The sequence below is a fragment of the Blautia parvula genome (genome assembly GCF_020215665.1).
In the GTDB taxonomy this organism is placed as follows: Bacteria; Bacillota; Clostridia; order Lachnospirales; family Lachnospiraceae; genus Blautia; species Blautia celeris.
Genome location: NZ_CP084061.1, coordinates 2,751,008 through 2,808,678 on the forward strand (window position 1 = coordinate 2,751,008; position 57,671 = coordinate 2,808,678).

The following is a 57,671-nucleotide window of genomic DNA, read 5'->3' on the forward strand; positions in this document are numbered from 1 at the left end:
TGAAGTGATGATTCCCCCTCCCACTACCACTGCAAAGAAAACTCCCAGGACTTTTCCCAGCTTTTTCAGATTCCCCATGTTTGCAATAGAATTTGCGATTGAGACAAATACTACTGGTACGATCAGGCAGAATACCATATTCAGAAAAATATCTGCCAGCGGCTGCAGAACGCCTGCCTTCTCACCAAGAAACACGCCCAGCAGCGCTCCCACTACCACACCCATCAATAAAATGATGGAAAACTTGTAGTTCTTTAAAATTGTTTTCCATTTTGCCTGTGACTTCTCCATAATAAATTGACCTCCTGAAATATTATCTTTTTTGTTTTCCGTCTTGGCTTTTGCTGATGGACTTATTATAGTATGACATTTTCGACAGGAAAATGGCAGAATATGACCTTTTATATAACAATACAAACCTGATTTATATAACAAAATTGATTATTTCTTGTTTTTCTCTGGAACAAATGATAAAATCATACAATAAATATTGTCATACGGGCGAAGAAACCCTTATTTTAACGAAAGGTCATGAACACTATGTATATCCACTTTACCTGTCCGCCTCTGCCGCATCTGATCGTGGGCGGAATGTCCATTTACCGCAAGGGGGACCGCCATGAACGGCGAATGATCCACAATACCTTTGATTTGATCTATGTAAGAGAAGGTGTTCTATATATGGAAGAGAAGGGGAAGCAGTTTACCGTGCAGGAAGGAGAATTCCTGATTCTGGTACCGGAACGAACCCATATGGGATACCGTCACTGCACGGAAGATACTGTTTTTTCCTGGGTGCATTTCTATACAGAGGGAGCTTTTTCCTACTCAGATGCCCCGGCTGTCAATCTAAGTGACAAAATGAACAAAAATAAATATTACCAGAAAGAGCAGTTCCACGTCTCTCTCCCGCAGTTTGGATTGATTCCGGAGGGATACAGAGAAAAGCTTCTGGGATATCTGGACCAGATTTCCCTTGTAAAAATTGACAGATACAATCAGCAGAAATTATTTTTTGACTCTGTATCATCCCAGATTGAATACCAGATTCTCTTTATGAATATACTGGCACTCATCTGCAGCTGCAATGACCAGCCAAGAGAGAAAACACTGGCAGAAGAGATTTATGAGTATCTGTGTGCCAATTACCGGCAGCCCTTCAGTCTGACGGAACTGTCACGGCAGTTTTCTTTCCATCCGGCATACATCACGCGCTGCATAAAGAAAAAATACCAGCTGACTCCGCTTCAGCTTCTCACAAGGATCCGCATTGAGGAGGCCCAGAAGCTGCTTGGCACTACACAGCTCCATGTAAATATCATTGGCGAAAATGTGGGCTATTCAGACCCTGCTTATTTTTCCAAACAATTTAAGAAGGTGACAGGCATGACAGCCCTTGAATACCGTTTGAATCACGAACGCCATGTATATTAGAATCTGTAAATCAATAGAAAGAAGCACATTATGGACAATACGCAAAAACCCAAAGTAGAATTCAGATATTATGACACTCTGCCTCAGCTTCCCATATATTTTCTGACCGGGAATAACTGGCTGAACTGCGTCGGGACACGGACCGCATGCCTTCATTTTCATAATCTGATGGAAATCGGCTACTGTTATAACGGGAACGGAAATCTGCTGCTGGGCGATCAGGCCCTCAAAATCGAATCCCATATGATTTCCGTAATCCCTCCCAATTATCCCCATTCCACAGACAGCATTCCCGGCAGTATCATCACCTGGGAATACCTCTTCGTCGACATAGACAAATGTCTGGAACCTGTCTATGGAAATGATAAAGCCAAACTGAATTATATGAAAAAACTGATCACACAGAAAGCGCATTTTATCCATGCCAAAGAATATTCGGAAATTGCCGCTGCCTTTCGTATCATTCTCCACGAAATGCTGGTGCAGAAGGAATACCATACATCTATCGTAAAAGGCATGGTATTTTCCCTGCTCATGAGGATTGCCCGGCTGACATCTTCTGAGATGGATGACGCGCTTTTAACCTGCAGTAAGCCTCTGGATGTGGAGAACGAAAGCCAGATCAAACCGGCACTTGATTACATCCGCAGCCATTATCAGTCCCCGATCAGGATTCAGGATCTGGCCGATGCCTGCAGCATCAGTGAGACGTATTTCAGAAAAATTTTCAAGGCATTTATGAATACCTCTGCTCTTGACTATATCAATAAGATAAGAATCCTGAATGCCGCTGACTCCATGCGCAGCACAGACCGCTCCATCCATGAGATCATCTCAAAATCCGGCTTCACCTCGGAATCCACATTTAACAGGAATTTCAAGAAATATATGGGGGACTCCCCAAAACAATGGAGGGAAAAATACGCGGGGAAGGAACGGCAATTGAAAGATTTCGATATACATCTTGAAAACGGCTGGTAAACTTCCGGTATAATATTGAAAAATACCGGTATATCATTTTATCGGCAGTGATGATACGGCAGATGTTTTCTGAATATTTATTTAATACAAATAAAACAGTCAATCCTTTTCTTTTGTGATACAATAAAAGTATGAACAATTATTGTGCTATACAAAGGAGGATTGTATATGAGCACTACAGAACAGTACCAGCAAAGAATGAAACGAATCGACGAGGCACTTGCGGTGAAGGAACCTGACCGTGTACCTGTAATACCCTTTGTCCAGACCTATTCCGTTACTCATTCCGGCCACACCATGGCGGAGGCCATGTATGATTCGGCGGTCATGCAGAACGCACTCCGCCAATATCTGAAGGATTACGAACCGGATGCCAACTATGGCTACTCCCCGTTTTTCTGCGGACTCGGGCGCTGCTTTGAGCTGACAGGAATCACGTTCCTGCAGTGGGCCGGACAGCAGGGCGGCGTCTGTACTGAAAATTCCATCCATCAATTCGTGGAAAAGGCATATCTGGGCGATGATGAATATTCGGAGCTTCTGACAGACCTGACCGGCTGGATCATGAAGAAATACCTTCCCAGGAATTTTAAACTGCTGGAGCCCATGGCAAAGATGTCCTTCGGCGGAATGCTGGGATATGGCGCTCTCCCCGGAATGATGCAGTTTGCAGACCCGGAAATTGCAGAGATGTTTATAAAACTGGGGGAAGCCGCCAAAATGATCTCCCTGTATTACGGGGAGGCCCATAACTTTGACGCGGAAATGATGGAGGCCGGCTATCCCCTCTTTTTCAAAGCCACCACTACCTGTGCCTTTGACATGTTAAGTGACTGTCTCAGAGGTACGCTGGATACCATGGCCGATCTGTACGAACAGCCGGAGAATGTCCATAAAGCCATTGACTTCTTCTACCCCGGCACCTTATACGGAGCGCTTTCCCAGGCCGAAACTTCCAAGGGAAAAGTGGTCTTCATTCCTCTGCACAAGGGGCTTGACGGTTTTATGGGAAATGAGCAGTACAGAGAATTTTACTGGCCGACTTTAAAGGCTCTGGTAAATGATCTGGCTGCTGCCGGACAGATTCCCTACGTCTACACAGAAGGGAAATATGATTCCCGGCTTGAATTCTTGTCAGAGCTTCCCGCCGGAAAGTGCCTGGTGCACTTTGAAAACTGTGATATGAAGGAGGCAAAACGGATCGTCGGAAAGAACTGCTGTATCTCCGGCGGATTTGACGGAAGAATCCTGGAGACAGGAACACCGGAACAGGTGACAGACGCGGTCAAACGCCTTCTGGATGTCTGTGCTCCGGACGGCGGATATATCTTTGATGTGAATACGACCATTGATTATGGGGTGAAGCATGAGAATGTGCTTGCTATGTTTGATGCGGTTAAGACTTATGGGAAATATTGACATAAGGAGTATACAAAGAGAGGTATGGCGCCTTGCCGCCACACCTCTCTGCACTTCCATGTTTCCCTGCATCATATTCTATATTTCCCAAGCATCTGATTCACACATTCCTGGATTTCTTCTGCAAGCTCTCTGCATTTATTCCTGCTCATTCCTGCTTTCGTCCCTACCTTTATCAATTCTTTCATGCCCGGATCTGATCCATTTCCATCAACAGTTGTTGTATGTTCCCCATAATAGGTACTGCTGTAAGTCAGATCATATGCAGGGCTAAGACACCATTTTTCCTTATTCTCATCGTACAAATATGTGAAATTCTTAGAATGGTCATCCCGGTTATGAGCAAATACATTAAAGCACATTCTGCGATACATATTCTCTATATCTTCCGGGCTGTCTCTGGTAATTATTTTTGTCAGTTTCATCAGACTGTGATAATCCAGGCTGGGCTGCGTAAAATCCAGTTCTAAAAGTGCTGCCGCAGTACACATATGCACTCTGGACGCTCCGCGGTCAAACTTTCAAACATTTATTTTCTGTCATGAATAACCTCCTCTATACTTTGATAAGGGACCTCCGCAAATATATTCCTTATCTCATCAGCCAGATCAAGTGCTATAGAAATTCTGGTAAGAGAGAGCAGCGATATATTGCCAGTAGATTCAAACCTTTTGACAGAACCCAAACTTACACCACTGATCTCACTGAGACGCTCCTGGGATATTCTGCGTCTTCTTCTGATATTTCTTATACGTTTTGCTAAATTTTTATTAATTTCCTCTGCAGTCTCCCATACAAACTTTTCCATTCCGGCCTCCTGACCATATCTTAATTGCAGATACTACGAAACATAATTTATTATAGATATTATATTAGCCATTTTTTAATTATTTTAGTCTTTTTAGATAATATATTATCTATTATATCATATACTCGATTTTTATCCAATACAAAAAAACTGACCGTCGGGCAGTATACTTGTACAAACCCGTAGAGTTTGCTGAAAAAATCCGACAAAAAGGAACGTTCATCCGAACGCCCCTCTTTTACACTAATCACTTTCTCCCTTTCCTGTATTCTATATAAACGGTTATTTTTTATATCCTCTCTGACAGGCACAGCCAGGTCTCCTTCGTCAGGAAACTCTCCTCCACCTGTTCCTCCATCTCCAGATACCTGTGATACGGAATGCTGAAGGACAGCAGCTCCTTGCTGACACATTTGCGCGCCGACGGGTCAGTGAGGCCAATGGTACATTTTCCATGCCCCTCCTCCTCACCGCTCAGAGCGTAGAGAACCGCCTGTGCACACCCTGCACCGAACTTGATTTGTACATTATCCTGGGTTGGCCGGTCATAGTTGGCAAGTGTTGCAAGGGCGGAAAGCTGGTCTGCATTTACCAGGAAGACAACTGCCTCCGGCTTTTCGTCCTCCTTAAGATCGCTGAGCGGTTTTAGAATGACATATCTTTTTGCTTTTACTTTCGGAATGCTCTCTATATATTTTCTGGCCAGTTCAGGACTCTTTTTATAGAATTCGCCCGGTTTTGGTCCCACACCTCCGGTGGAAAGAAAATATTCAATGGTGCCCGGCTCAAAACTTTTGAAGCCCAATCCGACCTTACCGCCCTGGCAGGTGGTTGTTTCCTCGCAGAACACCGCAGTCCTGCCCTTTGACGCAGCCGACAGCATGGCTATGGCACAGCCCCATACGCCCTCCTTAAAATGAATGGCGCCGTCGGGCATTTCGTCGGATTTCAGGACTGCCACGGGGTGGCTCTGCAGTTTGATCGCCTCTTGCATTTTGCTCTTCATAAAAATTTACCGCCTTCCCTCTGAAATATAATGTACATGCTCCGTAACTAACCAGCAGGCTGAATAGTTACCATACTTCTTATATTTACATTATACCTGTTTTGGCCGCTGCATGTAAGCCTGTCTGTGCTTATTTTTCCTGCACGTGCAACAGGAGCTCAATGACTCAGGAACTCACACTGTCATACCTTCTCAACCCCGTTTTCCACATCACAACCGTCACCATCGTAAAACATGCCAGCACAATCCCCTCATGTGCTGCCATCTTCCACGAAAACCTCCCCAACAGAATCAGAGACGGATAGGTAGCGATGATACCATAGGGCAGCACATAATAAAACACAAATTTATATGCCCCGTAAAACACGGTTCCCGGTATCTGCATACACAGATCCAGACCACTCATTTCTATCTGCAGGACTCCATCTGAAGACACCGTAAAAAATGCCAGTGACCGTATGATCACCTCCAGCTCATAAAACAAAACCGTCATCATTCCCACAGACACCGCATATCCCGATACACTGCTGATAGTCACGTCCGCTCCCGCTGCATTTATCCCATAAAGAATGATCGCAATGCTGAAAATAACAAGCGGCAAAGCCCCGGGATTCACCTGTTCAAAGGTCAGTCTGAGCAGCGGACTCACAGGTTTTGTCAGATACAGATCAATCTCCCCTGTCCTGATTTTTTCCGGTATAGAGTTGACTCCGAAGAAGTAAATACTCATGTTGAGAGCATTGATAAGGGAAAATGTCCCGATAAAAAGTATCATGTCCCCCTGCCCCCAATTTCCGATTCTGTCCACCTTTGAGTAAATGGCCTGAAACACCAGAAGCTGTATCACGAATAAACTCCCATCCACGAAAAACGGCCCGAAAAAGCCAAGGCGAAACATCATGACTCTCTCAAATCTTAATTTTACCAACGCTTTTACCAATCTTATATTATCTTTCATCACTGCCCCTCCTATATTCCTGCCCCGTCATATTTCACCCTGTATCTACTATAAACATTCCTTGAGAGAAGCCAGATACCGAGATTCCATCCCAGCATAACAAACATCCCTCCAACGGCTTCCTCCCCATTTCTCCCGATCAGCAGCATAGACGGCAGATAGGCTGTATAATAAAAAGGAAGGATCTGCATACATTTCACGACCATTTCCGGCAGGAGTGCCAATGGTATGATGGAGCCTGTGATCAAAGCCATGATATTCTGCTTTATCATTAAAAATGTTGAGATTTCCTCAAACCGAAATGTCAGGATCCCCAGAAAATAACTGAGCTGCGCCATAAAAAGCAATCCCAGAAAAGCAATCAACAGCGCGCACAGAATGATAGCAACATCAGAGGTAATGTCTATTTTTATCCCAAATACCAGGCCGATCAGAAAGATTGCCGCCACATCCAGCACGATATGGGGCAATATGGAACCTGCCTCCATAGCCAGAAAATATTTGTCGGTATCCATAGGTACTGCCATATATTTCGTAAAAGTCCCATTCCTTATCCCCAATGTGATGTCCCCGCTTATCTTTTCCGATATATCAATCTGTGTAAAAAAAGCACTGAGCAGATAATAAGCCATCATACTGTTCTGCATAAATCCCGCTACTGTTTCCTTGTCCCTGAATATCACACCCCAAAGCAGCGAAGCAAATATGATTTTCATTACTATAGAAATAAAGCCGAATATCAGATCCGCCCTCCACATAAGTTTTACCTTCAAGTATACCTTCGCGACTTCCAGATATTTTTTCATGCCCTCACCCTCACATCTGAATAGATTCTTTCCACAACCTTGCCGATTTCCTCCTCATCCAGAGAGATATCTCTGGGCTTATAGCGCATAAAGTATTCCAGAATCCCGCCGGAGTCCTCTTTTGGTATCTCATATACTTTCTTATAACCGTTGTCATCCAGAATCCTGCATTTCCCTGCAAATGCCTCCGGAATCTCAATCTCTGTCAGACTGTCAAATACCAGCGTTATCTTTTTATTGTTCTGATAACGTTCAAAAAGCTGTTCGGTGCTGCCATCGTATACCTTTGTTCCGTGGTTGATGACAACAGAACGGCCGCACAGGGATTTGATATCTTCCATGTAATGGGAGGTTAAGAGGATCGTCGTCTTTCTCTCCCGGTTCACTTCCTTCAGATACTTCCGGATCTGCATGCCTGCCACCGCATCCAGGCCTATGGTAGGCTCATCCAGAAATAAGATTTTAGGATTGTGGAGCAGAGCAGCGAGAAGTTCCATCTTCATCCTCTCCCCCAAAGACAGGGTTCTTACCTGCACATCCATAAGGTCTTTGATGCCGAACAGTTCTATAAAATAATCCCTGTTCTTTTCATATTCCTTTTCCGACAAATGGTACATCTCCTTAAAAAGATGAAGGGTATCCCCTGCTGTCAGCTCGAAAAACAACTGGCTCTTCTGTCCCATCACCAGGGCATACTGCTGCCGGAAACGTTTCTCCAGTTTGTTTGGATAATAGCCCAAAACACGGATGGAACCGTTGGTAGGCGCAATAATACCTGTGAGCATTTTTACTAAGGTCGTCTTACCTGCCCCGTTCCGGCCTATCATACCTACAAATTCGCCCTCTTCCACACATAAATCAACATGGCTGACTGCTGCCTTTTCTTCATATTCCCTTCGGAACAGGCCTTTCAGACTGCCCTTTATTCCCTCCGGTTTTATATACCTTCTGTAAACCTTTGTTAAATCCTCTGCTTCTATCACATTCATATTTATCTTCCTTTCTCATCTTTAAGGCCTTTGCCCTTATTCTTCCCGGTTGTGCAGTGTCCCGAAGGTTCTGCCATAAAGACGACTTTTCTATATAAAAAACTCATGGCCTTTTGCTTACATTAGTACGCAAACAAAACCATGAGTATATGAAAAAAAGCACAGCAAAAAAACATGCTGTGCCCTCACTTTCCTTTTGGTGTGGTTTGCTGCGTGTAAGCAAAATAAATCTGCACAACAACAAAAGAGTCATTCATACAACAACCCTTCTGCCTATTTGGTTATACATTCCGATTTATTTACTTGACGCAATAGACAAACACACACCTCCTACTTCATTTTAATAGTTATATTAACCTATGGCCTCCCATATGTCAATGATTCCTTATCTTTTCTGTGCCTCATAATCCTTCCGCCGGGAGATCAGACATTACAGGATTCATTCACCACAGGAAGATATATCATAAAACAACTTCCCCTTTCCAATTCGCTCATACATGTGATTTTCCCTCCATGCTTTTCCACAATACTTTTTACAATGGAAAGTCCCAGCCCGCTTCCGGATGTACCGGATGGGGTTCTTGCATCAGACACCATATAAAGCCGTTCAAAAATCTTATCCAAATCTTCCCCTGTCATTCCAATTCCGGTATCTTTTATATAAATCGCAGCACAGGGACCGGCATCCTCCTTCGCTTTTGTCATAAAGGCCCCCAATGTAATAGATGCCCCGGCAGGTGAATACTTGGCAGCATTAATAAGAAGATTATCCAGCGCCCTTGTCATTTTTCCGCTATCCATACGCACTACACAGGTAAGAGATGGGGAGACATCAAAATTCAGTTTTTTATCCTCATACCTTGCATCCATCTCTGCCATATAAAAATATTCCTCCAAAAACTGGCCTAATGGAATGTCAGACATATCAAATGATTCCGCTTTATTATCCAGACAGGTAAGATAATATAAATCCTGGATCAAGTTTTCCAGGATTTTCGTCCGCTCATGAAGAAGGCTGCCGATTTGCCGCAGCTCGTCTTTATCTGTTTCCTCTTCTGTACTGACGGTCAGAAGATAATCCACGGCGCTTCGTATTGCTGTAAGCGGTGCTCTCAAATCATGTGATATATTTTCCAGCATTTTTGTCCTTTTCTCTTCTGATTTTCTCAGTTTTTCATTTGCAACCAACAGTTTTGCTGAAAGTTCTTCTATAACGTTGAGCTCCGGCTCGCTAAACTTTTTTCGCATCTCTCTCTCCTGGAACTTGCTTTATAGCCATTTCATAATCATTGATCCAATCAACTCTGTGTACTCCTTTTGCAGGTGCTTCACCGACATACAGCATGATCATCTCTTCCAGCTTTTCAAATACCGGGCTGTAATCTGTCTTATGCTTTGGCAGCTCTTTCTTTAATACTTCTCTTATCTTTTCACCTGCTGCGCGGGCATTTTCCGCATAATACAGATAATCGCACGATTTCAGCGTATTATATGTCTCCTTCACCTTGTGATGATTATTGCCTAAGACAATACACGGAGTTTTCGTGATGACAGCAAAAATCATTCCATGGAGCCGGTCCGTAACTGCCAGCCGTGATCTTCCGAAAAGCCTCCACTTCCTGACCAGCTGGTTTTCCCGTTCTTTGCTTGTGATCTCTTTTCCCATGACTGTATCAGTAATATGTATTTTTCCTGCTGCCTTCTCACAACACGCCTGCAGATACTTTTTTTCATCTGCATTCAAAGCACTCTCCGCATCAGAACGGAGACAAAGAAGAATCCCCTCTCTTTTTTCTGACACACAGAAGGAAGCATCAAGAGAAGCCACAATATCGATCATTTTAACAGCAGGAGACCGAAAATTCTGCCTCATCTGCTCGTATGAGACGGAATCCCTGGCTAACAGAAGAAGTCTCCTGCACCGGTCATATACCCTGCGGCTTGCCAAACGGGCATTTTCCCCTTTCTCATCTTCTGTAAAATAGACTGTCTGGGGAAACAGGATGATTGAATTTTTATAAAATTTTTTCATTACTTTTCTGCGGAACACCTCTGCAAAAGGATATAAATTTCCAAGATTGCCTCCCCCCTGACAAAATATCAGGTCGTTTTTATGTATTTCTCTTCCCAGTTGAAAGACTGCGTCTGAAGTATCCCATGCGTCAATCACATGAACCTGCAAAAAAGGATACTTTTCGGATAATTTTGACAAAAAGACCTCCTGTGCATAAGCAATGGCATGATCTCCGAGATTGTCGAAACAAGGAAGCTCAAAGGAAAAAATCCTGGTGCTTTTACCTGGTTTCAGCTCAAAATCAAACTGTCTGCTCATGCGGCAGACACGTCTGCAGACTGCGGCTGCCTTTCCAAAAACAGGACGCATTTTTTCCGTACACTTTTTTATCACTTTATATCCTTCAAATATAAAATGAGGAAGTGCATAAATACGGACCAGCTGCTTATCTTTTTTCCCGATATAAGGATTCTCATCCAACCGCCTCTTATGACTGAGCAGATATTTTTTTGCAGTATTGACGCCTTCCGGGTCCTCCAGTACATAACCGCCGCTGATAAATGAAAAAATATAGGGGAGCATTTCTGCCTGTGACATCATTTCCAGATCAGCATACCCTTTCTGATGAAAATAAGTAATTCTTTCCATCTGTCCCCACAAGCTGTCCCGGCAGTTTCTGTGCCATTTTGCTTCAGAGACATGGTAAGAAATACTGTCCTCCCTTATCTGGTAATAATAAAGATATTCGGGAATCCGGCATATCCTCTCTGCTCTGTCAAAGAGCAGATACGTAGCTGCCACATCTTCATAATTACGCCCTGCAGGATAGCGGATACCGGAGAATAATTCCCTTTTGTAAAGCTTATCCCATGCATAACTCTTCATATCCCTATCCCTGACCAAAAGTTCAAGAGCCTCCCCGGATGTATAGACTGCCTCCTCATCTATAATAGGCTCCTCCAGTATAAGCTTTTCTTCTTTTTCCGTATAGTGTCCGCAGACAGCAATATCTGCATCATTCCTTTTCATACTGTCATAAAGTATGCCGTACATATCCGGATGAATGTAATCATCGCTGTCTACAAATCCAATATAGCGCCCTGCAGCTATGTCTATTCCCGCATTTCTTGCGCTTGATAACCCGCCGTTTTCCTTGTGTATCACAGTTATCCGCTCATCCGATTCCGCATATTGATCACAGATCTCCCCGCATTGATCCTCTGATCCGTCATCTATCAAAATGATCTCCAGATTTTTGTAGGTCTGTGCCTGGATAGAACGGATACACCTGTCAAGGTATTTTTCTACGTTATAAACCGGAACCACTATGGTTATAAGCTCATTCTGACATGCCATAAGTAAAATCCCCTTCCTGTCCAAATTCAAAAGCTATTTCCTATTTATCCGGTAGCCTTTAGACCAGACGGTTTCGATCAGATCCTTCCGTCCCGTATAATCCACAATCTTTTTCCGCAGTCTCGACACATTCACCATAACTGTTTTTTTGTCTTCCTCCCTGTAACTTCCCCATGTGTATATCCCGATTTCCCTAAATGTAAGCGGTTTATCAGGACATTTTGCCAGACACAGCAGTAAATCATACTCCCTGTTTGTCAGGGGAATCTCTTCCTGCAAATAAAACACTTTATGGTTTTCCAGATGAATGGACAGAGGAAAAACCTCTATGATATTTTCATCCTTTTTCCTGAGAAGCTGCTGGTGCCTTCGTATATTTGCCACAATACGGAAATATACTTCTTTCAGACTATAAGGCTTTTCTATATAATCATCCGCTCCGCACTGGAAGCCCCTGATCTTGTCCTCCTCTGAAATTTTGCCGGATAAAAATAAAATCGGTACATCTGTCACCTTACGCATCTGCCTGCACAATTGGTAACCATTTAGTTTTGGCATCATCACATCAAGAAGAATACATTCAGGCTTAAATCTTCTCACTGACAACATTGCTGATGTTGAATCTGTACAGATTTCCACCTGAAAATTATTCTTTTCAAAAAATCTCCTGTTCACATCTAATACCTCAGCGTCATCATCCACCAGCAAAATCCGATACATATCTCTTTTCCAACCTTCCTTTACTTTCTGTTCTCAGACTACTTCTCCCAATTTCTTATTCTCTATACAGATTTCCCGGTCACAGTACTGCAGTACTGACCTTCTGTGTGTGATCAGCAGGCAGGTGGGTGCCGGATTCCAGCTTCTGATTCCTTCCAGTACCCTGAGTTCTGTCTCTTCATCCAAAGAAGAAGTTGCCTCATCCAGAATAAGAAATGGTGCCTTGCGCACAAGCGCTCTGGCTATTGCGATACGCTGTGCCTGCCCTTCTGATATTCCGTGCCCCTTTTCTCCGATCACCGTATCAACCCCCTTGGGAAGCCCCGATACAAATCCATCTGCGGAAGCCCCCTTTAAAGCCTCCATAATCTCCTCCTCCGTTGCATCCAGCCGTCCCATACGGATATTTTCGCGGATGGTACCGCTGAATAATGTATTTCCCTGGGGAACATAGGAAATAAAATCTCTTGCACTGGCATTGGCTTTCTCCCTGTCTCCATGAACATTATAAAATTCGATGGTACCTGCCGCTTTATTGGTGAATGCCATGATCAGCCTTACCAGGGTGGTTTTTCCAATCCCGGAGGCCCCTACAATGGCAGTGAATTCTCCCGGCTTAAAATCAATGGATGCCTGGTCAAATACTAAATCCTCCCCATAACCAAAGGATATCTTGTTTACTCTGACGCCTACCTGGTCTCCCCTGATATTTTCTTCCAGACTTGTTTCTTCCGGAAGCTTTTGGATCTCAATAATCCTTGCCGCGGAAGCGATCATGGATACCAGCTTGGGAATGGACTGGGCCAGATTCACGATCGGAGACTGTATACGGTTCACAAGTGTCAAAAATACTGTCATGGTACCAAAAGTTATTGTATTTCTTGATATACTCACAGCCCCCCAGGCAAATGCAGCCACATAGCCAAACTGAAATGCCAGGCTTAATATGGTGGAGGCAGCCAGACCGGTTCTGTTTTTCTTTAATACCCAGTACAGCCTTTCATCACGGAGCCTGGTAAGCTTTTCCACGGAATAGTCCTCTGTCCGGAAAGATTTCACAATAAGTATATTAGACAGACTCTCCTGGATAAAGGACCGGTATCTGGACTCTGTCTCCTGGACTTTCATCTGTAGTTTTTTCAGTATTCTTCCCAGCCACATGCTGCTCAGTGCTGCGGCCGGTGCGATTGCCAGGGCAAACACCGCCAGTTTCCAGTCAAATACCGCCAGAGTACAAAAAGTAGCCAGAAGCTGTACTGCCAGCTGCAGGATTGAGGGAATGGTCACGGAAATACCATCCGCCACAATTCCCACATCCGTAGTCAGACGCGTCATCAGATCGCCTGTGTGATATTTTGTCACATCCAGCCAGTTTGTATCTAAAATCCTTCTGTACACCTGTTTTCTTATTCCAAATGCGAATTTCTCATATATTACAACCGCAGACAGTGCTCCAATACACATCATGGCCTGACTCACCAGAACGATCAGCACATAGAGAAGAATGACCTTTGTTACCGTATTGCCTGCACTTGCCTGATCCACCATGCGCTTTCCGATCAAAGCCAGTCCGATCGATGCCAGAGATACCATAATATTTAAAAACATGACCAGCGAAAGCTGAGGTATATATGGTTTTGTGTAATTCACGATCCACTTTATGTAAGAAGACTGATTCTCCCAGTCACTTATAAATTTTTTTATCTTCCGCAGCATGGTTTACTCCCTTCCGCATCCTCCTGCACGGAATTTATCCACAATTGCATAATCCCTTCCATCCCCCCCTGTCACATACATTTTTCCACATCTCAGCCAGGCATGGGCTATCATTTTCCCATTCTCATCCAACCCACAGCCAAGATAAAGGGTGGTTGCAATTTTCTTCCTCCGCAGCAGCTTTTGAGCAGTCAGTGCCCGCACCAGACATTTACTCTCCCATTTTGTTTTTTGACAGACCTGATCCACAGCATAGGAGACTTTTTTTGCATATAGATACTGGGGAACATCCGCCTCTTTGGGCGATTCCTCTCCTTCCGCTCCCCACCTGCACTTCAGCCTTTTTGTATCCATATAAAGGATCTGGAGCCGGAAAACAGCGGAATAGATCCATGCCAGCAAAGTCAGAGACTTGTGTTCATTGTATTTTATAAATCTTATCCCTCTTCTTATCAGGTTCATAAGTATATACTTCCAGTTCTTTATTTTTTAAAATTCAAATGCAGTCTCTGATAAATCATTCTGACTTTTTCGATATTCTCCGGCTCTGCACGCTCCAGATATTTTTTTCTTTCCATACTGCCTTTACGTGTGATCCCCTGAAATGCCCTGCATGTCCAGGCAATGGGCAGCATATACGGAAATTTATCCAGCCATGCATAATGCTCCTTCATATATCCTAAGGCAGGAAAATAATATTTCATTCGCACGGACCTTTTATTTATTTTATCCGAGGTAATTTCCTTGGCAAGCTGTCCCCAGACTCCGTTTTCCCCTTTTCCATAAATCCCACAATCCAGCATATACTCAAAAAGATTGTTATAGAATGTGTCGCCTGCAAGATTATCCAGCCATATGACAGAGAGATTCTTCATTTCTCTTTCAAAATTCAGTAACCCGCATTTTCGCAGCTCTTCCTCAACCAAACGCCTGTCCATTGTCGCTTTATATGCATTTTGATAGATATATATATCCAAAAGATTGCGGATTCCGCAGCCGGTTTCATAGAAATGTTTTGCCATATGGGAAATGAGATAAACATAAAAGTCTTCCTTACTGAATTCATAAGAATACTGCCATCCTTCTTTTTTCTCTGCGCGGAATTGTTTCTTAAAATAGACGGACTGGTTCCTGTCAACGTTCTGATCATATAAAGACCAATGCATTTCCAGCATTAAAAATGGCTTTTTGAAAAAGATCTCATGATGCTTAACCGTCTGATATTTCACAAATCCCAGCTCCTCCACCACTTTCTCTGCCTGTTCAAGGGAATCTTCATATATCATAATGTCTATATCACCCATTTCACGAAATTCCGGTCTTGGATATATATGCTTCATGACAGCACCTTTTAAAACCTGATGCCGGATTTTATTTTCTTCCAATTTCTCCTGGATCTCCCTGACTGCACACACCTGGGACAGTGTTTTTATGGTACTGTTCAACACAGACGGACGCATCTTCTCTGCATCTGCCTCCGGAATATCCAGCTTAAGCAGTGATCCGAATATCAAATAACAAATCTGTCCTTTTTTCGCTGTCTCCTGCAGTTCTTCCAATGTCACACCCTTTGGCAGAGGCTGCGGAATCCGATCTTCCATTTGAGCATGTATCAGCTCACTCAAATATTCCATGATAACCGGTTTTTCTGATAAATTATCATTTCCCATTTTATCCCCTCCCGTCCCTGTGTATCACAATGCCTCACTTGATCATTTCATCTGTATAATGCAGCATATACTTGCTTCTGTTATTGAAAAAATGGAGTATTTTATCCACTTCATCCGCATAAAAATCATCTTTTACATTGCCGAAGAACCGCTTATAGCTGCTGACTGCCATTTTCTGAATCTTATGTGCGGTCTCATTTACAATCGCTTCTGCTTTTTCTTTCGGAAATATGTCATCTGCCATACGGTACATGGATTCCTTTAACTGCTGTCTGAATTCTCCGCTTCCAAGCAGGGACTGAAAAAACGCATCCTCCGTGACGCCCGGCTGTAACAGCGTATTGATCGAAGCTGTACTGACCGGCCCTGTGGTTCCGTTATCCATTGTCATATCCATACTTCCCAATACCCAGCGCCACCTGCCATCTGCATATCCTCCATTTTCTGAAGATACTGTCCGCCATATACAGGCCTCCTCCTGTCCGTATTGGGCATTGGCAAGATACATATTGGCGCAGAAATAATCAAGATAACTCCGGATATCCATCTCCTGCTTTACTATTTCATACTTTGATGTATCACTCATATCACTGCCTGTCACAAAATTATAAAATTCATCATACAGAGACTGGAATTCCTTTTGATCAGCAGAACCGTTTCGGACAGTCACCACTTCTTCACCTGTTATCCCATACTGTTCTTCTATAAACTCCCGGGTAAAAGGCGCGCGCAGCATATAACCGCCCCAATTTTCCCCGTTTATAAAGACAACACAGGGCATCAGGATATTCGTTCCCACACTGGTCTCTTCAAGCAGTTTATTGGCTGTCAATTCCCGTATTTTGTAGGCATTATCGTATTTGTTCGTCTGTATTGTCAGGGTCTTTTCCGTTTTATTAAGAAAGCGCTCCAAAGAAGAGCCATCCCATCCGCCGCTTCCGGTGATTTGCGCAGAAAACCCTTTTTGCGGGGATGTAATATTCATATCTGTCAGCATAGAAAGATTGACGTCCCCTTCATATGTCATGTCCTTGCCGGATTCAAAAAACTCTATATGGGCCTTCTTCACCCAGCCGTTCCGATAATTTGCTTTTCTGTTATCTTTTCCCTCTCCCCGGGCAAGAGCATCTTCATAGCTTTGTCCCGAAACATACATACCGGTAAAGTAATCAAACAAATCAAGGGGATCGGCTGTAACAGATAAAACCGGCATATTGTTCAAATCACTGCTTCCGCCGACTCCCACATAATAGGAGCGAATCTTTTCTTCACTTCTCCTGCCATCCTCATCTACATAGACAGCCCGGATCACGGTCCCCTTCTGTATGCTGGCAGGCTTAAAGTTGTGCTCATATCCGATTCCGTCGGAATCCGCATAGATATAGTCTGAACCACTCCTGTTTTCAATTGTGACAGGTGCTGTATATTTCTCTGACTTTTCCGTGGGAACCGTTCCGTCTGTTGTATAATATATTTCTGTATGATCAGGAGCGGAAATAGTCAACGGAAAAGCAGAATCATAAAAACCTGACGGGACAGAAAATTCCAACTGCTCTTTTTCTTTTTTTTCCGCAGGCTCATTAGCTTCTCCCTTTGTAGCATTCAGATATCCCATGGATATATCTCCGTCTGCCACTCGTCCATAACTCTCATTTTCAGTAAGCTTCGGAACGATCCATGACTGGATACAGGTTCCGTCCGCCTTTACCAGCGACAATAGATTCTCCTTCCCCTCGCCTAATTTTTCATCAAGGTCCAGTGTCAGAAACTTTCCTGCATCCAATCGTGTATGTTTGGTAAGCTCCGCTTTTTTTTCACCATTAACCAAAACAGCAATGCCTGATATATCCAGATCTTCCTTTTCACAGTTATACAATTCTATCCAGCCTGACTGGTTTACTTCATTAATCATCAGCGCTTTTGAAGAACCCGCATACAGACTGTCGTCATCCTCCCCGCTTTCTTCCTGCTGCATTGCCGCGGCAAGTTTTTCCCTCTCCTCCTGTTGTTTTTTTTCTGAATGGATGATAATAAAAATCAATACAGTCAGTGCCAGGATGCTCAGAGCAATGAGAAAAATATCTTTCGTGGAAAATTTTTTCTTCACTTTCTACCTCCTTTGTTTTCATGGCCGGTACAGCCTTTGTACTTTTTACTGTAAACAGCCCAGGCTGCACAAAATATGAGCACTCCCAGAAGACCGCCCGATACGTTTGTAATCATATCTGTCAGTTCAAAATATCCTCTTCCTGTTATCAACTGCAGAGTTTCAATGGTAAAGCTGGTGAGGAAACTGGCGGAACACACCATAAATATTTTTCTGCACATACACTCTTTTCCTCTTATGGCTGCCAGTAAAAATCCCCAGGGAACAAAAAGAGCCACATTTAACAAACTGTATACCCTCTGCTGAAAGCCCATATAATCTCCGGACCAGTTTCCGAAGTCAAGCTCTGTATAAACACCTTTCCTGCTGTTTGGCTCTCTGTTATATAAAGTGACCTGATACATAAAACATGCATATCCCGCAATCAGAAAGAGAACTGCCTCTCTTCTTTTGGAGCCTTCCTTACCTGCCAGCCTGTGAAAAACAAACCAAATAAGATGTATGGCAATGACTGCCGCCAGTACCGTAAGCATCAGTGTCTCTGCGGAAATTCCTTTTAACTGCTGTTTTAACAGGACCAAAAAACAGCGCCAGTATTCTTCTAAATGATTCATTTTTATAACTCCGGCAGTTCTTCATGATTCCTCTGTGCCAGATAATATGCATAAAAAGGAATCTCTTTTTTCATTTTCCTGTATCGGCGCTTACGCACAAGTATCTGTATTTTTTCAAAAACCTTTGGATTTCTTTTTAAAACAGACTTTATCTTGCTTTTTGTGCCATCAGCTCTGCCGGAATCACTTCTCCACTCTCCGGCACACAGATGGACTGCATAATGTTTTCCTGACAGTGTTCCGATTTCAAAAAACTCCTTGGGATAAATAACAAAATCTTTTAAATCCTGCATCTTATTATTTAACCGGAACTCCGGATAGTGCTTCAGTATAAAATATGTATAATAATAATTGCTGGTCACATAGCCGTTCACCATGCATTTACCATCCCTCCATTCCAAAGTCTTACCGTTTTTATTTTCTGTAAAAACAGTGGCATCATACATTTTCATCAGATTACCTATCAGCGGATTGCCTTTCTCAGCGCCAATCACTGCGGAACCCACAGAACAGTCAAAAATAAAATTTAAAAATGCCGTATGTGACAGTAATTCATCAAAAGAACGGTTTATCATTACATCTGTATCCAGATAGATTCCTCCATATTCATAAACTGCCTTCAATCTGTAGTAATCACCGATAAACCCCAGTTTTTTTTCTGCATATGTTCTGCGGACAAATTCATTTTCATTAAAACTGCAGTTTGTTTCATCCCAACGGATCACTTTATATCCCTTCAACTTTTTCCATGAATCCATACATGCCCGCAGTTCCTCCGGTATGGGCTTTCCTCCAAACCAGCAATAGTGTATGATTTTAGGAATCTTATTATTATTTTCTGTATGTTTTTTATCCATTATGCATCTCCTGATAATTCCCCTGTTTTATGATCACATCATAAAATGTATTCTTTCTGTTCACTGCTCTCTCATCAAACCTGGTATTTAATTTATGGATTCCTGTGCTGAGTTTCAAAATATCATATTTATTCCGGTTGTATGGTTCGCTGATATAGGATGCCAAAATATGAGCATCCGCCTGACTTACAACAGGCATCTCTTTGTATTCCTTTTCATAGCACTCCAATGCCATAGTCATAAATATATGAAACAGAAAATAATGCACCGGCCTGTTGTTTTCTTTCCAATAAGCATACAAAAGTTCTCTCACCAGACATATAATATTGTTGTTGGCCGTACTCTTAATAAACCAGTTATTTGTTTCCATTATTTCCGGATTAAATCCAAAATAGTAAAAACTGAACATAAACAGAGGCAGGGAATCAATATAATAAAAAAGCTTCGCGTCTGTACATAACACAGTTGCGTCAATCCAGTACCCCCCATATTTTATGAGTAATTCCAGCCTGATCAAATCGCTGAAATGAGCATTTCCGATTTTCCCCTGCTTCCGCTTATCCACAATATAATCCGGTAATACCACATAGTCATAAATATTTTCTTCGTCCACTAAGATGATCTTTTTATTCGGAAGTGATCTTCTGATGGATTCATAACACCTTTTTACAAGCAGAGGTGCCTGGTCCATTCCCTGCAGCCAGCAGATCCACACCGTTTCCGAATTTTCCTTTTTCTCTTGCTCTTCCCAATATGTATTTTGCAGTGCACGGTCCAAATACTTTTTTTTCAGTTTTTTGTAATATAGCATTCTGTGTTTTTGACCGATTATCACGTTATACAAGAAAGTAAGCTTTCGGTCTCTGTATTTTGTTTTCTTCATAAAATAGTCATAAACAGAACCTAACAGCATTCCATCTTCCACTTTATATTTTATTTTCACTAATTTCTCACGGAGCTGCAGTCTGCTTTTTATATTGTATAAAAAATAAAGGGTTTTCTCAGCTTGGCATCGAATCAGCATTCTTGCAATTCTTTTTTTCCCCGGCAGCCTGGCATTTTGTAAAGCATTACAGAATATACTGCTTTCCGTGATCCGGCTGAGATATTTAAATTTCTTTTCTCTATCCCACTTATCATAACAACAGATTTGTTGTATATATGCAATAACAAGACCTGCGTATATGGTATCTATTTTGTTCATCTGCGGTTCGTGGCTTGGAAATTTACAGCAGTATTTCTGAGCCTTATTATAAAAATGAGTCGCTGCTTCAAAATAGTTTTCATGAAATGTAAAAACCAGACTTCCTGAGGTTTTTAAAAAGTAATTATAATATGCCTTTCTATTTACAGCCAGACGGTCCACCGCGGATAAAACATCTATAGAAAAAGCCATATCCTCACAAATGGAATAGGACGGATGAAATCTGATATAGCTCCTGTCCAATAAGGATTTTTTTATTAACTTATTCCACGGCGGATTTACCAGTTCCATATCAAGGATATGATTAAAATGGTTTTTAAAAAACGCATCGGAAGTTCCGCAGAAATTCTCCTTCAGCTCGTTTTCTTTTATGTGCCTTTCCTCTGTTAACAGATATCGGAAGCAGAAAAGGACAAGCTCCACATTGTTTTCTTCCGCAAGCTTCACATTATCTCCCACCGTATCGGGATCAATGGTATCATCTGCATCCACAAAGATAATATAATCACCTGTTGCCATATCCATTCCAAAGTTTCTGGCTGTACTTACTCCATGATTATCCAGAAAAAAGGCCCGGATCCTTTCATCCTTTTCCTGATACTGTTCACAAATTTTTTTTGAGCCATCATTACTTCCGTCATCCACCAGCAGTATCTCTATATTTTTGTAAGTTTGATTCAGAATACTGTTTATACAGTTTATCAAATACTTTTCCGCGTTATATATGGGAATAACAATGCTTACTTTCTTCATATGCACTCTCACCTTTTCATGTATTTTGACACATTAACATTACTTCTTTTTTTTCTTGTTTCAAAATCAAGGCTACAGTATAACGCCAGCAAAACATATAAGTATTTAAGTGTCTGCAAAGAGTCCACCCAAAACAAATTAATAAGATAGCACAGGCATCCTATCAGCAATACTTTATAAATGGCATCTTGTCTCCGGATACTTTTTTTCACCAGCCCCGCAATAAAATAACTGATGTACAGAACAAATGCTGCTAATCCGGGATACGCATACCGGATATATTCCGCAATATAAAAATTGTCAACAGACACGATAAAGGAACCGTTGAGCTCAGAAGAAAAAGATCTTTTTCTTCCTATTCCCAACAAAGGATTCAGCCAGTCTAAAGTAAAAATATACTTGAGCTGTTCCCTGTAATTGGCGCTGCTGCCCAATGCCTCTTTACTGGCCCCATAATGGGCTGCATAGGAGGTTCCCAGCACTTCATCTGCCAGCGTGGTGATCTGCAGCATAATATATCTTCCGAAATCTGTATTATGAAAAATCATCAAAAATACTATGAACAAAATCAAAGCAGCAGCCATCATCAAAGTATTTTTTCTTTTACTCTCTTTACATGATACAAAAAACAGGATTACAAGTTCCAATAAAAATACCCCCAAAGTAGATCTTGATCCTGTAAAAAATACATTTGCGCACCACAAAAGCAGCAAAAATGGTCGTTTAAAAATATCAATCCGATCATTCTGCAGATCTATACAGGAAAAAGGCACCACTGAGACGATCAGCAGTCCATAACCCAGGGAATGGACGCAGGAACTCATAATCCTGTAATGTCCGGAGCGTATGAACTGGCCGGTATAAATACCTTTGATTGTTTCCAGATAAGAAAAAGGTGAACGGCCAATTGCATATTCCACAATCCCAAGGATTGCCAGCAAATAACAAAAGGCCAAAATACAGCGGAAGGAATTGTGAAAACCCAGAGAATACTTGAATATGTAAATTAATAAATAAAAACAATATAACTCAATAAACGGATTTAAAAAAGCATTGATATCTGCCCTCAAGATCATTGTGTATGTAATCACCACTAAGTAGGGCAGTAATATAAGCGTGAACCTTGCCTCTTTTACCATCGTTATAAAATCATGTTTTCTGCTGTCACTGCAAAGTATCAGCAGCGTCAGAAGAACTGTCAGAATACGCAGAATTGTAAGATCAAACACAGGCAGTGGGATTCCGAAATATTGGGGCATCACAAATAAAGAGAATAAAAACAAACCTGCCACTGCCCGAAAAATATCTTTTTCTCCTGCGTTTTTTATATATTTACTTCCTGTTTCATATGATCCTGTCATAACCCAAACCCATTTTCAGCCTTTCAGCGCCATATACAGTTCCACTGGTATGGCACGTCTTTTGTGGTAGCAAGCAGAATATCTCAATGTCAAAGGTATGATATTCCAGTACTTTCTGTTTTGAAGAAGTTCAATTCTAAGCCTGGATGCATAGATATTTTTTTTCAGAATACGGATCTTCTTTTTCTCCAGTCCCATATTTTCCGCAAATCTCAGTGCCGCCTGACTGCCGACTAGATATTCATTTAAAAATTGCAGACGCTTTGTGATTTCTCTCATTTTACCCAGAGAAACATTGGCATCGTGGATCCGTCTTTTTAATGTGCTGGCATGATATATATACAGACCGTCCATGCAAAGAGCCAGCTTCCATACATACTCATCATGAGCCCATCCCTTATGCCAGTAGGGTTCTATGATCTGCAGAAAGGTTCTGCGCATACACATTGTACATCCCTGGCAGCCAATAAACACAGACTTTGGTGTAAAAGAAACCTTCTCCAGGGATTTGTCATTTTTAAACTGTTTCAACTCCCATTTCTGTGGAGAAAGGGCATCCGGTGAATCCAAAAAGATCTCAAATTCTGAACAGAGAAGCTGAATCTCCTGGTTCTTTTCTAAAATGTGCACCATCTCGGCAACCCGTTCCGGAAGCCAGATGTCGTCCTGATCGCAAAAGAAAACCACATCTCCTGAAGTCTTTCGCACAGCGCCTATAAAATTTGACGCATATCCCACATTCTGCGTATTCACCTCCACCCTCCAGGTATCCTGCAGGTGCTTTCTGGCAATAAAATCTTCTGCCAGTTCTGCTGTCCTGTCAGAAGACCGGTCATCACAGATAATGACTTCATCTACAGGTCTGGTCTGAGACAGAATAGATGCAAGCTGTTCTTCTATAAATTTTTCACCGTTAAAGGCTGCCATTGCAACTGATACCTTCATTTGTTATCCTTTCATCACATGTCCTAAAATTTTTCCTATGTATTTGCTGTTTCTGCGGTTTATATGTTTTATATACCAACCTGTCTTTCCTGTGAAATAAGGATTCTTTTTATATTCCGGAAATTTTTCAGAAACAAAGCAAAAGGTTCTGTCCAGCAGTTCCTTTTCAAGCGCGGCATCCTTCACCCTGCCGATCCTGCTCAGAGAACTGCAGAATAATATTTTCGTGCAGAAATACTCCAGTTCCTTTTCAAACTGCTCATAAAAACCATATCTTCTGTAAAAATCCAGGATATCCTGCAATACACAAAAAATATCTGCAACTTTTTTATTTTTATTTACATTCATGGTAGATGTATTCCGAAGAAAATAATAGACCAGACGTTCATCCAAATAGGCAGATTTCAACACATAAGGAATCGTTTTGATGTAAAAAGATGTATCTTCGTAAATAAGTCCTTCCGGGAAATCAAGTCCCGGGCGCAGAAGTATTTCTCTTAAATATAACTTGTTCCAGGGTGATACCTGAGGATCTATAAACATATCCCTCCTGTTTGCGTGCTGACGGATATTTCCCCGGGTGTGCAGTTCTTTATTTCCCTTTTCTGTCTCCTGTATATAATGATAATGGCATTCCACCATATGGCATTTTCTTTCCTCGGCCAGAAGATACATTTTCTCAAACATGGATACATCTACACAGTCATCCGAATCTGCAAATCCAATATATTTTCCTCTGCTGGCTCTGATGCCCATATTCCTGGCTGCTGCCTGACCTTCGTTTTCTTTTGTGATGATACGGATTTTATCCCCGTATATACCGGCATATTTTTTGAGAACTGCCGGGGAATGGTCTGTAGAGCCATCATCTACCGCTATGATTTCCAAGTCCTCCAAAGTCTGGTTTACTAACGCATCCAGGCATCGCGGCAGATATTTTTCCGTATTATATACAGGCAGGATCACACTTACCTTTGCCATAATCTTTTCTCTGTCCCCATTATTTCTTTTTTTCATATTCGTTGTTGTAATGCCTGTATTCATAATCCGGTGATTTGGCCGAAATGCCGTTATAAATAAAACCGCCTATGTTGGCATCCAGGGCTTCCAGTTTCCGCACCACTTTTTCTTCACGGTCGAATTTTGTCATCATTTCCCGCACAATCAGTATAAATGCTGTAGCTGCTTTCGCCATAGACAGGGCATCCGATACAATTCCGATAGGCGGTGTATCTATAAATATTACATCATACTTTTTCTTACACTCCTGCAGAAGCTGATACCATTGATCACCTGCAAGTAATTCTGCGGGGTTTGGGGGAATACTGCCGGCAAGGATCAGATCCATATTGGCATCAACAGAAACAATTTCCAGCCGTTCCACAATGCCGGCCAGATACTGGCTCAATCCGGTTTCTGTATTTACCTTTAGAATTTGTCCCATAACACTTTTTCTCATATCCGCGTCTATGAGCAGAACTTTTTTTCCAAGATTGGAATAGGATTTTGCCACATTAAATGCGTTCAATGTTTTCCCTTCATTGACATCTGCACTTGTGACTGCATATACCGGACATTTTTCACCCCGCCTTGTAAACAACAGGTTTGCCCGGATATTGCTGTAAGCTTCCTTTAAATGAAAAGAGCTCTTTTCGTTTAAATATACATCTGCTTTTTCGCCTTCTTTTTCAGATAAAATCTGAGGAACCGTTCCGAGAATTGGAATTGTAAAGAGATTTTCAATTTCATAAAGCCTTCTGATGGTAGTATTCAGCATCCCTTTTATCAGAAAACATACGGCTGCCAGAAAGAATCCTGCCGCTCCGCCCAGAAGTGCATATTTTACCACACTGGTTGAGGCATATGGGACAGTAGGAAGCTCCGCTTCATCAAGGACTTCAATTCCTCCTGATTTTACTACGCTGATAATTTCATCCGGTGCCAGCTTTCCTATGGTGTTTGCTATATTCATGGCATTCTCAGGGCTGCTGTCATAAACGCTTACATGAAATACCGCCGTATTCTCTACAGCGGTAGCACCAATCTCTCCTCTCAGCCTTCCGATACTATATTCCTTCAGACCTGTCTCTTCCATAACAGCCTTTAAAAAGCGGTTGCTTCCGATGATCTGCATATAACTGTCCAGAAGCCCTTTAGCCTGAGTCATCTCATTACTGCTTATATTCACTCCAGTATCTGTTACATAATCCGGACTGCTGTATACATAAAAGGAAATTTTCGCCATATAAGTGGTATTTTGCTTCCATGCTGCCAAAATCCCTCCTCCCGCAGCCAGCAGTAAAGCTGCCAGAATCATATATTTAATCCTGGACTTCATGATCCAGAATATTTTTTCCAAATTGAAATTTGTCAGTATTATCTTGAACACTTTTACCCTCCTCAGTGTGATCGTTTGATCATTCTTTTTTATGTCTCAATCCGGCTTTCCGTTCAAATCTTCCATAATCCTGACGATAAGTTCTCTCTGCCGATCTGTTGTCATTCCTTCTGTCGGTCTCACCATTCTGAATATTCTTAGCTGCTTTGCAGCCTGCAGACATTCCGTCATCATTTCAGGCGTAAACCCCATTCTCTTATAAGAAGTTTTCTTATAGAGACTTTCTGTTACCAGATTCAGTTTTTCTCCCCCCATGATCTCTTCTGCACAAACCTCAGAAACCGTTCCTGCCTGCAGGATCACCAGAACATGAGCCAAAACCCGTTCTTCCATACAGGAGTCTTTCATGCACAATCCATACTTTTCCCTGCCGCCGTCCGGAATCCGTATCAGCTGCGCTTTGCTGATACCCTGCTTCTTAACCACGTCCTCACAGAGACGCCTCAGTGGATACGCGCCGATTCCGTATATAACTCCGTTTTCTTCCTCCATAACAACTGCATCATCAGAAACAAATGAAAAGCCATGCTGTAAAAGCGCATCTGTCAGCGTGGATTTTCCACTTCCGCTCTCCCCGCTGATGATCAGAAGTTTGTTTTTATATTCCAGCCCGCTTCCGTGAAGGACGATTTTTTCTCTCTGTATCAGGAGTATGGTCATACACATATTGAGAATCCACTGTTCCAACTGATATATATCAAGTTCTGCTGTCTTATGATATTCAATTTTCCTGCCCCGGGTTATTCTGAACAAGCCCACCGAAAAGACATATAAGAGACTGCACTCTCTGGCAAGCTTCTGCATCATCCATGCCTGCTTTCCCTCTTTGTCCACAGATACCTGCACCTGCGTTTCCTTGTATGCCTCTGCCTTACCATACTCTTCTGTCAGGTCAGCCCTTACGATCTCTGCCTCTGTCTCACTGTCATCGGAAAGCTGAAACGTGGAAGGCAGTTCTATTTCTGAATAAACATTCAAACCATATATTTTATATTTTGCCATCGTATATTCTTCACTTTATCTCTGATTTTCTGTCGTATAATACAAAATGACTGATGTGCACTCACCAGTCATTTTTTCATTTTTATTCACATACACTCAAGCTGATGTATTATTTTCTCCATATGACTGCTCCCACCCAATCACTTCCCCATTCGGTCCTATTACAGCAGTTTTATCACTATCTGGCATTTTGGGATTTTGGGGACCAAAAGCTGTTTCTTTTACATCCAACACTTCCATATCTGGCCTAACCCATGATTCTTTCATAGCGATAACCTCCTCCTTTTATATGTTACATCATATGCTCATTACAGATATGATTCAAGTTTTCTATCAATATTGTTAGATTTACTTTTTTAAAAAAGAATGACCCCCTGTAGTCCAGCAGTCATTCTTTTACTAAAATACATTATACTGAAATTAAAGAGATGCAGCAGCCTCACCGAATTCCTGTTTCCATCCTAAAATGTTTCCCTGATCATCTGTCACTGCAGTTTTTTCTGAATCAGGGTTGTTTGGATTCATTACGCCAAAGGCTGTTTCCTTTACGTCCAGAACATCTACATCTGGTATTATCCATGTTTTTCTCATACTTGTCACCTCCTTTTGTGTTACCTATATTATCCTGTTTAAAATCACTAATCAACTCTTCTATCAACATTGTAAGACTTTTTCGCTTCGAGATATTCCAATAATATATTAGTAAAAATATGGCGCACAATCTCAAAATCCGTCATATCCTTTATCCCCTTTTCCTCCAATCCTGTCAGTGCCTTTTTGCAGTCAATACAGGTGCTGCCGGAGAATTTTTTGTAGTTTTCCTTCCACTCTTCTTCAATCTGACTGCTGAAGGGAAGCAGGCGTTGTTTTAAATCTGCGCTCTGCCTTCCCATGCCCTTTTCTTTCAGAATATGAGCCGGCACAATATCCTTCATATATTCAGCGATCAGACGGCGCCTGACACCATTATGGGTAAACTGTCCGTACGGCAGGGAGGTCACAAATTCGATCATCCTCTTATCCCTGGTAGGGTCCCGCATGATCACTCCTGTAAACAGAGAATTTTTCTGCATATACTCTCCGTAATGACGCAGAGTATCTGCTGTGAGGAATGCCTGCTGATAGGCCTTATGGGAATAGGAGCATTTCTGGATTTTTTTATCCAGCCGCAGCAGCCTTTTGTCCGAGCCGTTTTTTTTCAGATAGTCCCTTCTGACAAAAGATTTCCCGAACAGGGCTTCTCTGTCTGCCTTTTTCACTTTTTTGTGAAAAGAATCCTTCACAGCTGTCTGCAGAACGCTTTTTTTCGTAAAATGCAGTTTTTTATTGATTCCGCAGACTTCCCTGTACAGGGTTATCCATCTTCCCCTCCTGAAAAGCCAGGCCAGATATACCATCGCATTATCAAAAGAAACCGTTCCGTTGCCAAACATACCGCCCAGCATAATCCTTGCATTTTTCTCGTATGCCTGTCTCATCCCCTCATAAATCCAAAGCATATTCTGAGGCGACTTATAGGGTATCTCCGAAATCCTCATATATTTTTTTCTGTCATACCAGCAGTTCATTTCCGGCATGTTCATAAAGGTACATTCCAGATTCTCCACCACATCTGCCGTTTTTTGAACAAGTTCTGTCTCGTCCGTGATATAGCCCTTCCCCAAGTCCGGTTCATACCCGTGAAAAGGTACAGAGGTGAAGGAATAAAGCTTTTTTCCGCACTTTTCCAGTTCCTTTGCTGCCAGACAGGCAACCGAAGTGGAATCATAACCTCCGCTTAATAAAACGGCTGTTTCCGCCGGAGAACGCAGAAGACAGGCTGTACATTCTCTGTACAGATCCAGAAAATGCTTTTTATACTCCTTATCACTTTTATACACTGTTTTTTTCTTTTTCTGATAAGGCTGCCAGTAACAGCGTTTCTTAATATCTTTCTGCGTAATTTTCAGGAATCCGGCCGGAGCCGTACGGTAAATCCCCAAAACCGGTGTCTCTTCCGCCTCTGTAAATGCGTTCAGATTATCCTGCCCTATGTAATCTGCCACCCACCGGTCATTTATTTTCAGCTCACCGCACAGCTCCTCCAAAGGTCTCATCAGAGAAGAATAATAAAACACATCGTCGCGGATCAGGTAATACACATACCTGTAGCCAACGGCATCTGCCAGAACCGTGACTTCTTTTTTTCTCCTGTCATACCAGACAGCAGCATATGCTCCCAGCAGATCATTTTGACAGCTTTCCCCATATTTTTGAAGCATCAGGTATAACAGTCTGCCATCTGTCACAGCATCCTGCTCTTCAAAATGAAGGCGCTTTAATAATGCTTTGCGGTTATCCAGGATAACGTCCGCGTCGAAAAAAAATTCCTGCGCTTTTATGGGTAACTGCTCACTTACAGCTTCTTTGGTAAAATACTGTATTCCGCACCCCATATAGATATCGTCTTCTTTTATCTCTTCCCACCGGTCAATCACACAGTCGGAAAATGCGCTTTTCAGGATACTGCACTCTTTTGCTCCGATCTTCTTACCATTCAGACTGACAGCGCCACATATTGCAGACATAAGATCCTCCTCTTTTGGAAACGTTTCCGGCAGCAACAAATAACATTACTTCGCAAAAATTAATTGATAATTTAATGTTTTTCGTAATGTTATCACTAATTTTATTGTTTTTTATTATTTTATCTAATTAATTCCTTGCCGCTTTTCTTAAAATAAGGTACAATAATTTTATAATAAATTCATTTACATGGAGATAAACAATGGATAAATATACCATAATACAACTAAAGAAAAAATTGAATGTAACAGATTTATCCGGTGAAAAAGTCATGGTAGACTTTGATTCCGGAAAGTATTTTATGATCAAAGGTGCCGGTAATGATATCTGGAATTTAATACAGACGGAAATTACGGTGGGGGACATTATTAAGAGACTTATGGAAGATTATGAAGTCTCAGAAGAGGAATGCACTTCTGCTGTTATAAAATTTCTTCAAAAAATGAAAGAGCTGGATTTCATTTATTGATCACCATAGATCTTATCTCTATGTCCGGCAGCCATCCGCTTCAGGAGATTTTACTCCTGATCCATTCAAGCAAATACTGCCGGTCATCTTTTTCCAAAATAACAGCAATGTTTATAAGCAGACCAATACCGCCTAAAACAACCGCTGAAAAAATCAATCCTGGCCATGAGCCGTCAGGAAGGATTCTCTTAACTAAAAAACCAACGAAAATCAAAATTCCTGATGACCCTACTGTCATAGCCACCTGAGGATAAAATCTGTTCCACTTAAAATCCAGATATTTTGATGCAGCCGGCAGTGTAAATACCATATTTCTGGCCAAATTACATACCGTACTCACCCCTGCCACTGCATAAATACCAAAATCCGTAAATTTTACGAATATAAGAGTGATCAGACAGGATATACATCCGCTTATCAACATGGCAGCCGCATTCTCTTTTACTCTGTTCACTGTTGTAAAAACATTGTAAAGTATCTGAATTCCACTGGTGAACATGTATCCTAAAATAGACAACACTGACAATATCTGCAATAATTCCGCATCCTGAGAAGGAACCCATAATTGAAAGAACTTGTCCCCTAAAACAACTATGACTGCAATGGGTATGGTCATGACAATGGAAGTCAGCTTCATGGCCCGGTTCATGTCACGAAAGATCGCCGTCTTATCGCCCTTTGCATAGTTAATGGTAAGCTCCGGGGCAAACGCACCACGAATAGCCGCCGATAACTGCTGCATGTAATTCGGCAGTATTTTCGATAAAGACAATATCCCCATAGCTGCTGCTCCTAGAAATAAATTACAGATAATCAGGTCCAAACCACTCAAAAGTATATTTCCCACGTTAGAAATTGTATTCCAGATTCCTGAGCCAACAAGTTTCCGGATTGCATCTTTGGAACAGATCATCTCCTTCGGACGCAGAAAAACTTTTAACTCCGGTGTCAATTTGTGCGTATTATACCAGTTAAACAGCAGCAGAAGCACCGTCACCGCGGAAGAAGCCATGCCCACATAATAAACCTTTGGGGCCATGACAGTGAATATCAAGAAAAGAAACAGGCAGCGGAACAACGCTGTCCCCATCTGCGGAATATAGGAACGGTCCAGCCTGTTGGCAATATAAGTTCCGCATTCCCAGTTCGGAACCCCTGTTGTAAGCAAAAAGTTAAAAAACACAAAGCTGAATAACACTTTAACATCAAATATAATATTTTCAGGAATCCGGATCATGACTTCCAGTCTGGCAATCGTAAACACTGCGGGTATCAAAAAAAGCACAGTAATGATCAAATTCCCCCAAAAGACTGAATTATAATAGAGATTTGCTTTTTTATAATCTTTCTGCACATATGAAATAGAGATAAAGCGGGCTGCCATACTGTTCAGAGCCGCTGCCACTAATTGTGCATATGTCACAAAATTATTTGCCAGTGTTATAAATCCGTTAGCCTCCACTCCTATATTTTTTACGATATAGGGAGACAGCCAAAAATTGATTATCACATTTGCAGCCAAAACCATAAGGCTGCAGATAACATTGATCATTGTTTTTTTGTTTGTTCCCATTCTTACCTTCCGCGATCCATCCTTTACTTATTAATATTTATGATGGTTTTTATTTTTCGTTTACATCCGGACAGGAATTGATAGATTGGATGGTAACCCAATTTTTTTATATCCATCTTATAAAACCACTGCAGCTCTTTTGGCAGTACTGTAACTTCAATCTTTTGTCTCATGGTATCCTGTGCCCTTTTGTAAACGCTGTCTCTTCGATAGGGCGGAATATTTCTTTTGTCATAATAGATTTTCGGAAATTTTCTCAGCTGCTTTTTAGTATAAGGAAACCCATATTCTTTGGCGTCCGCGCCTTCTGCGGTAATCTCCAGAATCGTTCTCCAGCACTTCTCACATTCACAGCAATTTTTACCGCCGTCTGACTGCCAGCATACTCTCAGAGGAATGGCAATCCCTGTTTTCCCGGAAAAAGAAGTAATATTATGTACTTTATCCTGACGGTCAAACTCATATCCATCATGAACAACCTTAACTTGGCAAAAACGCAGATGATTATCAATCGTGGGATCCGAAGCACAGGTAATGATTCCTTTTTCCTTACTTGTAAAAGAAGATGCAAAATATACTGTGGATTTTCCCATCAGGCAGGTAATAGGTGCAGCATGGCCTATGATCCCAATTCCATGCTGAAACCCATGCCACCAGCCATCACCACTTTCCACAACTTTTTTATTTAATTCATCATCATTTATAAACAGCCTGAAGCTTGATTTAATAGTCACATAATCAAGCTGAAATTCCTCTGCTGTTTTCTCCAGGTGATGAAACACTTTCTGCCATCCTGTTTCATCCTCAAACTTTATGTCTGCTCCCCATACGGTCAACAGAACCGGTTTCTCTTCCAGATGCTCCACCAGTGTATGAAAAGCATCCACTCCTCCGCTGAAGAATGCGGCTGCGCCCTTATTCCTTGGATTTTCATTTTTTATAATGTTGTATGCAGTGAAGGTTCCGGCAAACCTGACCGAAGGATACATATCCTTATATCCCTGCTTAACTGCCTCTATACAATGATAAAAATCCCAGTCACAGGAAGGGACCTGTATTTCCGCATTCCAGACCCAGGAAATCGGCAGTGTGTTACATAAAAACGGAATCACTGCTATACTTTCCGGTATCTCTGAAATGTCAGCAGAATATTCCACAAAAAACGGTTGTTCCGGCCGAAATACCTTCTGCCATTCTCCCTCTGCATGATAGCTGTATGTAATACGGTTTCCCTCTATCAGCGGTGAATCCAATATGATTCTATTTTTCATCTCACGCCGTCTCCTATTATTTTCCTGTTCAATATGCACCTTTTCTTTCAAATAAAACATGCACAGTGCAAAACAATATTTTAAGATCCAATAACAGGGACCAGTTGTCGATATATTTCAAATCCAGTTCTACTACCTGTTCAAAATCCGTTATATCATTTCTCCCGCTTACCTGCCACATTCCTGTGATCCCCGGTTTAATACTGATTCTCCGCCACTGGCTCCTTCGGTATTTTCCCACTTCATCAAGTGTAGGCGGTCTTGTTCCCACAAGGCTCATTCTTCCCTGTAAAACATTGAATAACTGAGGAAGTTCGTCTATACTGGTTTTTCTGATGAATTTTCCCACTCTTGTTATTCTGGGATCATCCTTGATCTTAAACATAACTCCGCCTGTCATCTCATTTTGTTCCAATAAATCTCTTTTTTTCTCCTCCGCATCGGTGTACATACTGCGGAATTTATACATATGAAAGTGACGGCCATTTTTCCCGACGCGTACCTGTTTAAAAATAACAGGCCCCGGTGAATCCAGCTTTATGGCTGCCGCAGTGACAAGCAGAACAGGACAGGCTGCTATGATCCCCAATATACTGACTACAATATCCATGACTCTTTTCAAAAACTGTTCATAATTGTTAAGTGTGATGGTATGGTAGGTGACTACAGGATAGGTGCCTACCGAGCTGACATAACTGCTGAGCCTTCGCCGTGCAGAAGAGTCGATCACTACTTTGACCGTCACTCCCATCTCCATACATATATCAATATACTGCTGTATCTCAGATATACTCTCATGATTCCTTTGAATAAAGTAAATCTGGTCAATTTCATGGGTCCGTATAATTTCCTCCAGTGATTCTAAATATCCCAGAACATTATACATCCCGTTTGCTTCTTCTCCGGCCCTCAGAATATACCCTATTTCGTTCAGCCTGATACTGGTCTTATTGAGAAAATAAGTGAATTTCTTATATTCATCAAAGACTCCTACAAAAGCTGCACGCGGTGCCTGAGCGCTGCATTTTACAAACTGCAGCAGTCTGCTGAAAATGATATTTATACTCAGAAGAAAATAAGAAATCATCAGAAAAACAAAATAGAATCTTCTGATATTCTTTCCCGGATTAAAGACAAACAAAACCATGGCTGTTGTAACGGCAGCCAGACCCCAGGATTTTGTTATGATCCGGTAAAACCTGTCCAGATAAAAAAACAAGGTAACATTATAAATACGTGCTTCCTTGTTGGACAGAATGTAGATCACTGCAAACGCTTCTACCATTGTCAGGCAATATAGCGCCTCCGTCTTACTTATCTTGTTAAAAAAAATAAAATATTCCACTGCAAAGGCCCCTGCCAATACCGCAATATCAAGACAAATCTGCAGTACATTTGTCTCTGCTCCGCTATTTTTTCTATTCATTCAAGTTTCTCTCTTATAACATTATTTTTAATTGCCCGCTATTCAAAAATTTTAAGGTAATCAAGAATAATATCTTCAATTTTTCCACCCTGAATTATATAAGGGGCAAACTTATGGTTTTTTGCTTCTTCTATATATTCCTGCAGTCTGTCCAGGTCCCTGCAGTATAAAACACAGTCCTTGCCTGCAAATGCTTCTGCAATCTGCTGCTGATGATCATCCACATGTTCATGATACTTTTCTAACCGTGGGACAACAATCACCGGCTTTCCTTTTAACAGACCCGACATAATGGAGCCTACTCCTGAATGCGTGATCAAAATGGAACATTCCTCTATCATCCCATTAAACTTTTCGCTGTCAACAAAATCTGCATAACGGCAGTTTACCGGTACATAAGCAGAAGAACCTGTCTGTATGAATACTTCTTCCTCTAATTGAGGAGCGATCTTATCAACCGCCTCTACAAGCCGGTTCATCTGAAACTGCTGGGTGCCCAATGTAACTAAAATCAAAATATCCCACCTCCGAGCATGGCCTTCGGATATAATTTCAGCATATCTTCCCATTGGACAATAAACAAATCCGTAAAGCTATACAAGAGTTTCCCTGTCAAAGAGGGGGTCTGGACCCTTGCAAAAGACTCCACATATATTATTTTAGTGCTCATCAGTTTCCCTATTACGCAAAAGGGATATGCGATCAAAGCTCCGGTTGTTATAATGAAATCCGGCTTTTCCATCAAAAGTATATAAATTGCTTTTATAAACAACCAGAAAAATTTCGGCAGAAAGGTGAGCTGTTTTCTGTTGGTTTGGGAAGTCATATATTTTCTGCTGCAAAAGTTTTTTAATTCAAAGTCACTTTTTTCCGTTATTAAAAAGCAGTCATTTTGCTGTTCAATTGTCTTTAATTTTGATATTTCTTCCAGATGCCCCCCTGAGGATGCAATAAACGCAATTTTCCATTTTCTCATGATTTTCCCTCTCCCACTCAATAATATCCGGTCGTTTTGAGATTCTACATTATTTTGCATTACAATATGCATTACCCCATTAAACAACTTTTCTCAATTTTTTTGCAATTTTCCTAAATAAAATACAATTTTTCGTATCATAAATTGTCTGTTTTTCTCTTAAAATCACTGTTTTTAGCAAAATAAAAATTGCAGCGGCTTTTCCATAAATCGCTGCAATTTTATATAATTTTATATGCTTACAGTTTTGTTAGCTTTCAAATTTGTAAGCTTTTTAAGGGTTTCTTCAGCAAAAACATTAAAAACAGATTGGGCAGACAGGCAGTTATCCTTTCACTGCCGAAAGACTTCTGTACTCCCTGGGCGTCATTTTTACAATTTTTCTGAAAATGCTGTTAAAAAACTTTTTATCCTCATATCCCACTGCCCGGGCGATCTCCCCAATCCGCATATCACTGCCCGCCAGCAATTGACAGCTCTTCTCTATTCTGACCTTCTGCAGATACTCCCGAAAAGACAGCCCTGTATCCTGCCGGAATATTCTGCTGATATAAGACAATGTATAATGATATTGCCGGCAGAACATTCCCAGGTTAACATAATTTTGATAATTTCTGTCAACGTACTGAATCACTTCCAAAACTGCTCTGTGTTTTGGATGCCTGGGTTTCTCATGAATGCCTTTTCTAAGAGTCAGGATCAACAGCTCGATCAGCCTGCATCTGAACACCTCCGCATATCCTTCTTTTTTCTCCCGGTATTCCTCCAGCATCCCCATGATCAATTGTTTGATTCGGCCATCCTCATCATGAAAGATACGGTCTACCGGAGTCTCCCCGGATATGGATGCATAATATCGGATCAGACACCCATGAAGAAGTTCATCCAGAGAACGGCACCCCGTCATGGTTTCATCTATGACCTCAGGCAGGAAAATACAGTTGACCAGTGTAAAATCTTCACTTTTCGCGTAACTGTGTACACTGCCGTAATCCATGATAAAATAATCGCCCTCTGTCAGAACCCCTTCCTCCTTATTCAGAGTATGCACAGCTGTCCCCTTCATCACATAAACCAGCTCAAAAAAATCATGGTTATGGCTTTCCATATCCATCTGCTGGTATGGCATCATGACCAGCCGCTCCTGTTCCTCTTTTGACACTTCCCTGATATGTATGGTAACCGACTTATCCATAAAGACAAATTCACCCCCTATTTTAGTAAAATACAGGTGTTTCTTTCCATTTTATTCTCTGATATCATGAAAGTCAAGAAAAGAAAAACGGAGGTACTTCTTCAATGGAATGGTATGCAAAATGGATCAAACCACAGACGGACACAGGGGATGTCTGCCCCCTTTTCCAAAAATATTTTTTTCTGGAAAAACCGATAAAGACTGCCAGACTTTTTATAACTGCCCTTGGTACATACGAAGCGGTATTGAACGGAAGCCGCGTGGGAGAATTTGTCCTGGCCCCTGGCTGGACTTCTTATGAAAAACGTCTTCAGTATCAGGCTTATGACATTACAAATCTGCTGGGAAAAGATAATCATATTTCCGTGACCGTGGGAAAAGGCTGGTACCGCAGTCCTATGCCCGGCTGGAGTAAATCCTCCGTCCAGGAGGAATTGAAAAAAAGCCCTGCAGGACTTATCGCCCAACTGGAGATCACCTATGAGGACGGTTCTGTGGAATACACAGTAACGGATGAGACCTGGACATTTACGGAAAGCCCTGTCCGCTTTTCGGAAATCTACGACGGGGAGATCTATGACGCCTCAATGGAGTGCGGCAGCTCTTCTGCAGGCAGCGGCAGCCGGGATTACGGTTCTGCCAAACCTGTATGTGCATTTGAAGGCCCGACACACACCCTGATTCCCCAGCAGGGCGAAGAGATCCGGGAGCAGGAAAGACTGGCTCCCATCTGTATCTTCACCACGCCAAAAGGAGAGATCGTGGCTGACTTCGGCCAGGATATCACCGGTTATGTAGAAATCAATCTTACTGCCAAAGCCGGGGAAACGGTTGAACTCTCCCATGCCGAGGTCCTGGATAAAGAAGGCTGTTTTTATACGGAAAACTACAGAACAGCCAAAGCCCAATACCTGTATATCTGCCGTGACGGACAACAGTCCTACAAGCCAAAACTTACCTTCTTCGGCTTCCGCTATATACGGATTGATCAGTTCCCGGGCGGTACATCTGCTGCAAAACCGGAAAATTTCACAGCAGTAGTGATACACTCCGCTATGCGTCGGACCGGGTATTTCAACTGCTCTAATCCCTTGCTGAACCAGCTCTTCGACAACGTCATCTGGGGACAGAAAGGTAATTTTGTGGATGTGCCCACAGACTGCCCGCAGAGAGATGAGCGGCTTGGATGGACCGGGGATGCACAGGTATTCATCCGCACAGCCTGCATGAATTATGATGCGGAAAAATTCTACACCAAATGGCTTGCAGATATGATGGCAGACCAGGGCCCGGACGGAAGAGTCGGCCACGTGATTCCCGACCTGCTCTCTGAGGAATCGGCAAGTTCCGCCTGGGGTGACGCGGCAGCGATCTGTCCATGGGAACTCTACCTTGCATACGGTAATAAGGAATTATTATCCTCTCAGTTCACCCTCATGAAGAAGTGGATCTCCTATATTTCCACTCACACAGAGACAGAATATCTGTGGACAGGGGGAACGCATTGCGGAGACTGGCTGGGTCTCGACGCTCCATCCGGAAGCTATAAGGGCTCTACGCGGGAGGATTTCATCGCTTCCGCTTTCTATGCCTATTCCACTTCACTGGTGATCGAAGCCGGAAAAGTGCTTGGTGAAGATGTGGCAGAGTATGAAGAACTGTATACTAAGATCGTGGCTGCGTTCCGGACAGCCTATCCAGAGTACAAGACACAGACGGAATGTATTCTGGCTGCCCATTTCCACCTTGCAGAAGACTGCCGGGCTGCCGCTGATCAGCTTGCGTCTATGATAAAAGAATGCGGTGTAAAGCTTCAGACCGGTTTCGTCGGTACGCCCTATATCCTGCATGTACTGAGTGATTACGGCTATTCAGAACTTGCCTACAGCCTGCTGCTTAGAAAAGAATACCCCTCCTGGCTGTATCCGGTCACAAAAGGCGCAACAACAATCTGGGAACACTGGGATGGGATCATGCCTGACGGAAACTTCTGGAGTGCGGATATGAATTCCTTCAATCATTATGCCTACGGTTCCGTGGCTGACTGGATCTACAGTGTAGCCGGGGGAATCCGGAGAATTCCTGAATTTCCGGGTTATGAGAAGGTAAAGATAGCACCCGTCCCTGATGAAAGACTTGACTGGTTATCCGTAACTCTGGATACACGCCATGGAAAAATCTACTCCGGTTGGAAAAAGGCAGGAAATGTATGGCGGTATGAAATCACTACGCCGGTGGATGCTGTTGTGGTTATTGATGGAAAAGAACAGCAGGTAACAAAAGGAACTTATCTGTTCTACAGTGAAATAGAAAGAGCTTAATTTTCAAATATCAATAAATTAATCAGAGCCAGGCCTGATAAAAGGGCCTGGCTCCACGGATGTCCCCACAAATTAAAGGCCGTGATTCTGTAACCCGTAAACAATTACATACCCACAGCCTAATTTGATTCACTACTTTAATATTATAATTCTATTAACATGCCGCTTCATCACTTCGTTTTGCTCTTCTTTCCCATTCCCACTGCTATGATTCCCAGAAGTGCTGCACCTGTCAACACAGCTGGAAACAGGATATTTGTTTCATCTTTTGTCTTCACACTTCTTGTCTTAGACATAGTACTGTTTTTGTCTGCATCTTTTGCCGCCGTCTGCTGTTTCTGTGTATTTACTGTATTATCCTTATTAGTATCATGTGCCTTATTAGTATCTTTTTCAGAATCTACAGTACCATCCGTTATTTCATCCTCTCCTTCTGAAGGATTTTGCTCCCCCCCGCTATCCTTTCTTGTGACTTCAGCCGAAAGATTTATCGTGTTAGCTGCCACATCCGCATCATCACCTGCCAACTCTTCCACATCTGCGGTAACTTCAAGAATTGTTCCCTCTTTCACACTGCTGTCCAGATTAAATACTAAATTCAACAGACTTCCATCTCCTGACAGGCGGGAGGCGGAAGCAAATGCCACTACCAATTCTCCCTCCTCCTTGCTGCCCTTCAGGCAGTCGTTAATCTCACACATGGCCCCTGTCAGCGCATTTCCTGCCTGTGCGGATTTCAGACGCATTTTTTCCGCGTCATACCGGATGCGGATTTTCCCGCTGGAAACCCGGTTTCCGCCTTCTATGTCACAGGTCACTGTGACTGAAGCATCCCCCTCCTTAACTTCATTTGCCTTAACTGTCACCAGAGCGGTCTCCTCTGCCGCAGCAGATATGCACGGTCCGGTCAAAAGTGCTGTCATAAGTATCACAACTGCTCTCTTTAATAATCTCTTCATGTGGATCAACCTGCCTTCTGTTTCTTCCTCGCTGATGTATGTCTGCAGAACCATTTCTGTGGCCTGCAGACATACCCAGACTTAAAAAGAGGTAATTTCCTCTGCCGCCATTTTCAAAATTTGTGTCACATCTTTTGTATCCTGTACCTGGTCTCTGTTTACATCAGCAGCATCCAGGCTGTCACTGGAAAGTTCTGTCATCTCTGCTGTGAATTTCAGAAGAATTGACGCATCTTTTGTATCAACAGTCTTGTCATTGTTTACATCTCCCAGAAGGCGCACATCCAGCATTTCCTGGATAAGTCTCGCAAGAACTGCATTGATTTCCTCCTGTATAGCATCTTTGTCCGTCAGCACTGCGGCTGCCTCTGTATTAACGGCCTCAAGGCCTTCCAGGCTTGCTGTGACATATCTATCCTTATTTGCAAGAATCTCACAGGCTTTGTTTACCGAATCCTGCAGTTCATCTTTGTTTCCCCGCATCTGTATATTTGCCAGAGCCTCTGCAAGACTGTTATATGCCTGGTTCAACTCGTCCTCCGATGCATCTGGATTTCCAGCTGCTTCTTTTGCCATATCCACTGCCCCCTGCAGTACAGCTATGCTTGTACTCGTATACTTTTCTGCACTCTCCAGAATTCTGTCTGCAACCAGAAGCAGTCTGTGCAGACGTGAATCTTCTTTTTTCAGCAGGTTATTGACTGCTGTGATCAACATCCTTGTGGAAGAATTGATTTCCTCTTGTGATGCATCCGGATTCTCTGCAGTTTCCTGAGCGGCCTTCAAAGCCGTTTCCACATTCTGGATACTTTCTTCACTATAAATTGCTGCTGTAGCGGGATCTTCCATAATCACCATGGTTCCGCTGATAGCTGCCTGAAGCCCAAAGTTCACAGTACCGTTTTCCAGATTTGCATATGCTTCTATGAGATCAAGAAGCGCCTGGTCTGCATCCTTCTGCGCTGACATACTGTTCTCTGCAACAGCTCTTGCAGCTGCAAGAGCTGTCTCCACAGCCGCATAACTTTCATCAGTAAAAGAATGATTTATTACCTGTTCTTTTTCCAGTTCTGTTCCCATGGCTATAGCCAGATTCAATGCAGTCATATCGGCAGGAATTTGTACGGAAATCTGAAAATCAACAGATTTGCTCACACCATTTTCTGTATAGGTGACTGTAATTAAAATATTCCCCGGTGCCGCACTATCAAAGCCTTTGACCTGCATCAGCTCTGTATCGGTAATTTCCTTTGTACTTCCATCACTGAAAGTGGCAGAAAGGACAATACCGGTCAGATTCATGTCTTCATTGACCAAATAAGATAACTTGTCCGGAAGTGTCTTTATCTCTACACTCTCAAGAACCGCTTCCTGGACGGTTTCGTTAAATACAGCCTGAACATTTACATCTTCAGCCGGCATGACAAAACTGGTTCCTTGTATTGCAGTTCCGTTGACCGTAAGACCTGCTTCTGTCAGCTCATATCCTTCATCCGGAGTTACTGTCAGATAAACGGTTTCTCCCTCACCGGCCTGTATACGGCTTGCTGTTACAGTACCATTCCCAGCTGCTTCTGTCTGAATGGTATACAACTGACGGCTGCGCACAAATTCTAAATTCCACAACTGACTGTCTGCACCTGTATAAGGCTGCAGAACTGCATACCTGTCGCCAATCTTATCGGCTTCTCCTCTTGTAAGAGCCAGACCGCTGTTGCTGTTAATAATGCTGAAATATCCGTTTTCCATCTCCGTTACCAGCCACAGATCTGCGTCTGAATCGTTTCCGGTCTGGACTACTGCTGCCCCTGCTTCCATGGAAGCATCTTCTACGCTTAATACTTTATTGCTGTTCAGGTTTTTGATCTGATATGCCCCGTTCCCTGTTACCGGTTCTAATATCCAGTAAAAATTATTGTTCAATTCCCGGGTCCATTCCAGAATCTTTTCGCCTTCTTTTGTGGAGGATTTTGGCAAACACAGCATTTTGCCGCTCTCTTTATTTGTAACAAAACGGGCATCCTCCCTAACTGCCTCATAATCTGCAGTTATATTTAAATCACTATTTACATTACTGACTTTAAACCATGTACCTGTAACTTTTACAGGATTTCCATTAACCTGGACTCCGCTGATTTTATAGCCTTGCTTTGCCTGAATGATAAAATACTGGTCGGCACCGGCTTTTACACTGCCTCCATTTGGATATAATGCTGCTGTTTCATTATCTATGCCGTTGATGATATTATAGGATACCGCATCACCGACCGCACTGCCAATATTCCATAATTGTGTTTCTGTTCCTTTATCTTCTTCTAAATATAATGCGACCTGGCTTGCCGTTCCGCTGTTCTCTTTTCTTTCGTTGGATGAAAGCAGCAATCCAGTGGATACATTTATAATTTTATTTCCATTTTCTGTTTCCTGAATACTCCAGAACTGTGCTTTGTTCTGTTCATCATACGGCATCTGCACTAAGGAATTGTCAGAAGACGGCGTTAGTACCTTACCGCTGTTAACGTTTATGATTTTATAGTATTCCTGATTGTCTGCCGAAACTTTTTCAAGTGTCCAGTTTAAATCCAGACTGCCTGAGTTAGTCCAGCCCACAACACGCGCATTGTCATCTTTGGAACTGCTCCATACACACATATATCTTCCGGTATACTGATTTATAATATTTACTGCGTCTTCGGGAATCAGCCGCGAATTCACATCCATTTTCCCCCAGCTGACTGTATTCTGATATCCCTTGTCTGGAAAGCCACAGCTTAATATATACAATTCACCGTCTTTTAGCTGAATCAGCTGTCTGTTGTATCCGGTCGGCACACCTGTATCATAAACGATCCACTCTCCAGTAAGGTCTTTCTTTGTATTAATGAACACGCCGCTTTCTTTGGAAGCTGTCATTGCTACATATCCGTTATCCAGCTTCAGACAGTACGGACTTCCTCCGTATCCATAAGTAATTCCCACATCCTCAGCATCCCAGTGGAATGGGTCATTGGGATAGAGTGACAGTTTATAATTACAGGGAATCGGATTATTATTGTTAAGGCCTACTGCCTCATAAACCATGACATAATACCCGTTCTCAAGCTGTGTGACAATTGGCATTCCCGGACGCATACCTGGGTCTGTCCAGGCAACTACATCCACCGCCTCATCCCATGTCAGACCGTCTGTAGTTGACTGATAGACCAGTTTCTGATTCCACTGGGAATATCTCTCATCCGAATAATAACAGATAAGGGAAGAGGTCGGTTCATCATATAAAATAAATGGCTCCCAAACCGGATCATCTCCCATATAATTTCTTCCTCCGTCAGTGACAAGAGAACTCTTGAATTCCCAGGTCCTACCCAGATCCTCACTATAGTACATATCAAAATGTGTCTTTGATAAATCTTTCGGACATACACATCCGATACAAACAATGCCTCCTTTTTTCATATCTCCCACATCGCCGGGCAGCTCGTATAACTCAGGACAGCATTCCATACCCCAGCGGTTATCTGCATTTTCCGGTGTCTGATTCTGCGTCTCTATCACATTACCCACGGATTCCCAGGTTTCACCGGCATCCAGACTCTCATAGATTGGAAATACTTTGCCATTATCGGCATTCTCGATTACACCAAACTCCCAGGTAACCAGCATTTTTCCATTATCTTCTTCATTATCCTGATATTGAAGCTGAATGGCCCTTGGAGATACGGCGCTGTTTCTCGTTCCATAGGTATCGGGTGTCCAACCATCCGGTGTTTCATATATAATCCCCGAAGTACTCTCTGCCGCCACAGAAACACAGCTGGCCGCTACTGCTGCTGTAAGAACCAGGGCACCGGACAGACATTTTAACAGATGCGCTTTTTTCATCATATTTGTTATCCTTTCTCTGATTATTATTTTAATCCTCTGCAGCGGCAATTTTTTCCATTTTTAAGCATAAAAATACCACCCCCTCCAGAATGCTTCTGCAGAGCTCATAAAATACCACGATTCACTTTTTTCTCTCCTATCTTTTTATCTCGTAGACTGCTGTCCCGTATGCGGGAAGTATTACTTTCCCTTCCGCAGAGGTATCAGTATATAAATCCTTTACACATTCTTTCAGTTCAATCGCAACCGGCGCCGGATGGTAATTTAATGCGAAAAGGAAACTCTTTTCTCCTTTTGTACGCATCACAAGCTCCACTTCTTCCGGTGCGTCAATAATATGAGAAAATGGTTCACAGACACCTGTATATTCCAGAAGCCTACGCACATTTTGTCTCGAAAATGTACTTCCCAGATGCAGCACGCGCCCATTCCCCACCTTATTCTCTGTCAGCGCCGCCGTTCCGCCGTAATAGCTGTTCTGATATACGGCCAGCACACTGGTTCCCTTTAGAGCTGTCAGAATATCATTAAAAACCGGAGTCTCCAGTTTCTCTTCCCCCCACTGGGCAGATACCGTATCTTCCGCCGGACTTGTAAAAGTGAAATCTCTCACATCCGTACCTGTCAGTTTTTGCAGTATTCCTGGCTGCGGGAGCATAACACATTGTCCGTTCATATCCTTATAACCGGCCCTGCATCCTATGATCAGAGTTCCTCCCTGCTTTACATATGCCTCAAGAAGAGCCTCCCGCTCCTCGTTGATCATAACAGGATGGGGATAAAATATCACCGGATATCCCGCCAGATCTGAAAGTTCACTGTCTTTTTGCAGATAAACCACGTCATAGGGAGTGTGCGTCAGCTCAGATGCGGCAAATATCTCATCTTCACTGACAGGGGCAACTCGTTCATGCCACACGTCCACCTCTGTATCCCAGACATTGTCATAATCTTTTAACAGTGCGAAAGAAGCTGTGTATTCACTCTGACAAACTGCATCCAGTTTCTTGAATTTTCGGCAGAACTCTTTTACTTCCTCCAGCTTTCTGTTATCTCTGTTGTCATAATCTAAAATACCATGCCAGTATATCTCCGTACCGAGCGTGCAAGTTCTCCAACGGAAAAATGAAATGTAATCCGCCCCATGCGCCACACTCTGCATTGCCCACAGAATAAGCTGTCCCGGCCTGGGAGCCGGTCCTTCCATACGTGTTGTCCAGCCGTTTGCCCCTGACTGCTGTTCCATAATTCCGAAATGCGGACAGACAGAGCGCACTTCATTCAGATGCATGGACCAGCGGCGGTCATTCAAATCCTCTGACGTCTTCGGATCCCGGTCCAGTCCAAAGGCAAAACTTGGATAAGAGTCATATGTATAGACATCCAGACATTCCTTCTCCATCTTATGATTGTCTACATTCCAGAACATACCGTTTGTGGTAATGAAATCTCCAGGCTTTCTGTACTTTTTAATGATCTCAGCCTGCATGCTGCAGAACCGGATGGTGCTGTGTGAAATAAAACGGTAATAATCCAGATGAAGATGAGGATTGATTCCCCTGCTCAGTGTAGGCCTCGGCACATAAACCTGCTCCCAGTCCGTATACGTCTGATTCCAGAATACGGTTCCCTAGGCTTTGTTCAGATTCTCCAGCGAGTTATATTTTTCTCTCAGATACTGCCTGAACGCAATGGAATCCGCCTCCGAATAAAACTCACAGGTCTCACAGTTCAGCTCGTTGTCAATCTGCCATCCCACGATCGCCGGATGACTGCCATAATGCTCCGCAATGGCTGCGACCACCCTCTTACACAGTTCTTGGTATTTTGGTGAATTATAATTATAGTGGCGTCTTCCGCCGTGGCGGTACAGGACACCTTCCCTGCTGCCGTTTAATACCTCCGGATATTTTTCCGTCAGCCACGCAGGTGGTGTGGCGGTAGGTGTGCCGAATATCACTTTCATCTCCTTTTTCAGGCAGAGCTCCAGAAACTCATCAAAGAATGAAAAAGTAAAGACGCCCTCTTCCGGCTCAAATTTATTCCAGGCAAATTCAGCGATACGGATAACCGTTATGCCTGCTGCCTGCATCCTGTCCAAATCATCCTCCCAGATGCCTTTATCCCAGTGCTCCGGATAATAACAGGTCCCCATGGTCATCTCTGACCACTGAAAATTTTGTTTACTGTTCATATTTTTTTGCTTCCTCCTCGTTCATAATCGGTATGCGGAAAGAAATCCTGGTTCCATCATCCGGCGCACTTCTCATCTCAAATCTGCAGCTTTCCCCATATAAGAGCTGGAGACGCCGGTATACATTTTTAAGGCCAATGGACGCTGCTGATTTGATGTCCCTGCACTGGGCAAGCAGCGATTCCACCTGCTCCTCTGTCATCCCTCTGCCGTCATCCTCCACACAAAAATACAGCCATACATCCTCTCTTCTGACAGTTACTGAGAGTTTTCCCTTATCCACCTGTTTTTCCAGGCCGTGGATAATGCTGTTCTCAATCAGTGGCTGCAGCAGAAAACTGGGCATATAGCATTGTTCCGCTTCCAGATCCACATCGCATTCCACAGATATCTTGTCCCCAAACCTGTAATCCTGGATATGGAGATAAATTTGTACCATCTCCATCTCCTGTTCCACAGTGATCATGGCATTTCTCTTAATGCTGGCCCGCAGAAGTTTTGCAAGAAATACAGCAAGGTCCGATACCTTCTCGTTTCCTCCCATAAACCCCAACCAGCTTATAGTATCCAGGCTGTTGTACAAAAAATGGGGATTGATCTGCATCTTCAGGAACTCAATTTCCGCCTCTTTTTTGGCAAGTTCCAGAGAATACACCTTTTCCATCAGATTCTGTATATTGTCAGCCATCTGATTATATGCACTTCCTATCTGACCGATCTCATCATTTCCGCTGAATTTCACCCTGGAATCCAGATTACCGTTACCAAAAGCCGACATGCTGTTCAGTAGTAATTTCGCCGGACCTATCAGCTTTCTGACTGCTACCATTGTAATAAAAAGAGCCAGAATCAGTGCCAGTCCAATAACCAGACCCATCTGCAGAACGCTTGCCATGATTCCTTTCCGAAACTGTTTGGTACTCACAGTGGTGACCAGTGTCCAGCCGTTTTGAAGTGGTTTGCCTGTATAGTAATAGCTGCTTTCCCCCGTGCTTGGATCATTGATTGTCATAGGTTCTGCTGTTTTTAACGCCTCCAGGGAATAAGAAAATTTCTGTCCTACAGTTTCGCTGCTGTTGGCAGCTACCACACAGTTATCTTTATCCACCAGATACACTTTGCTGGCATAGGAACTGGAAACAGTAGTCAGCTCACTGCTGAAATATTCATTCTGGCAGATAATGACCAGGTACCCCAAGGGCTGCATATCCCCTGTACTCAATATAGCTCTGCACATACAGGCATAATTTGCATCGCCGGCCAGGCTCCACAATGCCTTGCCGTTTGCCTTATAAATTTCCTCTGGACTCTGGGCATATTCCAAAAACTCCCTGTTTGTAGTGCCTACAAAAATTTCTTCGCCGCTTTTGGAATAAATGCGCAGAGATATCACTCCCTTTATATTAAATACACTGCCCCTGACCTGGCTGGAAATGGCTGCCTTGTAAGAGGCAATACTTCCCGTTCCCGTCTCTTTGTCATATCCTCCCACATTTCCGTTGATCACTGCCAGATTGTCCTGCACTACCTGATCCACCAAAATGGATACAGAAAGCTGGTCAATCTGGTCCACCATATTGGACACATTTGCCGTGGACAGGGATGTCACATCAGCCATGTGGGAATTCACCTGACTGTTGTAGACATTACTGAAACGATATGTAAAGAACGTAAACACACAGATACATGTTCCCAGCAGCAGAATCGTAAAAACCATAAAAAGCTTAAAGCGGATACTCAAAAATATTTTTTCTTTTTTCTCTTTCATAGGCTCATTCCGCCTGCTTTTTATCCAGATTTTCCAGGATCACATGAAGCCGGATTTCCTGTGGGCTGTGCTCCTGTTTTTTAAAATCCGTAGGGCTGCATCCGAAAGCCCTCTTAAACACCTGGGAAAAATACCGCTGGTCATTAAATCCTGCCACTGTACATGCCTGATTCACACGCTCCCCCTCCGCCAGAAGCTGCGCGCTGTTCATGATTCGAATGGCCATTAGAATGTCCACAAATGAATATCCTGTCTCCTGTTTTATCTTTTTTGATATATAATTGGAAGAAAAATGATATCTTTCCGAAAATCCGCTCAGAGACAATGGCTGATCAAACTCTTTTGCCATATCCATCAGAACATCTGACACAATTCTGGATACCTTTGAAAAATGGTTCTTCACCTGGGAAACGGTATCATACGCCCCCTTGGTATCCTCATATTTTCTGATGACCTTTACCTGGTATCTTTTCTGTTCCAGACGTTCTTTCACATCCGCCACTGTTGACAGGATATCCCTCGGACTGAATGGTTTCAGAAGATACTCATATACATTACTCTGCAGGGCCTGTCTTGCGTATTCAAACTCTGAAAATCCTGTGAGAAGAACGACAGCCGTATCCATGGAATGTTCCTTAATCATTGCCGCCAGTTCAAGCCCAGTCATTCCGGGCATTCTGATATCAAAAATCACGATGTCAACATCTGTGGAAAGCAACAGTTCCCTGGCTTCTGTACCATTGCTGACAGAATACACCTCCGTGATTCCTATGGATTTCCAGTCAAGGCTTAATAACCCGCTGCGTATAAGAAGTTCATCATCTGCGATCAATAGTGTCATTTTATCCACCCTTTCCCTATCTTCAATACTTAAAGTATAGCACCCGGCAGATAAATAGAAAACTCTGTAATATTAGCCTTTGACTGCCCCGGCAACCATACCTTCCATAATATTTTTATGAAGAAGTATGTATACAATAATGCTTGGAATAATGGTGATAATAACCGCCGCGATCTCCCCCACATAATCGGTGGAATACATGGACTGGAAATTCGTAAGGCCCACAGGCAGTGTCATCATGTTACTGTCTGTCAGGAAGATACGGGGCAGAAGCAGATCATTCCACACATTAATGAACTGTACGACCGCCACAGTCACAATGGAGGATTTTGCAATGGGCAGTATAATGTTGAAAAAACAGCGGTAAACAGAACATCCGTCTATGACTGCGGCCTCCTCCAAATCCTTTGGTATGGAGTCCATAAACCCACAGATGATAAATATAGCCATAGGAAATCCCACTGCAATCTGCGGAATGATAACAGACAGGTAGGTATTCAAAAGCCCCATGGATTTGAATACGGAAAACAGAGGAATGATCAGCGCATATACGGGGATCATCATACCCAGCAGAAATATGCCGTAAGTCAACTTGGAAAGCTTCCATTCCATTCTGGAAATCGCATAGGAAGCCATTGTAGCCAGAATCACTGTCACCAAAACAGCCGCCACTGCTATGATCACAGAGTTTCCGAAATAACGGATAACACCGCCTTTTACCACTGCATTCATATAATTGGTCAGGCTCCAGGATTCCGGCAGCCCCCATGTATTGAAATATAACTCCTGGTTCGTTTTAAAAGATGCCAGGAACAGCCATACCAGAGGGTACAGACACATAATTGTAAATACGATCAGGAAAAAGTACTTGATAAACAGCCAGACTTTTTCCACAGGCTTTCTCTTCACTTTATTTCCCTCCTTTAATAGCTTTCTGTCTTAAAGACTTTATTGGACAGCCCCACCGACAACATGCATAAAAGCATAAGTATCACACCGATTGCACAGGCATATCCGTATTTCAGCACATTAAAAGCCTGATAATACATATAAGTTGACATAACTTCGGTAGCATGGTTAGGACCTCCCCCTGTCATAACAGCTACCAGGTCGTAATATTTCAGGGAGCCTGTTATGATCAATACTGCATCAATCTTTAAAATTGGCTTTATCAATGGGAAAGTGATATTTTTAAACTGCTGCCAGGAGGTAGCTCCGTCAATTTCGGCAGCTTCATAATACGAAGAATCAATATTGCGCATAGCAGCGAGCTGGATAATCATGTGATATCCCACGTACTGCCACATAACTACAATAATGATACAGATCAGCGCCAGATTTTTATTGGACAGCCATACCTGCTGCAGGTCACCAAGTCCAATCAGTCCTAAAAACGCATTCAACAGGCCGTAATTACCATTATAAATAAAGGTCCAGGTAAGGCCTACTGCCACACCACAAATGACACTGGGCAGGAAGAATACGGTCTGGAAAAATGCGGAACCTTTGATTTTCTTAAATATAGCGTTTGCAAAGAACATCGCCAGGGGCATATGCGCAATCAGGGAGCCGATAACCATCAAAATATTATTCCCCAGTGCATGGGTGAATGTGGCATCCTTAAACAGCCCGATATAGTTCTTCAGTCCCACAAATTCACGGCCTGACATTAAATCTGTCTTGAAAAGAGACATGTAGATATTGTAGGCAATGGGGAACAGGGCAAACACTGCATATATGATAAAAGCCGGCAGTACAAACACTGCAATGCTTTTTTTATTTCCTAAAACACTTTTCATCGAAACACCCTTTCTGTCTCACGCTTTCCTGTTATATTCCGGGTACGACCATCGTTTCGACGGCTGCACCCGGAATTACAGATTCGCTTATTTCTGGTTATCCTCTGCATACTGCTGAAGCTTATCCAAAATTGACTGGGGTTCGTCTCCATTGGCAATAGCTACACTACTATTGTTAAATTCATTGCCAAGATCCGTGTTCATGCGGTCAAACCACGGTGTCAGCGCCTTCTGTTCATTGAAGCACTTGATAGCCTCGCTGCAAAGGGCGGATAATTTGCTCTCGTCCAGCTCAAACTTAGTGGCAGGCATACGTCCATAATCATAGAGCAGGGTTGCTGCATTCTCTGAATTGGTCCAGTATTTTAAAAGACCTACGGCTGCCTCTACATTCTCACAATTCGTTGTCACTGCAAAGGAATTATCCAGAGAACCTACGGAAACGTTCGTGTTCTCTTCCTTTACGGCCGGCATTGCAAAACAGCTCACATCTTCTGCTACCTGACATACTTCCGCGTTGTCAAGATTAGAGATTTCCCATGTGCCGTTAAAATACATGGCTGCCTGTCCGGTCTGGAACAGCGCTTCCGCTTCAGAACCGCTCACACCTGTGAAGCCTTCCTCAAAGTATCCCTTTTCCACTTCCTCCTGGAACAATTCTGCTGCCTGGACCATGGCTTCATCATTCCATTTGCCGCTGCCCTCCTTGATATCCTCAAACAATCTGTTTCCTGCAACACCGTCAGAGAGCTGCTGTATGTACTGAGATACCAGCCATGCGTCATCTGCCGTGGATGCCAGGGCAACCGGCGTGATTCCCTTTTCCAGCAATGTATCACACACTTTTCTATATTCATCATATGTAGTGGGAACGGCCAGACCGTTTTCCTCAAAAATAGCTTTGTTGTAATACATAACTGCCATACACTGGGCAGTTGGAATTCCGTATACATCGCCGTTATATGTTTCCTGTTCCAGGGTGCCGCTGTTGAAACTCTCCTTCCATTCCTGGTCAGCATCCAGATATTCCTGGAGATTCACAATCTTGTCACCATTCACAAAATTCTCCAGATAGCCCAGTTCCCATGTAAAAATAATGTCCGGCGCAGAATCAGATGCCATCATGGTAGTAAGCTTTGTCTTGTAATCCGAGTTGCTCACAAATTCCGGTTCAATGGTAACTCCAAATTCATTTGTTTTGTTGAACTCATCAATGATTTTCTGGTAGCCTTCCACATACGCATCAGATGCGGAGCCGTTCAACATCATGCTTAAGACTTCCTTGTCTTCTGATTTACCGGCTTCCTTATCAGTATTTTCCGCAGAACCAGAACCGCCTTTTTGGCCGCATCCGGCAAGCATGGTAAGACACATAGCACCTGTTAAAAATAAAACCAGTTTTTTTCTCATTTCAAATCCCTCCGTTATATTTTTGAATGAATCTTTTGATTGAATCACTTATCTTGTTTATGTACTAAATTTTATATCAATTCTACGAAGTTTTTAAGAGAGAATTTAAAACATTTTTGTTTGTTATTTCGCACTCTTTTTTTATGCAATAATAAATCCCAGTGATTTTGCACAATAAATAATTATTCCTTTGACATTTATTCCGCATACTGCAGCATACTCTTCAAGTGACAGAAAATGCGTCCCCCATGGCAGAGCATAAAAAACCGCCAGTCACAGTTACATACTGTAATTGGCGGATTTTCCTGTCAGTTCATCTTTACTTTACAGACTCTCCTTCACCATCACATGAATCTCCGAATACAAATGTTTCCGGTAAGGATTTCTGTCGTAGATCAGTTTGTCCAGCAGAACCTCTATACTTCTTTTTCCCTGCTCACTAAGGCCGCTGCCCAGTGTCATAGTCACAATATCTTCTTTCATAAGCTCCAGAATTTCCGGATAATCCTCGTAGCAGATGAGGCGCACGTTATTTCTGCCGCTGGCTTTCAGCTCCTCGCCTGCTGCCTGGACACATCCGCAGGTGATCAGTATGCCGTCTATGTCCTTTTCCTCCCGCAGGATTCTCTGCATCTCCCGCCGCATGATAGCCGGATCCTCTTTTGTGGTCACACTGGGAAGCATCTCTATCTTGGGATATGCCTCTGTGATGACCGTGCGGAACCCGCCCTCACGTGTGCCGAAGGGGAAGGACTGATGCTCATCCCCGTCACTGGTTATGACCACGGTTCTGCCTTTTCCGCCCAGGAACTCGCCCATAAATCTGGCTGCCACTTTTCCCGCTTTATAACCGTCCTGTCCGATAAAGCAGAAACGCCTGCTGCCCTTGATATCTGAATTGACTGTGACCACAGGAATCTTTTCCTCTGTGCAGCGGTCAATCGCTTCGACAATCTCGTGTGCGTTGATGGGACTTAAAATGATGCCGTCCACCTTTTCCTCACGATACCGGTCCAATAGATCCGCCTGCTTCTGTACATCAGAATAGGCAATGATCTGAAACTCCAGATGCACCTGAAAGGAACTGTACTCTTTCAGCTTCTCCTCGATTCCCTCTCTGATATAGGGAAGCGCATCCACCTTCAGGAGCAGCACTGCAATACGCAGCTCTCTGTTCTGCATCTTAAGGGCTTTTCCGATCGGATTCGCCTCATAATTATTTTCATCTATGATCTTCTGTACCTTTTTACGCACATCATCACTCACGCCCGGTCTCTTATGAAGCACTTTGTCGACAGTAGACCGGTGCACGCCCGCCATTTCCGCTATCTGTTTAATGGTTACTCCCATATTTATCAACCTCTTTCCTGTCTGTCCGGTTCCGAAAGCGTGCTGACTGCCGTGATGGGTTTTCAAACACGCTTTGAGAGAGAACGTACTCTTAGACTAAGTATAGCGCATTATCCGGAAGATGAAAAGAGAAAAATGGCATGCCCCGGACGTGTTATCTGAGACATGCCATTTTAAATTTATTTTGATTCTGTCTTTAATTCTCAGCCTTTTTCTTTAAATCAATCTGCGCCTCTCTTTCCAGAAGCTCTTTCATGATCGTCGGATATTCCTTATCCAGGTGATAGAACAACAGCAGGATGATCATGATCACACCCAGAATCGTCACACCGTAAATGAACAGGTTGGAAATGGTATGCAGGGCCTGCGCGGACTGTGTTCCAAGGTCACCATTGTACTGGTTTGCTTCCATAATGAAGCCAATCAGCGCGGAGCCGATACCCTGGCCGAACTTCTGACCGGATGTGGCTGCTGATTGTATGGCACCGGCTGTGCGCAGCCCGGTCTTCCACTGTCCGTATTCTATGGCATCTGCGATCATGGTAAAGATCATGCCCAGAATAGGCGTCATTCCGATTCCCCTAAGCAGGCCGCCGAAGGTTACAACCGCAATGCTGGTAGGGTTGACCAGCAGAACCAGAGAACCGGCGATGATAAAGAGCGCGCCTACGATACACCAGTTTCTCTTGCTTGTCAGGTGCATAACCTTGCCTAAAAGCAGAGTTGCAACTATGGTGATACCGAAACAGGCTGTGTTTACATTTCCGATAATCTTTGTATCACCCACGATCCATTTGCAGTAATAGGTAGCCATGGTTCCCGCAAAGGTCTGGTACATGGCAAAGAATACAAAGAACAGGAACAACATAATGAAGTATTTATTCTTAAACAGAGCAGGCAGGGCCTTTTTCAGAGGAATCTGTTCGCCGCCCATCTCATCTTTTACCACGACTCTCTCACGGACTGTTGCAAAGCAGAACAGCATCAGGGCTGCAGCGCCGACTGCATAGATTGCCGTCAGGATGATCCAGTTCTTCTGAGAATCCATGCCGCCGCCGGGCATCATGTCCAGAATTCTTGTGAAGAGAAGAGTTACAAGAATATTTCCGATGGGGCTCATTGCCATACGGATAATATTGATTTTTGCCCTCTCATTCTGGTCACGTGTCATATAAGTCATGGTCGTGGCAAAGGGCAGCTGGAACAGTGTGTAAACAACTGTCAGCATCAGGTTGTATGTAATAAAAATGTAGATAGCCTGCGCCATTGCCCCGATTTGAGGCACGGTTATCAGAAGCACTGCTGCGATGGCATATGGAACGGACATGCGCAGCATCCACACACGGGCACGTCCGTATTTGGAACGTGTCCTGTCTATAATAAATCCGGCTGCTATGTCCGATACTCCGTTGAATACCTGGGAAATAGCAATGATCATGCCGATTACGGCTGCAGATACATGGGCCACGTCTGTATAGAACATGACGAGGAGACTTGTCGCTATGGTAAATACGATGTTTGTGGAGATTTCACCGCAGCCATATGCAAATTTTTCAAATCCTGTTACCCTGTCTTTCTGTACCAGTTTGTTAAATCCGTTGAGATTCATCCGGGCACCTCTTTCCTTATTTGCTTATTGTCTGATTCAGGGCGTCGATGGAGGTGTTCAGGCCTGCTTCCACACTCATAGTCAGGTCTTCCATTTCCAGAGAAACATATCCATCATATCCCATCATGTGACATACTGAGAAGAATTCTTTCCACCACTGCAGGTCTTTTCCGCATCCCACTGCCACATAGTTCCATGTTCTGTTCTCACAGTCTGTTACCGGTTTTGATTCAGGAAGCCCGTTCACATCGCACAGACCTCTCTCAATGCGGGCATCTTTGCCGTGAATGTGATACAGTGCGCCTTTTAAAGCTCTTGCTGCTGCGATGGGATCTGCTCCCATAACCATCAGGTGGGACGGGTCCAGATTCATTCCGATCATGGGGTCTACTGCATTTCTCAGCTTCCAGAGAGTCTCCGGGTTATAGACAAGCTGGCAGGGGAACTCTTCAATGGCAATCTGTTCCACACCGTTTTCCTTGCAGTGAGCCACGAATTTTTTCCACCAGGGGATTGCCACATCCTCCCACTGGTATCTTACGGTTTCCACCATATAATCCGGCCATGAAACAGTTGACGTGATCCAGTTAGGAGTTTTGTCCTCAGGTCCGCCTGCCGGGAGTCCTGACATCATGACAAGTTTCTTCACACCCAGTTTTCCTGCCAGCACTGCTGTATCGTAAATCGTCTTAGTGTGAAGTTCTCCCATCTCACCCGGACACAGAGGATTTCCGGAGCAGTTGAGAGCCGCGATTTCCATGCCCCTTTTCTCGATCTCAGCCTTATAGGATTTTAATTTGTTCTCATCTGCCAGGAGCTCCTGTGTGGGAACGTGTTTGCAGCCGCCCCAGCCTCCTGCTGTCATTTCCACTGCATCTATACCTAATGATTTTACCTTATCCAACATCTCCGTAAAAGACAAATCGCCTAAAACATCTGTACAAAGTGATAATTTCATGATCTTTTCCTCTCTCTTTCCTATTTTTATCTGCCTAAAAGTTCTCTTTCGATTCGTTCTCTGGCTTCCGGTGCCTGTTTATCCATTTTCTCCGGGAAACCAAACATGGAAACACAGGCAATATTGTCACCGCCCACTTTCGGGGCATTTTCCTGCAGCTGTTTATTTGCAAAATCCATGTCACGAAGGGTCTCAAAAATACCGTCAAAATCCACGTCTCCCTCACCCATTGCCAGATGCTGATGAATGGTCACATCCGCTTTTCCACGTCCGTTCAGCCACGGGGGATTGGCAATATAGCGGCAGTCCAGGGTCTGGTTAAAGGTATCCGCGAACAATACATGAGTCAGCTCGTCGCCTGCGTATCTCAACATGGAACGCACATCCCCTTTGCCCTCGTCATAGAAGAAGCCGTGAGGGGAAGAATATACATATCCAAGATTTTTGGAACGGAAGGATTTTACCAGATCACAGGTTTCGTTATTCAGCTCACAAAAATCATAAGGGTGGGACTGGATTTCCACACGGATGCCTTCTCTCTCTATGATAGGAAGAAGCTCCTCCATGGACTTGAACCACATGCCATTACAGATTTCCTGCTGATTAGGGTCTCCCGACAACTCTGTGTTGATGACCTGGACGCCCATGTCCACTGCAATCTCAATCATACGTTTCCAGTTGGCAACCGCGAACTGTCTCTGCTCCTCAGTAGGGCCTGACCAGCGGTATACAACAATAAAGGATGAAATTTCTACACCGGTCTCTTTTAATGCCTGTCTGTATTCCTGCTCGCATTCTTTCGAGAATAACGGGTGTTTGTAAAAGGGATTGATCCTCGGGTGTGGGGACTGCTCAATGTATTTGTATCCCCAGTCAGCTACCTGATGGACCATGCGGTTGATGTCCATCTGCTTTGCCAGTACATCTACATCAAATGCTATTTTCATATTCTGTATCCTCCTATGGATTTAAGAGTTCGTGCTCTCTTCCAGGTAAAAATAAATGAGATTTCTTTTCCGCAATTGTCTTCCAAAATTCTCCCTGGCGGACTTTTTATTTTTTATAGAATTCAGGCATTTCGTCGAAGGTTATTTCCACTACTTTTTTCTCATCACGTGCTTTGGAAGCTGCTTTTGCAGTTACCTGTCCTACATATCCGTCCCAAGCTGTAGGGCCGTCTACTCTTCCTTCCTTTGTGGCATCGATCCATTCCTGGATTTCCGTGTTGTAGGCATCCACGAATCTGGTGGACCAGTCACTGTGGATTGCATGGCCTCTTGTGGCATTGGCACATACTTCAATATTGGAAGGCTCCGGCAGATTCAGGATGGCATCCTCGCAGACAACCTCACATTTAATATCATAGCAGTGACCTGTGTTGACAAAAGCCTCCACATCGATGCGGACACCTGATTTTGTTGTCAGGATCATGATCTGCGGGTCCATAAGGTTTGCATGGGTTCTGCGGGTGTTCTTGGCAAATACCACCTCTGCGGTTGCGTAATCTTCGTTCAGCAGCCAGCGGAGAACGTCGATTTCATGGATCATGGAGTTTTCTACTGCCATAGGTGTGTCATAACTCTCATCCACAGCCGGATTTCTATGTGCGCAGTGCAGCATCAGGGGTTCTCCGTAGGTGCGGTTCTCAATCGCTGCCTTTAACTGACGGTATCCGGTATCGTATCTTCTCATGAAGCCGACCTGTACAAGCTGTTTTCCGCCTGCAACCTCTGCCTCCACGATTCTCTTGCAGGCTTCTGCCTCAGGTGCCAGAGGTTTTTCACAGAATACATATTTTCCTGCTTTGATCGCTGCCATTACATACTGCTCATGATATGGGTCAATGGTGGTGACGATCACTGCATCAATATCGTCCGATGCAATCATCTCTTCTCCGTCTGCATAGAATTTGCAGTCATACTTTTCAGCTACGGATTTTCCAAAATCCACATTTACATCTGCACACGCAACTACTTTTGCGCCC

General features: G+C 43.1%; 49 protein-coding genes and 1 pseudogene (2 of these 50 running past the window's edge). 5 read left to right on the forward strand and 45 right to left on the reverse strand.

What is annotated here, in order from left to right; translation table 11 throughout:
* Window positions 1–291, reverse strand: the beginning of a protein-coding gene (locus LC508_RS12875) for a dicarboxylate/amino acid:cation symporter (protein ID WP_033139359.1). 963 nt of this gene lie to the left of the window's left edge; only the first 291 of its 1,254 coding nucleotides appear in the window; it begins with the start codon at window positions 289–291; the stop codon falls past the left edge of the window.
* A 240-nt stretch (window positions 292–531) separates the two neighbouring features.
* On the opposite strand from LC508_RS12875, the gene LC508_RS12880 reads away from it, so the two are divergent.
* The 3 genes from LC508_RS12880 to LC508_RS12890 all read left to right on the forward strand — a co-directional run bounded on the left by LC508_RS12880 (window position 532) and on the right by LC508_RS12890 (window position 3,834).
* Entirely contained in the window at window positions 532–1,434 is a 903-nt protein-coding gene (locus LC508_RS12880) for an AraC family transcriptional regulator (protein ID WP_225305375.1), read from the forward strand.
* 30 nt (window positions 1,435–1,464) lie between these two features.
* The gene (locus LC508_RS12885; protein WP_054352148.1) at window positions 1,465–2,415 is read left to right on the forward strand and encodes an AraC family transcriptional regulator; all 951 of its coding nucleotides are present in this window, start codon (window positions 1,465–1,467) and stop codon (window positions 2,413–2,415) included.
* Window positions 2,416–2,583: 168 nt separating this feature from the next.
* The gene (locus LC508_RS12890) at window positions 2,584–3,834 is read left to right on the forward strand and encodes a uroporphyrinogen decarboxylase family protein (protein ID WP_103732392.1); all 1,251 of its coding nucleotides are present in this window, start codon (window positions 2,584–2,586) and stop codon (window positions 3,832–3,834) included.
* Between the two features lie 71 nt (window positions 3,835–3,905).
* On the opposite strand, the gene LC508_RS12895 is transcribed toward LC508_RS12890, so the two are convergent.
* The 24 genes from LC508_RS12895 to LC508_RS13010 all read right to left on the reverse strand — a co-directional run bounded on the left by LC508_RS12895 (window position 3,906) and on the right by LC508_RS13010 (window position 29,685).
* Window positions 3,906–4,325 carry a HipA domain-containing protein gene (locus LC508_RS12895; RefSeq protein WP_103732391.1) on the reverse strand — a complete coding sequence of 140 codons (420 nt, stop codon included), beginning with the start codon at window positions 4,323–4,325 and terminating at the stop codon, window positions 3,906–3,908.
* A 38-nt stretch (window positions 4,326–4,363) separates the two neighbouring features.
* Entirely contained in the window at window positions 4,364–4,642 is a 279-nt protein-coding gene (locus LC508_RS12900; RefSeq protein WP_054352143.1) for a hypothetical protein, read from the reverse strand.
* A gap of 289 nt (window positions 4,643–4,931) precedes the next feature.
* The gene (locus tag LC508_RS12905; RefSeq protein ID WP_054352142.1) at window positions 4,932–5,648 is read right to left on the reverse strand and encodes a DUF169 domain-containing protein; all 717 of its coding nucleotides are present in this window, start codon (window positions 5,646–5,648) and stop codon (window positions 4,932–4,934) included.
* A 166-nt stretch (window positions 5,649–5,814) separates the two neighbouring features.
* A complete protein-coding gene (locus LC508_RS12910) occupies window positions 5,815–6,606 on the reverse strand; it encodes an ABC transporter permease (RefSeq protein ID WP_033139353.1) in 792 nt (263 codons plus the stop codon).
* Window positions 6,607–6,617: 11 nt separating this feature from the next.
* The gene (locus LC508_RS12915; RefSeq protein WP_054352141.1) at window positions 6,618–7,412 is read right to left on the reverse strand and encodes an ABC transporter permease; all 795 of its coding nucleotides are present in this window, start codon (window positions 7,410–7,412) and stop codon (window positions 6,618–6,620) included.
* Window positions 7,409–8,401, reverse strand: a complete 993-nt coding sequence (locus LC508_RS12920; RefSeq protein WP_054352140.1) for an ABC transporter ATP-binding protein — start codon at window positions 8,399–8,401, stop codon at window positions 7,409–7,411. The genes LC508_RS12915 and LC508_RS12920 overlap by 4 nt, the downstream gene beginning before the upstream one ends.
* 423 nt (window positions 8,402–8,824) lie before the next feature.
* Window positions 8,825–9,649 carry a sensor histidine kinase gene (locus tag LC508_RS12925; protein ID WP_054352139.1) on the reverse strand — a complete coding sequence of 275 codons (825 nt, stop codon included), beginning with the start codon at window positions 9,647–9,649 and terminating at the stop codon, window positions 8,825–8,827.
* A complete protein-coding gene (locus tag LC508_RS12930) occupies window positions 9,633–11,771 on the reverse strand; it encodes a glycosyltransferase (RefSeq protein WP_103731889.1) in 2,139 nt (712 codons plus the stop codon). Before LC508_RS12930 ends, LC508_RS12925 begins: the two co-directional genes overlap by 17 nt.
* Before the next feature lie 33 nt (window positions 11,772–11,804).
* The gene (locus tag LC508_RS12935; RefSeq protein WP_033139349.1) at window positions 11,805–12,491 is read right to left on the reverse strand and encodes a response regulator transcription factor; all 687 of its coding nucleotides are present in this window, start codon (window positions 12,489–12,491) and stop codon (window positions 11,805–11,807) included.
* 33 nt (window positions 12,492–12,524) lie between these two features.
* Window positions 12,525–14,207 (reverse strand): ABC transporter ATP-binding protein, encoded by a 1,683-nt coding sequence (locus tag LC508_RS12940; RefSeq protein ID WP_052098853.1) that lies wholly within the window; start codon window positions 14,205–14,207, stop codon window positions 12,525–12,527.
* A 3-nt stretch (window positions 14,208–14,210) separates the two neighbouring features.
* Entirely contained in the window at window positions 14,211–14,669 is a 459-nt protein-coding gene (locus tag LC508_RS12945) for a lasso peptide biosynthesis B2 protein (protein WP_103731888.1), read from the reverse strand.
* A gap of 20 nt (window positions 14,670–14,689) precedes the next feature.
* Window positions 14,690–15,877 (reverse strand): nucleotidyltransferase domain-containing protein, encoded by a 1,188-nt coding sequence (locus LC508_RS12950; protein WP_103731887.1) that lies wholly within the window; start codon window positions 15,875–15,877, stop codon window positions 14,690–14,692.
* 34 nt (window positions 15,878–15,911) lie between these two features.
* A complete protein-coding gene (locus LC508_RS12955) occupies window positions 15,912–17,984 on the reverse strand; it encodes a CotH kinase family protein (protein WP_103731886.1) in 2,073 nt (690 codons plus the stop codon).
* Complete coding sequence (locus LC508_RS12960) at window positions 17,981–18,598, reverse strand: VanZ family protein (protein ID WP_054352124.1); 618 nt, start codon at window positions 18,596–18,598, stop codon at window positions 17,981–17,983. Before LC508_RS12960 ends, LC508_RS12955 begins: the two co-directional genes overlap by 4 nt.
* A 2-nt stretch (window positions 18,599–18,600) precedes the next feature.
* Window positions 18,601–19,455: a glycosyltransferase family 32 protein gene (locus LC508_RS12965; RefSeq protein WP_118593765.1), complete on the reverse strand. Its 855-nt coding sequence runs from the start codon at window positions 19,453–19,455 to the stop codon at window positions 18,601–18,603.
* The gene (locus LC508_RS12970) at window positions 19,448–21,412 is read right to left on the reverse strand and encodes a capsular polysaccharide synthesis protein (protein ID WP_118593766.1); all 1,965 of its coding nucleotides are present in this window, start codon (window positions 21,410–21,412) and stop codon (window positions 19,448–19,450) included. Before LC508_RS12970 ends, LC508_RS12965 begins: the two co-directional genes overlap by 8 nt.
* A gap of 8 nt (window positions 21,413–21,420) precedes the next feature.
* Window positions 21,421–22,773 carry an O-antigen ligase family protein gene (locus LC508_RS12975; RefSeq protein WP_118593767.1) on the reverse strand — a complete coding sequence of 451 codons (1,353 nt, stop codon included), beginning with the start codon at window positions 22,771–22,773 and terminating at the stop codon, window positions 21,421–21,423.
* A 15-nt stretch (window positions 22,774–22,788) separates the two neighbouring features.
* Complete coding sequence (locus LC508_RS12980) at window positions 22,789–23,718, reverse strand: glycosyltransferase (protein WP_033139344.1); 930 nt, start codon at window positions 23,716–23,718, stop codon at window positions 22,789–22,791.
* A gap of 3 nt (window positions 23,719–23,721) precedes the next feature.
* Complete coding sequence (locus LC508_RS12985; RefSeq protein WP_033139429.1) at window positions 23,722–24,699, reverse strand: glycosyltransferase family 2 protein; 978 nt, start codon at window positions 24,697–24,699, stop codon at window positions 23,722–23,724.
* A 19-nt stretch (window positions 24,700–24,718) separates the two neighbouring features.
* On the reverse strand, window positions 24,719–26,107 hold the full coding sequence (locus LC508_RS12990; protein WP_033139343.1) for a polysaccharide biosynthesis tyrosine autokinase: 1,389 nt from the start codon (window positions 26,105–26,107) through the stop codon (window positions 24,719–24,721).
* Window positions 26,108–26,152: 45 nt separating this feature from the next.
* Entirely contained in the window at window positions 26,153–27,118 is a 966-nt protein-coding gene (locus LC508_RS12995) for a phosphoenolpyruvate carboxykinase (ATP) (protein ID WP_033139342.1), read from the reverse strand.
* A gap of 96 nt (window positions 27,119–27,214) precedes the next feature.
* On the reverse strand, window positions 27,215–27,385 hold the full coding sequence (locus LC508_RS13000) for a hypothetical protein (protein ID WP_156120798.1): 171 nt from the start codon (window positions 27,383–27,385) through the stop codon (window positions 27,215–27,217).
* A 153-nt stretch (window positions 27,386–27,538) separates the two neighbouring features.
* Entirely contained in the window at window positions 27,539–27,709 is a 171-nt protein-coding gene (locus LC508_RS13005; RefSeq protein WP_156120797.1) for a hypothetical protein, read from the reverse strand.
* A gap of 47 nt (window positions 27,710–27,756) precedes the next feature.
* Window positions 27,757–29,685 (reverse strand): asparagine synthase-related protein, encoded by a 1,929-nt coding sequence (locus LC508_RS13010; RefSeq protein ID WP_118593768.1) that lies wholly within the window; start codon window positions 29,683–29,685, stop codon window positions 27,757–27,759.
* Window positions 29,686–29,885: 200 nt separating this feature from the next.
* On the opposite strand from LC508_RS13010, the gene LC508_RS13015 reads away from it, so the two are divergent.
* Window positions 29,886–30,152 carry a PqqD family peptide modification chaperone gene (locus tag LC508_RS13015; protein ID WP_033139340.1) on the forward strand — a complete coding sequence of 89 codons (267 nt, stop codon included), beginning with the start codon at window positions 29,886–29,888 and terminating at the stop codon, window positions 30,150–30,152.
* Window positions 30,153–30,192: 40 nt separating this feature from the next.
* Here LC508_RS13015 and LC508_RS13020 read toward each other — a convergent pair whose 3' ends face one another.
* The 6 genes from LC508_RS13020 to LC508_RS13045 all read right to left on the reverse strand — a co-directional run bounded on the left by LC508_RS13020 (window position 30,193) and on the right by LC508_RS13045 (window position 36,593).
* Window positions 30,193–31,725 carry a lipopolysaccharide biosynthesis protein gene (locus LC508_RS13020; protein WP_033139339.1) on the reverse strand — a complete coding sequence of 511 codons (1,533 nt, stop codon included), beginning with the start codon at window positions 31,723–31,725 and terminating at the stop codon, window positions 30,193–30,195.
* A 23-nt stretch (window positions 31,726–31,748) separates the two neighbouring features.
* Window positions 31,749–32,996 carry a hypothetical protein gene (locus LC508_RS13025; RefSeq protein ID WP_052098842.1) on the reverse strand — a complete coding sequence of 416 codons (1,248 nt, stop codon included), beginning with the start codon at window positions 32,994–32,996 and terminating at the stop codon, window positions 31,749–31,751.
* Between the two features lie 28 nt (window positions 32,997–33,024).
* A complete protein-coding gene (locus LC508_RS13030) occupies window positions 33,025–34,422 on the reverse strand; it encodes a sugar transferase (RefSeq protein WP_033139338.1) in 1,398 nt (465 codons plus the stop codon).
* A 38-nt stretch (window positions 34,423–34,460) separates the two neighbouring features.
* A complete protein-coding gene (gene pssE, locus LC508_RS13035) occupies window positions 34,461–34,937 on the reverse strand; it encodes a PssE/Cps14G family polysaccharide biosynthesis glycosyltransferase (RefSeq protein ID WP_103733254.1) in 477 nt (158 codons plus the stop codon).
* Window positions 34,934–35,398 (reverse strand): PssD/Cps14F family polysaccharide biosynthesis glycosyltransferase, encoded by a 465-nt coding sequence (pssD, locus tag LC508_RS13040; RefSeq protein ID WP_033141106.1) that lies wholly within the window; start codon window positions 35,396–35,398, stop codon window positions 34,934–34,936. Before pssD ends, pssE begins: the two co-directional genes overlap by 4 nt.
* 325 nt (window positions 35,399–35,723) lie before the next feature.
* Entirely contained in the window at window positions 35,724–36,593 is an 870-nt protein-coding gene (locus LC508_RS13045; protein WP_033141105.1) for a helix-turn-helix domain-containing protein, read from the reverse strand.
* A gap of 104 nt (window positions 36,594–36,697) precedes the next feature.
* Here LC508_RS13045 and LC508_RS13050 point away from each other — a divergent pair, with 104 nt between their 5' ends.
* A complete protein-coding gene (locus LC508_RS13050) occupies window positions 36,698–38,914 on the forward strand; it encodes an alpha-L-rhamnosidase (protein WP_103732102.1) in 2,217 nt (738 codons plus the stop codon).
* Between the two features lie 170 nt (window positions 38,915–39,084).
* On the opposite strand, the gene LC508_RS13055 is transcribed toward LC508_RS13050, so the two are convergent.
* The 14 genes and pseudogenes from LC508_RS13055 to LC508_RS13120 all read right to left on the reverse strand — a co-directional run.
* On the reverse strand, window positions 39,085–39,873 hold the full coding sequence (locus LC508_RS13055) for a cohesin domain-containing protein (protein ID WP_158587218.1): 789 nt from the start codon (window positions 39,871–39,873) through the stop codon (window positions 39,085–39,087).
* Window positions 39,874–39,954: 81 nt separating this feature from the next.
* Entirely contained in the window at window positions 39,955–43,758 is a 3,804-nt protein-coding gene (locus LC508_RS13060; RefSeq protein ID WP_118593769.1) for an RICIN domain-containing protein, read from the reverse strand.
* A 136-nt stretch (window positions 43,759–43,894) separates the two neighbouring features.
* Window positions 43,895–44,761 (reverse strand): beta-galactosidase trimerization domain-containing protein, encoded by an 867-nt coding sequence (locus LC508_RS28745; RefSeq protein WP_408612335.1) that lies wholly within the window; start codon window positions 44,759–44,761, stop codon window positions 43,895–43,897.
* A 9-nt stretch (window positions 44,762–44,770) separates the two neighbouring features.
* Window positions 44,771–45,952 (reverse strand): annotated as a pseudogene (locus LC508_RS13070) (beta-galactosidase); the annotation flags it as partial.
* Window positions 45,942–47,720: a cache domain-containing sensor histidine kinase gene (locus tag LC508_RS13075; protein WP_118593770.1), complete on the reverse strand. Its 1,779-nt coding sequence runs from the start codon at window positions 47,718–47,720 to the stop codon at window positions 45,942–45,944. The gene LC508_RS13075 and the pseudogene LC508_RS13070, both read right to left, overlap by 11 nt.
* A gap of 4 nt (window positions 47,721–47,724) precedes the next feature.
* Window positions 47,725–48,561 carry a response regulator transcription factor gene (locus tag LC508_RS13080; RefSeq protein WP_054352097.1) on the reverse strand — a complete coding sequence of 279 codons (837 nt, stop codon included), beginning with the start codon at window positions 48,559–48,561 and terminating at the stop codon, window positions 47,725–47,727.
* A 72-nt stretch (window positions 48,562–48,633) separates the two neighbouring features.
* Window positions 48,634–49,470 carry a carbohydrate ABC transporter permease gene (locus LC508_RS13085; protein ID WP_054352096.1) on the reverse strand — a complete coding sequence of 279 codons (837 nt, stop codon included), beginning with the start codon at window positions 49,468–49,470 and terminating at the stop codon, window positions 48,634–48,636.
* A gap of 14 nt (window positions 49,471–49,484) precedes the next feature.
* A complete protein-coding gene (locus LC508_RS13090; RefSeq protein WP_103732544.1) occupies window positions 49,485–50,360 on the reverse strand; it encodes a carbohydrate ABC transporter permease in 876 nt (291 codons plus the stop codon).
* An 87-nt stretch (window positions 50,361–50,447) separates the two neighbouring features.
* Complete coding sequence (locus LC508_RS13095; RefSeq protein ID WP_054352094.1) at window positions 50,448–51,770, reverse strand: ABC transporter substrate-binding protein; 1,323 nt, start codon at window positions 51,768–51,770, stop codon at window positions 50,448–50,450.
* Between the two features lie 324 nt (window positions 51,771–52,094).
* The gene (locus LC508_RS13100) at window positions 52,095–53,120 is read right to left on the reverse strand and encodes a LacI family DNA-binding transcriptional regulator (protein ID WP_054352093.1); all 1,026 of its coding nucleotides are present in this window, start codon (window positions 53,118–53,120) and stop codon (window positions 52,095–52,097) included.
* A 196-nt stretch (window positions 53,121–53,316) separates the two neighbouring features.
* On the reverse strand, window positions 53,317–54,729 hold the full coding sequence (locus LC508_RS13105; RefSeq protein WP_052099411.1) for an MFS transporter: 1,413 nt from the start codon (window positions 54,727–54,729) through the stop codon (window positions 53,317–53,319).
* A 16-nt stretch (window positions 54,730–54,745) separates the two neighbouring features.
* On the reverse strand, window positions 54,746–55,687 hold the full coding sequence (locus LC508_RS13110; protein ID WP_033141098.1) for a sugar phosphate isomerase/epimerase family protein: 942 nt from the start codon (window positions 55,685–55,687) through the stop codon (window positions 54,746–54,748).
* Window positions 55,688–55,713: 26 nt separating this feature from the next.
* On the reverse strand, window positions 55,714–56,634 hold the full coding sequence (locus LC508_RS13115; protein WP_033141097.1) for a sugar phosphate isomerase/epimerase family protein: 921 nt from the start codon (window positions 56,632–56,634) through the stop codon (window positions 55,714–55,716).
* Between the two features lie 106 nt (window positions 56,635–56,740).
* A protein-coding gene (locus LC508_RS13120; protein WP_033141096.1) for a Gfo/Idh/MocA family protein crosses the window boundary here: on the reverse strand, window positions 56,741–57,671 show its 3' portion. It continues 86 nt past the right edge of the window; the window shows 931 of its 1,017 coding nt (coding positions 87–1,017); the start codon falls outside the window, past its right edge; it ends in the stop codon at window positions 56,741–56,743.

Bases quoted from the DNA above. Each gene is read 5' to 3' on its own strand.
- LC508_RS12880 (WP_225305375.1), top strand. From the start codon at position 532: ATGAACACTATGTATATCCACTTTACCTGTCCGCCTCTGCCGCATCTG.
- LC508_RS12885 (WP_054352148.1), top strand. From the start codon at position 1,465: ATGGACAATACGCAAAAACCCAAAGTAGAATTCAGATATTATGACACT.
- LC508_RS12890 (WP_103732392.1), top strand. From the start codon at position 2,584: ATGAGCACTACAGAACAGTACCAGCAAAGAATGAAACGAATCGACGAG.
- LC508_RS12895 (WP_103732391.1), bottom strand. From the start codon at position 4,325: ATGTGTACTGCGGCAGCACTTTTAGAACTGGATTTTACGCAGCCCAGC.
- LC508_RS12900 (WP_054352143.1), bottom strand. From the start codon at position 4,642: ATGGAAAAGTTTGTATGGGAGACTGCAGAGGAAATTAATAAAAATTTA.
- LC508_RS12905 (WP_054352142.1), bottom strand. From the start codon at position 5,648: ATGAAGAGCAAAATGCAAGAGGCGATCAAACTGCAGAGCCACCCCGTG.
- LC508_RS12910 (WP_033139353.1), bottom strand. From the start codon at position 6,606: ATGAAAGATAATATAAGATTGGTAAAAGCGTTGGTAAAATTAAGATTT.
- LC508_RS12915 (WP_054352141.1), bottom strand. From the start codon at position 7,412: ATGAAAAAATATCTGGAAGTCGCGAAGGTATACTTGAAGGTAAAACTT.
- LC508_RS12920 (WP_054352140.1), bottom strand. From the start codon at position 8,401: ATGAATGTGATAGAAGCAGAGGATTTAACAAAGGTTTACAGAAGGTAT.
- LC508_RS12925 (WP_054352139.1), bottom strand. From the start codon at position 9,649: ATGCGAAAAAAGTTTAGCGAGCCGGAGCTCAACGTTATAGAAGAACTT.
- LC508_RS12930 (WP_103731889.1), bottom strand. From the start codon at position 11,771: ATGGCATGTCAGAATGAGCTTATAACCATAGTGGTTCCGGTTTATAAC.
- LC508_RS12935 (WP_033139349.1), bottom strand. From the start codon at position 12,491: ATGTATCGGATTTTGCTGGTGGATGATGACGCTGAGGTATTAGATGTG.
- LC508_RS12940 (WP_052098853.1), bottom strand. From the start codon at position 14,207: ATGCTGCGGAAGATAAAAAAATTTATAAGTGACTGGGAGAATCAGTCT.
- LC508_RS12945 (WP_103731888.1), bottom strand. From the start codon at position 14,669: ATGAACCTGATAAGAAGAGGGATAAGATTTATAAAATACAATGAACAC.
- LC508_RS12950 (WP_103731887.1), bottom strand. From the start codon at position 15,877: ATGGGAAATGATAATTTATCAGAAAAACCGGTTATCATGGAATATTTG.
- LC508_RS12960 (WP_054352124.1), bottom strand. From the start codon at position 18,598: ATGAATCATTTAGAAGAATACTGGCGCTGTTTTTTGGTCCTGTTAAAA.
- LC508_RS12965 (WP_118593765.1), bottom strand. From the start codon at position 19,455: ATGGATAAAAAACATACAGAAAATAATAATAAGATTCCTAAAATCATA.
- LC508_RS12970 (WP_118593766.1), bottom strand. From the start codon at position 21,412: ATGAAGAAAGTAAGCATTGTTATTCCCATATATAACGCGGAAAAGTAT.
- LC508_RS12975 (WP_118593767.1), bottom strand. From the start codon at position 22,773: ATGACAGGATCATATGAAACAGGAAGTAAATATATAAAAAACGCAGGA.
- LC508_RS12980 (WP_033139344.1), bottom strand. From the start codon at position 23,718: ATGAAGGTATCAGTTGCAATGGCAGCCTTTAACGGTGAAAAATTTATA.
- LC508_RS12985 (WP_033139429.1), bottom strand. From the start codon at position 24,699: ATGGCAAAGGTAAGTGTGATCCTGCCTGTATATAATACGGAAAAATAT.
- LC508_RS12995 (WP_033139342.1), bottom strand. From the start codon at position 27,118: ATGGCAAAATATAAAATATATGGTTTGAATGTTTATTCAGAAATAGAA.
- LC508_RS13000 (WP_156120798.1), bottom strand. From the start codon at position 27,385: ATGAAAGAATCATGGGTTAGGCCAGATATGGAAGTGTTGGATGTAAAA.
- LC508_RS13005 (WP_156120797.1), bottom strand. From the start codon at position 27,709: ATGAGAAAAACATGGATAATACCAGATGTAGATGTTCTGGACGTAAAG.
- LC508_RS13010 (WP_118593768.1), bottom strand. From the start codon at position 29,685: ATGTCTGCAATATGTGGCGCTGTCAGTCTGAATGGTAAGAAGATCGGA.
- LC508_RS13015 (WP_033139340.1), top strand. From the start codon at position 29,886: ATGGATAAATATACCATAATACAACTAAAGAAAAAATTGAATGTAACA.
- LC508_RS13020 (WP_033139339.1), bottom strand. From the start codon at position 31,725: ATGGGAACAAACAAAAAAACAATGATCAATGTTATCTGCAGCCTTATG.
- LC508_RS13025 (WP_052098842.1), bottom strand. From the start codon at position 32,996: ATGAAAAATAGAATCATATTGGATTCACCGCTGATAGAGGGAAACCGT.
- LC508_RS13030 (WP_033139338.1), bottom strand. From the start codon at position 34,422: ATGAATAGAAAAAATAGCGGAGCAGAGACAAATGTACTGCAGATTTGT.
- pssD (WP_033141106.1), bottom strand. From the start codon at position 35,398: ATGAGAAAATGGAAAATTGCGTTTATTGCATCCTCAGGGGGGCATCTG.
- LC508_RS13045 (WP_033141105.1), bottom strand. From the start codon at position 36,593: ATGGATAAGTCGGTTACCATACATATCAGGGAAGTGTCAAAAGAGGAA.
- LC508_RS13050 (WP_103732102.1), top strand. From the start codon at position 36,698: ATGGAATGGTATGCAAAATGGATCAAACCACAGACGGACACAGGGGAT.
- LC508_RS13055 (WP_158587218.1), bottom strand. From the start codon at position 39,873: ATGAAGAGATTATTAAAGAGAGCAGTTGTGATACTTATGACAGCACTT.
- LC508_RS13060 (WP_118593769.1), bottom strand. From the start codon at position 43,758: ATGATGAAAAAAGCGCATCTGTTAAAATGTCTGTCCGGTGCCCTGGTT.
- LC508_RS13075 (WP_118593770.1), bottom strand. From the start codon at position 47,720: ATGAAAGAGAAAAAAGAAAAAATATTTTTGAGTATCCGCTTTAAGCTT.
- LC508_RS13080 (WP_054352097.1), bottom strand. From the start codon at position 48,561: ATGACACTATTGATCGCAGATGATGAACTTCTTATACGCAGCGGGTTA.
- LC508_RS13090 (WP_103732544.1), bottom strand. From the start codon at position 50,360: ATGAAAAGTGTTTTAGGAAATAAAAAAAGCATTGCAGTGTTTGTACTG.
- LC508_RS13095 (WP_054352094.1), bottom strand. From the start codon at position 51,770: ATGAGAAAAAAACTGGTTTTATTTTTAACAGGTGCTATGTGTCTTACC.
- LC508_RS13100 (WP_054352093.1), bottom strand. From the start codon at position 53,120: ATGGGAGTAACCATTAAACAGATAGCGGAAATGGCGGGCGTGCACCGG.
- LC508_RS13105 (WP_052099411.1), bottom strand. From the start codon at position 54,729: ATGAATCTCAACGGATTTAACAAACTGGTACAGAAAGACAGGGTAACA.
- LC508_RS13110 (WP_033141098.1), bottom strand. From the start codon at position 55,687: ATGAAATTATCACTTTGTACAGATGTTTTAGGCGATTTGTCTTTTACG.
- LC508_RS13115 (WP_033141097.1), bottom strand. From the start codon at position 56,634: ATGAAAATAGCATTTGATGTAGATGTACTGGCAAAGCAGATGGACATC.